The organism is Spirosoma sordidisoli, from assembly GCF_004138325.1.
GTDB classification, from domain to species: Bacteria; Bacteroidota; Bacteroidia; order Cytophagales; family Spirosomataceae; genus Spirosoma; species Spirosoma sordidisoli.
Map to the genome: position 1 here is coordinate 56,030 of NZ_SBLB01000013.1, position 55,759 is coordinate 111,788.

Here is a 55,759-nt window from a genome sequence, read left to right on the forward strand (position 1 = left end):
AGACGAAAAGAAGGCGTTAGCTAGTATGATTGACTAAACTTAACCGATGAAAATGCACAAAGCTTCTTATTAAGTTCTGGTTGCAATCCACAAAAAAAACTCCACGTTGAAGTGATGTTCTTCAGTAAGGAAATAACTCATGATTAGCCCAATTTCACTTATACAACAGATTCAGAGTAGATATCTGATTAAAATAAAGCAATAATATGCTGTTTAACTCTGTTATTCTTGGTTATATAAGGATAATTACTTTAGCTAAAAGCAAGCCTAGTTAATGAAAAGTGTCACTCCTGGTTGTAAGGGCTTACAGCTATTACTGCAGCTTACAATCTGCTTACTGTCTTTGTTAAGTGCGGAACAATCTTTAGCACAAACTAAAACACAGATGGTACGAATTGCTAAGATCGTCGTTGACCCAACGCAGTTGGAAGCTTATAAGGCGACTGCTAGAGAAGAAATTGAAGCGTCAATGCGACTGGAACCGGGGGTATTGACGCTGTATGCCGTTGCTGAAAAAGATAACCCGACGCATATCACAATTTTAGAAATTTATGCGGATACTAACGCTTATAAAGCGCACATACAAACACCGCATTTCTTGAAATATAAAACCAGAACAAAGGATATGGTAAAGTCGCTAGAACTGGTAGAAGTCGCTCCCTTGGTACCTGGTATGAAGATCAAAGAATGATTCGTTAAACGGTAGTGGCTTAACTGCGTTTAAACTGTATTTTTGTGCATGGTTTTAGAAGCAGTTGCTTGCAAACATTGTGGTCAAGCCCAACAGGTCAAACGCTATGGTACCACCCGGGCCGGTACCCAAAGGTATCGTTGCTTTGACTGTGGACGAACATTCGTCAAAATTTACACGCACAAGGCGCGGGACCCGTTGGTCAAAGCCCAAATTACTCAACTTGGACTCAACGGAAGCGGGGTACGCGACACCGCCCGTGTGCTGGGTATAAATCGAAATACGGTCAGCAGCCACTTTAAAAAAAAGTAACCAAGTTCTGCCAGTTAATCCTAAGTATATAGATAAAGACTTGATAATGAGTTTGAAAGTTGATGAGTCCTGGTCGTTCGTGAGCAGTAAACAACGTCAACGTTGGCTATGGTGGGTGGAAGAAGCTAAAACAGGCGAGGTGGTTGCTTTTGTGTTTGGGCGACGGACTCACCAAACTTTTCGGGCTTTGATGACTCTGCTCGAAGAGGCCCGCATCAGCGTGAACCGCTGGATTACCGATGCCTGGTGCCGGGCCGCCGGAGCGGGCCTACTTTGACTGCCTGGATCAATCGATTCGGTTGGAATGTAAAGCTTTATTACAAAGTTTGGAACGCAAACATCTCACCTTGCGAACGCGCATCAAGCGGCTGGCCCGGCGAACGATTTGTTTTTCTAAGTCAATTGAAGTCCACGACGCGATTATTGGCCTATTCATCAACCAGTTTTTCTTTGACCATAAACTCAGTTAAGCCACCACCTTCGGCTTAATAACATTTAGCATCGCGTCTTACGGCCTTTACAGAGATATAACTAATAGACAAGCACTCATAGATAAGTACAACACAGATCCTAATATACGTCGTGACTACCCTTACTTAACCGCAAAAGAGTATGCTGGTAGAAATGAAAAGTCATATCCAGCTTTGATGTGGGGGCTCGGCTACCCAACTAGTTTGTTCATATTCATATTTTCTAGTGCAGGTAAACAATTGCGAGAAGATAAGACAGAGCTTAAACAATTGAAATATCAGCAATCTAAAAGTAGTATATCACTAACTCCCTTCTTTACTCCACATCAACAAACTGCTGGATTAGCTTTGAGAATGCGGTTTTGAATTGACTTTGTAAAAATCACTTTTCATAATTGCACTTAACAACTGGATGTTATCTGTCAAGCTACCCGTACTCTCGAAAGCGCCAAGCGCGCTTCATGCCGTGGATGGACCCTGCGGACCGCTCGCGGCATGGGGGGTACTACGCCATTTTCACAAGCGAACATCTGCTGCACGAATCCTTAAAATGTGTAGGCATAATGACCAACACGGCGCATGTACTATTGCGCTGTCTGTAGCCTTACGCGAACATGGTTTGTGGGTAGAATTCTACACCGAACCCGACCCGGCACCACAGCCCACCGAAGTTGAGTGCTACTTACGCGCTGCCGAATTGGGTATCTGGGTAAGTGCATCACCTGAACTGGAGACAATTCTGGCCTTTACCGGTACCTCCTGCGTTCCCATCATTTTTTACGACACAGATCATGGATCAGGCCATTTCTCACCTATAACTGGTACCGATGACGATGGTCAGGTTCTACTACCGTATTCGGACGAAAAGCGGATGCCAATAGCTAAACTCCATCAACAGTGGTCGGCTCCCGGCACTTGTCGTCAGTGCATACTTGTTCGCCCCCATTACCAGCACTTTTGACAGATGCTTTTCACCCTACGGTGAACGCCTATAAAAAGCCGCGTCTATGTTCAATAGGAGCACCTGGTCGGCCGACTGATTTAATCGGTACAGTAACCCCTTTGAGAAAGGCACTATTTACTCTTGACGGGCGTGTTTAGTTGTATCATAGCGTAGGATCCGCTTCCTGTAATCCCCAAGACCACTCGTAACTAGTACAATGGTGGCCATCACCCCCTATGTAAGGGGGATAAACGGTTCTGTAACGGACAAAACGGTTTCTAACCCGTTTCCCAACCGTTCATGTAACGGGGGCGAACGGGTTAGAAACCGTTTTTCCTCTTGATGAGCATTCTGTCCAACTATCCAGTCTGAGAATCATTCGGACGTTTAAATGAACGGTAGCCCAGTAGGTGGTAATTTCAGTCATCGAGAGCACTGTATTTCGCGAATAACTGATCAAGGGGAAAAAGAACACTGGTAACTATGGGCTGATATACAGCCGTATATTCTGGTCATTCTAACATGAACTCCTGATCAGTTTACTGCGAAATTAGTTGGTCACTATCACCGGAATCCCCAATCATAGGGTATCAAGGGCATACCCGGCCCGTTAAGGCTAGCTAGCTCATACGGTTGGCTGGTGCAGTTGACGCAACACGGCATCAATGCCCGCTTCAAACCGGCCATACTGCGGTTGCCACCTTAACTCCCGCTTAGCCTTGGCGTTGCTGACCCGAAAGGAGCTGGTCAAGGACTTGACCAACGGACCACCAATCAGCAGGCCAATCAACCAGGCCGGTATACTACCCACGGTCTTGACCCCCTGCGCCGAGGTAATCGCATCCACCAACTCGCGCAAGGGTAAGGGGTAATCATCAACAATGTTGTAGACTTCCCCATAGCGGCCATGACGCAACGCTAACCCATAAGCCCGAGCGAGGTCGTCCACCTGAATCGGGCTCCAGTAGTTTTGCCCCTGACCAAAAACCCGCAGCTGCCCTTTCTGGAGGGTGTCATAAAATGCGGTCTTGAACAAGCCACCCGGCCCGTACACAAACCCAGGACTCAGTACCAGAAGCTTTAGCTTTTCCTGTTGATACAACCACATCAGCTGGGCCACCACCTGCGCATGACCTTCCCCCAACGGCGAAGGCCTGGCCGGTGTGCCCTCATCAATCCAGTCGGTGCCGTGATCCCCGTAGTTGAAACAGCCGCTGGTATAAATTAAGACTTTGTCATGCTCGATACAGGCTTTCGCTAAAGCGAGCGTCATGGTTTCATCAGCCCGATTAATTTTAGCCTTCTTGGGGTTGGTAAACCGTCCTGTCACCCCCAACTGAGCCGTTTGAATCACCGCATCGACGGTTGGCACGATGGGCAGATAGGTTTGAGGAGCCGTCATCTCCCCGATCTGGCTCACCATGCCTTGCTGGATAAGTGAAGCGGCCTTAGCCGGGTCGCGAATCAGCCCAATGACTTGATGACCTTGATGAAGCAATTCCTGGACGACTGCCGCCCCCACGAATCCCGTGGCTCCTGTGACAAACACGTTCATACGATTGATTTTTTTAGTGAGCACGGACTGATGCGGCCAGCGGCTTTTTACGGTGGCCCCAGACTCCAAGTCAGGTTCATTGGGTACTGGTAAAGCTACGATTTGGTAGCTACTAATTCAGGACGGCTGGCCAACGAGTTGCTGGATATACGCTTGCAGCGTGGTGTGACCCCGAACGGGTGCCTCAGGGCGTTCATAGTCCTGGTTCAGCGTAATGTCGGTCATGGCGGCCATGGCCGCTGCCGCTGGCCCGGAAAAGCCCAGTCCTGTCAGTGCCGGGACCCATTGCGCCCGGCCGATCGCCTGGGCCACCACCGATCGGTTGAGGACCTGGGCAAAAGCAGCGGCTACGTCAGCCGATGAATAGCGGGTGGGCCCTTCCAGGTAATACAGACCGGTTGTATCCTGGGGCTCCATCATCAGCCGGGCCGCAAACTGCCCAATATCATCGGGACTCACCATGGGTAGCGGGAGATCAACCGGGTAAAGCGTACGGACCAGGCCTTCCTGTTGCGCCGTCGGTAGTGACATGTCCCAGTTACTCATGTAATAAGCCGCCCGGATAATGGTGGTCGACAGTTTTTTGCTGGCCAGCTGCTGTTCCATCTCGTATAATACGCCCATATCACCAACGCCTTCGCCCGGTTGGGCCCCGTACGTCGATAGGGCCACTACCTTTTTGATCCCGGACTTATCCAGCGCCGTCAGGATCGACGACAGCGACTGGCGTTCCTGGGCCACCGTATCCGTCGAGGGGGCGGCCGGTGGGTTGAGTAAGAACAGGCGGGTACCGGTTTGAAAAATAGCCCGGAGTGCTTCGGTGTCGTGAACGTCGGCGATCGCAACGGTTACTCCCTGATCTTTCCAGTGAACGGCCTTCTTTGGATCGCGGGAGATGATGGTAAGGGGTTGGTTGTGCTCGAGCAGGGTTCGGGCCACGGCCGAGCCAACATGGCCTGTACCGCCCAGTAGGATATGCATAAGGTTGTCTGTTTTGTGTACGAGGGCAAACGTAGCCTAGCCCAGTGTCAACCGTATGTCAGGGGTATGAAGATTAATTTTTCAGGGTCTTAAAATACTCCTGAAGGGTTAGGGTATGCGGTGTGAAGGTCTGGGGCAGGGCGGTAAGCTGCTCAATGTGATCGACGCGGAACATGCGGTAGGCCTGGCGCAGGCGGCACCAGGCCACCAGTAACCAGTCCGCTTCGCTACTCAGCAATAACGCAAAGGGCTCCACCTCCCGCATCGTCTGCTGCTGGGAAAGGGAATGGTACGCTATCCGGACCAGGTTGTAATTGATGAGGGCCGCTTGCAGGGTCATGAGACAGGCGCTTGTTTGTTGCCGTTGCCGATTCTCATACACTTTTACCCGATCAGTTAGCAGGTTGGCCTTGTCGCGAATGTGGGGTTGCAGTACGGCTTTAACTTTCTGGATAGCCTCCGTGAAATGGTGGATCAGTAACCCGTCTTTGTTATGCAGGATGAGCTGTTCGGCCGTTATCAGGGCGTTGGCTTCCTCCTGGGTAAACTGCACCGGTGGCAGGCGGTAACCATCGAGCAAAAAATACCCTTTGCCTTCCTGGGTGCTCATGGGTACCCCCGCCTGCTCGAGGGCCCGCAGATCGCGGTAGATGGTTCGCACACTGACCGAAAAGCGTTGGGCCAGCTCGGGAGCGGTAATCAGACGTTTGGTTTGGAGCTGGGTCAGCATACCCAGCATGCGGGTTATGCGTTTGATGTCGTTTTTTTTCATGGCTTTGAGGCTCATCACGGTTGGCAAGCCTTCTCGATTTACAGCCGGGTCAATCCACCCTGGGTTGTCGGGCTGCCAAGCCAAACCGTTTTTCTAGCTAAACCCCGTTTCTACCCAAATTGTCCTTAAACGCATGGGTAAGGCTGGTTGTTGTCCGACAGCATACCGGGGCCTGCCTGATCGTGCCTGGCCAGGGCGGTCAGCATCGAACTCCCCCAGTTCGGCTCAATGGGGCGATCAGTCAAAAACCGTCCTTAAGCTGGTACTTAGGTTAGCAACGATCTCCTCGTTGACTGGCAGACGATAATTTTTGGGTATCTCAACAAACGCTCCCATGCAAAACGAATAACTAATCATATTTCATGCTTAGCTGCGCGATAGTTACTTTTTTGGCCTATCTTAACTCTTGGGCAGTGAGTAGATATGAAATACCAAAACCATGAAAACGTATAAATCGACAATAGGACTTGAGCTCGTGATTCCTTGTCTGGTTTACTGGTTGGGTTGCCTGATGCCTTACAAAGGCTGTGGTGGTGTCCCTACTGGTCCTGCACTTGTTCAGTACCACATGCTACAAACTGGACAAAAACACCATCCATATTCAAGCCGGCTTTTTCTTTCACCAGGCGCTACCCATCCCGTCTATCAAAAAGATCAGCGAAACCAGAAACCCCATTAGCTCCCCGGCCCTCTCGCTGGATCGCCTGCAAATAGTCTATAACCGATTCGACAGTGTGCTCATTTCACCTGCCGACAAGATGGACTTCATCGCGGAATTACTGCATCGAAAGCCCGACATTGAAGTAGGACTAAAAGCCGCTTAAGTGCCGGTCCTGAGCAAAAAGCTTAGGGTAACTTCACCGATAGTCGTTTCCACTTACTTGAGACGAATGAGCTTTCATGTATCTGGTTCACAATTGGGGCCTATTTTCGAATGGAATGCTTTGATCAATGTAAACCTATATAGCATACGTGGTCATTCAATGAATCCTAAACCAGTTGACATTGTAAACGTTGAACAGTTTAATGCCCGGTTTATGGACACGAATTGGGATCAATTCGGGTTTCGGACGGGTGTGATTCAGGTTTATCCTTTATCCATTGCCCCATTAACCATCCTTACGCCCAGTCCGCTTTTCCGAACAGACTACAACTTTTTGCTATTAATTGAACAGGGCGGTGGTCAGCAGCAAATCAACACAGATACCTTCGAGCTAAAGGCCAATGACGTGCTCTTTATTCGAGAGGGGCACCTCAATGCGATTAAATCCATCGAGAAAGACACAACAGGCTATTTTATTTATATCGACAGTACGTTACTGCCGCAGCTCTTTATAGATAACACTCTACTTCACCGGTTAACGTTTCATCCCAAACAATCCCTCACCAAGCCCGCTATGGAGTGGATTTGTAGTTGCTGTGAGTTGCTTTCCAGCCAGGTCAAGGATGATCCGTACGCCGATCAGATTCAACTTGGTTTACTCAGAACAATTATCCTGAAGTTAGCAGGCGCCACCAATGCACCTCAATCTAAACCTAATCGCCAAACGGAGATAACGATGCTGTTCAAAGAGCTGCTTTACGAAAACTTCCTGACATGTAGGGATGTAACGTTTTATGCTACTTCTCTTTCCGTTTCGACAAACTATCTGAACAGATGTGTCAATCAGGTGACAAACAAGACCCCTAAACAACACATCAGCGAAATGGTCATTATGCACAGTAAAGTGTTACTACAGAGCCAGGCACAAGACGTATCCCAGATTGCCTTCGCACTCAATTTCTCGGCCCCGTCGTACTTCGGCCGCTTGTTCAAGCAACTGACGGGGAAAACTCCTACTGAGTACAAAAAGACATTTATGCAAGATTTGTCCGAGTATTGGCAAGATTCCTGATAACAGCGATGAACGGATCCGTCTACTTTTGAAGACACTAGGGTAAACGGTAGTTACCCGTCAGGGAGAGCTACCGTAAGCCACTACCAGTCTTCACTAATCAGGAAACATGCTTCATCATCTATCGATTATACTCCTTATTCATCGTCTGGCTACAACGCTTATCAGGCCCGAAACGATACGTCAGCAACCCGCACTGCTTATCAACATCACCAACATTCAGACCAATCAGGGAAAGGTTGTCGTTGAAATCTACAACAGCGCATCCGACTGGTTGACTACCCCGCTTCGTAAACAAACGGTATCATCCGATCGGGTAACCAGAACGGCGACTTTTGACGTTCCTGCCGGACGATATGCAGTCTCCATTTATCAGGATGTAAACACCAACGGGAAACTGGACCAGAACTTTATTGGTATTCCCAAAGAACCCATCGGCTTTGGGAATAATTACCGGCCCTTTGGCAAGCCAAAATTTGAGTCGTGCGTGGTCGAGTTCAACGCAGGCTCTAAACCAGAAACGATTAAACTGTACAAGGCCTTCTAACATGAGCCATACCATGGAAGGTAAATGGAGCCTGGACCAAGTGGGGTCACTCTCGGATAAGGTCGCCGTAATTACCGGGGCCAATAGCGGAATTGGCTACGAAACGGCACTTGGTCTTGCTAAAAAGGACATGACCGTGATTTTAGGATGCCGTGACCTGACAAAGGCGCAGAAGGCCAAGTCGACTATCATTCACCAGTATTCTAAAGCGAAAGTCGACTGTCTGCCTATCGATACGAGCCGCCTTCGTAGCGTAAGGGCGTTCGCAACCCTAGTTGAAACCCAATACGGAAAGCTTGACCTGCTCATCAATAATGCAGGTATTATGATGTCGCCTTATCAGGTGACGGAAGATGGCTTCGAGAATCAGTTCGCGACCAACTATTTAGGCCATTTTGCGCTTACCGGTTTGTTACTACCCTTGCTGAAGAGGGTTGCCGGCTCCCGGGTTGTTACGTTGACGAGTTTATCCTATAAATGGGCTGAGATAGACTTCGACGATCTACAGGCTAAAAAAGGCTACAGTCGGCGCACAGCCTATGGGCAAAGCAAACGGGCCTGCCTGATCTTCGCCTATGAACTACAACGTAGGTTGGCGGGTGCCGACTATGACATTCGTTCGATAGCTGCTCATCCTGGTCTTGCTAAAACCAATCTGGACCAGTACTTTCCTGCACTCATCAGACCGTTGGGGAGTCTGTTTCTACAGCCCGCCCGACAGGGCGCCCTTCCTGTTTTGTATGGTGCTCTTGAAACAGCCATCAAAGGGGGAGAGTTTGTTGGGCCAGACGGCTTCCAACAAATGAGAGGCTCTCCCCGTCTGGTTGATTCAGATGAATACTCTAAAGACATACAGGTGGCCGAGCGTTTATGGACGGCAAGCCAGTCGTTGACCAATGTGATTTATCTGAGCTAATTGGCTGGCTGTGGTGGCTGTTAATTAGAATTACAATCCCGTATACTAACCGCTCGGAACCGGGGTTCTGCTTGCCATGAGTCGCCCGACATTAAGTGCTGGATATGCCTGATTCTTGAAAAACGAAAAACTGTTGATTCTCAGTGAACACCCCATTTACATATTTATCGGTGAGTTGGTCTGTAAAGAAACCCAATTCTTTTTGTCGAAGAACGCCTGAATCAATTTCGATCTGCTTCGATAGCAAGTAGTGGCTCGTTAGGCGATGAACCGCTCACGGATGATTCTGCCGGCCTGCCAGTCCTGAATGGCAACCTCCGTGACGGCAACCCGCCCGTTGTCGGCATGATCGAAGTCCAGTTCCCAAACCACAAAACTCCGGTCCCCAACTACCAGAGTGCCCCGGTGGGCGAACGTGCGGACCGTGGTAATCTTGCTCAGCAGTTCCGCGCCGATGCGGTAATTCTCGGCCAGACCAGTCACGGTTACCCCGTCGAGGTCGGTTTTTTCAAGATCGGGATGATAATACAGATCGAAGGCCTCCATCGGTTTGCCTTGATGTACCAGGTCGACAAGCCCTAAGAGGGCCTGCTCAATCGTTGCCGTTGCCATGAAATAAAAGCTTGGTTTAACGTGAAAATGGATTACTAGTTACACTAACCGGGCCCCGCCATCAACGTGAATGACCTCGCCCGTGACCGACTCGTTCTGCATCAGAAACAGCACGGCCCGGGCCACTTCGCCGGGCTTCGCAATGCGCTTGACGGGGAGCGTCTGAGCCACCCTGGCCAGTACCTGTTCACGCTGGTCGCCGAGCACCCTATCCCACATGGGCGTATCGGTATAGCCGGGGGAGACGGCGTTGAAACGGATAGGCGCTAAATCCAGCGCCAGCACGCGGGCCATCTGCTCGGCTATCGCGGTGGCTATGCCCGATACCCAGGCACCCGACACCGGGCGGTCAGTCGACAGGCCTCCCGTGAACGTAAAGGAGCCGCCGGGGCGTAGTTTGTGAGCGGCTGCCCGCACAACGTGGATGATGCCGAGCAATCGCAATTGGATGGGCATGGCGTGGTCGGCCACGGTGCCCTCGAAAATACTACCCAGTTTGGTCCCACCTGCCGCAATAAATACATGGTCCAAATCGGTGAATGGGTCGAAGAACTGATGAACCGCCTGCTCATCGGTTATGTCGAGCGGGTAAGCGGCTATCGGGCCGATGCGTTGGGCGGCCTGCTGGACCGTGGCGGTAGAGGTGCCAGTGATGGTGACCGTAGCTCCCTGCTGGTAGGCCAGTTGAGCCGTTGCCAAACCAATGCCTGAACTTCCGCCAATAATGACGATGTTCTTGTTGCTGAGTACCATAGGTTCGTTGTTGACAAGTGATGCAAAAGTCAACTCTTGGTAATTGGTACACAAGTAGTGACGAATTAGTGAGCCTGTAACAAAAAAGTGAGATGCGAAAAGCGACATCAACAAATACGCGGAATGCGAAGCAGTTAACCGCAGACTGCCCTATTCTGAGTACATTTCATCTGCTGGGCGGCCGGTGGAAGATCGCCCTGATCTGGAACATGGCTCAGCAGGTAAACCGCTTTAGCTTGTTGCTGAACCAGCTGCCGGGTCTTTCTCAGAAAATGCTGGCTCAGCAACTCAAAGAACTGGAGCAGGATGGCTTCATCGGGAAAACGATCTTCGCCGAAATGCCGCCCCGCACCGAGTATCATCTGACTGAGTTAGGGCAGTCGCTTATGCCCCTGCTGGTTCAGGTATATGATTGGGGTTTGGCTAACAACCTACCTCAACGGGTACGTAGTCGTTACGAGGCCAGACCGTGAGCGTTCCCTGGAGCTTTGGTAAGTACGGGTCATAGACTAAAGGCTTTGAGGTGATTACACCCGCACATTTTTCAGCGAGTCGAAGCTGCGTCTAGATCAAATGGATGCAGCTTTTTTTAAAACAGATTATTTCAGCACAGCTTGTTCCTCTTCAGATACCCTGTTAATTTTTCGGATACCAGTGGCCCCCCTCCTGCGTATCAGCCGTGGTGACTGTCCCCAGTTGGGCCGGGCTGCCGAAGCGACCGTCCCCGGCTGGGGTCGGAAATTTGTCAATAGAGGCCAACCACCTCTTTTTTGGGTTATGTCTAATAGTCTCAAAAAAACGCTCCTTAATGAGACGAAGGAAGGGTATTTATTTGCTACAAGAAATGGGCGTTCATAGAACCGCTTTTTCTCACATCATACTTGCACCCACAGGCTTTTCTCCGGCCTGCTCGGCTGAGCGCTGACGGGGTTAAAAACCCGTAGTTGATCAGTTGCTGACCGTTCGCTTACCTAATTCGGGTATGACTCAGCCGCTCGACCCTAGGTTGCCCTGTACTCGCCTGTTTTTCCGAATGGAACAACCTAACATTCTTTGTAGGACCGTCAGGCGCAAACTACCTGGTAAGTAGCTCATCAGGGGTTCGTTGATACGCGGGCGTTTCGTGCCAGGCTAAGGTTGGCCGATCACGGGGATACCCATTGGCCGAACGGTATGCCTTGCGTTCAGGAGTGAAATCCCACCACGTCTTCGTAGCATCACTCGTTTGGGCATAATGAACGGCTAATCGGAACTGATCTTCCACGCAGGGATCAATCCAACAGCCTTTTTTCTGTTCATACTGATCCATCAACATAGCACCGTCTTTGTCAACCAATTCAGCCAGTGAATAGTAGCCCAGGAAAATCAGATCACTGGCGAACTTTGGCCCAATGGATGGAATCGTTTGGAATTGGGCTAAGGCGTACAGGTCCCGGGTCCGATCGGGTGTGGCCCCCAGGTAGACCGCTAATTCGTCGAGGGCGTGGCGGAGAAAGTCACTGATGTTTACCTTGTGCTTTCGCAAGTTGGTCCGTTCTGCTTGGGTAAGCGGTAGACGTAGGTTGTTTTTAGGGCTCATCTTCGGCAAAGGTTAACAGATACCCAGTATTATCTTGAATTAAAAATTCAGTGGCTCCGTAGAGGGTCTTCTCTAACTCTTTGACAACGTTTGCTTTATCCTTACTGGTTGAACTAGTCGCTTAGTGGACTCGTCTGGATATGGAGCATCAAGGAACCACCTGGTTGTCGGGATACGGTCGGTAGCTCATCGCCCAGACTGGCAAACATTTGGAACATAAAGTTGACACGGCCACAGTTCATCATGGCCCACAACCACTCATCGCCCTGGGGGGCTACGGTCATCGTTAGGGTAAAGCCTACCTATTGATAAAAAGCAATCGTCTGCTGGATGTCGGTAATAAAGATATTGGGGAGAATTGATTTCATCGAACGCTGTTTTGTGGACTGATTAGTAATTCAAGATAATAAGCCTATTAAGTAGATAAACGAATTTTCGTGCACCTAGTCAAAGATAACGCCTACGCACGAAGACGATGCGAACAAATTAGCTCTTTGTCAGCCGTTTATTTGGATAGACGCGAATTCTCGAGGGGGCCGGGCCACGGAGGCTTCTGGCGCGGTCGTACTGGTTTATATAGTATGTCCTAAAACGCTCCCACAGGAGAAGAAATAGGCGTCTTGAGTTACTTTATAATCGGGGAGGGAGTTACAGTAAGCCAGTGCCAACGGAATGAATAGTAAGGTAAGGGCTGGCTAGTTACTTATCCATCGGGCTTGACCCAGTGATTGGAAAAGATGCCCTACAGCTCGCCTTAGCAGCCATGGACCTTAAAATAGCTCATCTAGTTGCTCATAGAATACGCGTTTACGGGGGTTATCTGCCTCCCCAAGCTCGGCTAAGAAAGCATCCGCTTGGGTTGGGGAAACCTCCTCTAGTAGGTTGTGGTAGACAAGGGCTCGGTCCATCCACCGATCGGCCACCCCGCCCCGCCCCCAATCAATAAAGTAGAGTCTATCCTGGGCATCAACAAAGAGATTGCTGTCCGTGAGGTCGCCATGGGCAAACACAAGCTCTTCAGTGGGTTGGGTGGCGAATAAGTGCGCCACAAACTCCTGCGGATTGTTGGCCTCGACATCCGGCCATTGATGCAGATCGTACTCCTCGGCCAACAGGCCATTAGCCAGAAGGTACTCAAGCTCCTTCAATCGAAAGGCCACTCCTCCATCGAAGGGACAAGTGGTGATCGGCAAGGCTTGCAGCTGAGCGAGGGCCTCTTGGAACAGATGGAGCACAGGCTGTTGAGCGTCGATGCGCTGGTACAGTGGTTGGCCGGGCACGCTACGGGTGATCATAAACTCGCCCTCGCTACTTTCGGCTACCCCTACCACTTCGGGTACATTCAATTGACCACTCAGCCAGCCCAGCACGTCGGCCTCGCGTCGTACGCTAAAGGTGGTCGGGGAATAAACCCGGGAGCACATCTTTAGAAAGAAGGAGTCGTTACCCCGCTTGAAGCGGTAGACGGGACAAGGCGACTCGCCCACTGTAGTAGGGATCAGGCGTGCCTTACCCAGGAACCGGGCAATGGGTTCAGGCAATTCAATGGCTATCTTTGTATTCATATCTAACTGTTCTCAACAAACCGCTCCATATACTGTCAACGAAGCCCGCTTATAAAACCTCTTTAGCTTGTGAGCAGTAAAGAGCCGAACAGGGACGCATGGTTCAACTTGGGGCTTTCTTCGTCGTAATCAGAAACGGTGCCAGAATAAACTCAGCCCAATCAGCAGTACCAGGCCAATTTGCACCGCTGTCAGGACGTAAATATAGTTGGTTTCGCCCCTCGACTCGTCCAACAGTTCCTCGCCCACGCTAAGTTGCAGGGAGGCCAACTCGTCGAGTGTTTGGGCTAGGTGGCCAAAGGCCGTGCTGCCACTGCCCGCAAAGAGGGCTTGCCGGGCCGCTGGTAAATCAACTGGATTGGTACTTAGCTCGCCTTCCAACTGGTTGTAAACGGTCAGCCGCTGCCTGAGCAACCGGAGTTGGTCGGCTTCCTTCACCGTTAGTTCGGTTCGTTCGAATTCGGTCAGTAAGGAGTCTATCCGCCGGTTGAACCGGTCGAGCGTTGCGTTCATCAGATCCGCATTCGGTTTATTGGTTGCGAGTACGTAGGTCTCCAGCAACAGGCGTTTCCGGTAGATCGTTGCGGTCAGGTTGACCAGCATGCCGGTTGGCAGCAGGCGATCTTTGTAAACGGACACAGATGCCTGCTGAATGTCATGCACACTGCGACGACTCAGGAAGATGCTGGTCAGAATCAGACCTAGCAAAGCAATGACCAGCAGGAAGGACCGTACTGGCGAACGAGTACCAAGGGAAGGTGTCATGAAGTTAGGTGGATTAGCTTGCTGTCAACCCGTTTGTACACATAAGCCGTGCGCTCCCTACATCATACCGTCAAACATAATGGTCTGGCCGTTTTTGCCGTCAACTCACGGGTTTCCGACCTGAGCTACCGCCTTTAGCTGAACCAGGTCAACTAGAGCGAAAAAGGCCATCGTACAATAAATATACCCTTTGGGAATCTCGACATGCAGTCTTTCGGCCACTACCGATAGGCCGATACTACGCAAAAAAGACAGGGTCAGCATCTTGAACCACGGGTGGCGGTTAGCTCATCGTTTACGCACGCCCCGTGGTAGCTGGATTCCGGCTTGCTATAGCTATACCCCGGACATGGGATCAAGCAGCGAAATAATGTCCCTGCTTCAGATCAGCTAGTACGGTGGCATGGGTGGGTTGCCAGTCCAATTGCTGTTGGGTGAGGGCGCTTGATGCCGAACAATCGACGCTGAAAAAAGCACTAATCCAGCCGAAATGCTCGGTGGCCTCTTCGGACGTAATGGTCGTAGTGGGTATGTTCAGGTGATGGCCAATTACCTCGGCCAGCTCCCGAACGGGTACGCCTTCATCACTGACGCCATGATACACGCCCCCGGCGGTACCTTTTTCCAACGCCAGTCGAAACAGCCGGGCGGCATCGAGCCGATGCACCGCCGACCATCGGCTGCTGCCATCCCCGACATAGGCTGATACCCCTTTGTCGCGGGCAATCCGAATCAACGTCGGCACAAAAGCGTAATCGCCTTCACCGTGCACCGAGGGGGGGAGCCGCACTACCGACGAACGTACTCCCTGCCCGGCAAGCGACTGAATCAGTTGTTCGGAAGGGATAAGTGGGGCCGACGGAGCGTTGGAATCAGGCGCGTCGATTTCGGTCGCCACGCGCCCCGGAGTTACCCTGCAAACTACTGAAGCTGGACCACCAGCCGAAACAGACCATCTGTACGGCTCCCAGCTTCGGCAAATTAATTCCCAATCTGGCCACCATCACGGAAGCGCTGACCACGCACGTTAGCCGCGCGGCTGAGAAACTACGAAAGCAGGATTCAGCGGCTGGCTCCCTAACGGTCTTTTTCCATACGAACCGCTTTCGAAAAACACCTGGCAACGGACTGACCGCCAAACAGTACGCCAACAGCCGAACGGTTGTCCTGCCCCACGCCACCAGCAGCACCGCCGAGCTGGTCGGTTACGCCCAAGCGGCCCTGCAAGCCATTTATGCGTTGGGATGCGAGTATCAGAAAGTAGGGGTGATTCTGTCTGGCCTCGTTCCAACTGGCCACCAGCAGCAGGCGCTGTTCACGGATGCACCTGATCAGCGGCTGGTCAGCTTATCGAAAGTGGTTGACAGGATTAACCACCGGTACGGCCGCGACCGAGTCAGGCTGACCAGTGCGGGTTATAATCCTGAATGGCATCACAAACGCCAGCACTTGTCCCCTGGCTATACGACTCAGTGGAAGGAGATTTTGACAGCTTTATGACGATCTTCATCGAACAGTTTAATGTGTACAAAGCTAATACCATTTACAGCTTAGAGAATCTTGAAACTGGCAGATGTATTCCAGCGTATTTTGAGAGTAAGCACGCATTAGCCGTTTCATATAATATCCACCATTTGGCAGTGTCGATCCGTTTGGAACACGGTTTAATATTTGTATTATAATTAGTCAAGTTGCATACGAATTCTTATGTTGTTTGACTTTTCTAAGATCATGTCCTCTAGACAGGCCCTCGAAACAGACCCGATTGTACGTTGGAAAGGGGAGAGGGATTCTAGTGTTATGTAGCGCGTCAATAAAACCATCGGCCAGCATTTGAATGAGAATCTACGCCAATACGCTCACCAACAACTTAAGAAGGGCGATCAACCGCCAGCTCGTCAGGAAGACTTACGGCCCGAAATCGACGATCCAAAGACGGTCATTGCTCGACTGGCTAATCAGCGGGAGGAAGAACTACGGGTTACACAAGAAGCCGTCGAGCAATGCCCTGGCAGTTTGCGCCAATGGTTATTTGGCAAAAAGTAATCAAACTCTGCCAAGCTAGTTAATCATAGCGGTGGGAATCGTAGAACACTTTTATGAGTCGCAGAATTAAAGGTTCATCAGGTTTAATTCTCACCGAGGCATTATGATGCTCATCGAGTACGACCATTCCCTTAATATCTTCCATTTGACGACTGGTAATGGTTTCGTAACCCATTGCCCAATCTGGAAAGAAGCGCTGGTCAATGGGGCGGTTCATCACTCTTGTAATATCAGTGTGTCGACGATCAGCCTGAATGCGTTCAAAAAGAGTTTCAACAGCTTGAGCTTCTCCTTCTAAGACTTGTATAATACTACCCCGCACGTAGAGCAGGATGCCGGAAATACCAGCGTTTGCATTGCTATATCGCCATTTTTCAAGTAGAATCGGTAAGCTACTTTCGTTGAAGGATTCAGTTGATCTGCTGAAATATATAGTGCATCGCTCTTCCATGTGTGTCTAATTTAAAAATGGGCATGTGTAAAAATACGGACAATTATAGCTTAAATAACCCTCAACCAACTAGCCAAGCTAGGCAACAATCTCAACCAGATCGCCCACAAGTCCCACGCCGACGGTATCCGCTCGATTGCCCCTGAAGCCCAACGGCTCTTAGGGCAGTTGAGCGAATTACTCGATAAACCCGTTGAGTCATGATTGCCAAAACGACTATCGGCCGCAGTTTCAAAGGCTGCTGCAGCAGCTGATTGGGCATACAAAACCTAAAACACCTAAAACAGTAATGAACTCAAGACAGAATGACACCTGACCGCAGACTCGATCGACTAGAGCCCGTTATTGCTGATGTCCTTCAAAAAGTTGATCGGTTGATCGAAGGACAAGGTCAGATTATCAGTGAGGTCTCCAAAATAGCTCGTATTGAGATCAACACAGACGCAACTGCCGAAACAGTAGCTAAGCTAACTGTGTCCACTCAGCGTCAATATCAAGAGCTAAAGACAGGCCAAGAAGCTATGTTGCAATATTTACGGGAAAAACTTCCCTGACCCATTAACCGGAATGGAAACGGGCAATGCTGAGGAGCAATTCGCCAGGGATAGGTTAATTCACGTACTACCCGTATTGTGGTGCCCCGGATTGATAGCTCGAAGCCATCCGGGGCTTTTTGTTGATCCAGCACTCAACAGCGATTGACTAAGGGGGATAACTGATTGACGTATATACAGCCGTAGCTGGTCGAAACCCCCTATTTTGTGCGCCAACCTTAAACAGTAAAGCGGACCCGCTAGGCGGTGAGTTAGTAGTGATAGGTTTTTTTTAGGCATTGTCACCCCTAACTGTACGGTTAGACGTTGCCTTTTTAGCTGGATCCCGTAACAGGGTGCGCTCTACTTCTGGGGGCAAATTACACTGTTTGCTCACTTGCCGGATATAGCTAATGAGTAGCTTGTCAAAATCTTCTTTGGTGAGTTTAGATTGCATAGCAGTAGGTTAGGTTGGTACATGTAACCCTTTGACCGCTAGCAACTAATGTATTGTTTTTGGGGCGGTACAGTTAGGGGCGACCTATGCCTGAAAGAACCTACGGGGTTTGGGGCAGAAAGCCCCATCCATAAATACAGCGTCGCAGACACCATTTAATATATTTCCACTTATATAACAGCTCAAATATAATCTCTTAATAACCCGATGTAGCCATGCATTTTTTGAAAATAGTACTCCTCAGCAGCTCAATAAGCGGATTGGCAGGATGCTTTGCCATGCGCTCGAACGTCATCTCTGAGACTACCCTACGGACCCAACGACAGGGATTTGTCTCTAAAGCTAAACCCGAGACACGGCCTGCTTCCTTCACTCGAATTTTAGTCGTGTTAAAGCTGCGTCGACCTAATGATCGATACGCCCAGCAATTTCACCAGGCTTTCCCGGCTAACTATCAAGTTTGTACTGTCTTACTGGACCAGTATCAACCAGCAACCTATGCGGAGGAAATAAGAAAACGGGGAAACGACTGCCAAAGCGAGGTGGTGCTGACGGTCGAACGGACCTACAAAGGAAGCTTTCTATCCTTAGACGCTCCTGATGGGGATAACTTATCCCAGTTTAGTTTTGACATGCGGTCCATGGCTACCAATGAGTCTTTCTGGCGGGGTGCGGCCTCTACGCCTTCCCGCCGGGGCGAATACTTCTCAGCCCGTACTATCGTATCCCGACTGTTACGTGATGGGGTTATCAGTGATAAACCGAATACCCCCCGGAAGCTTCATTAAGTTTTATACCCTGAGCGCCGTTCTGTTTCACTTTTTTTTGAGAAAGTTACTCACTCGACAAAGCGTTCAATTTCTATTTTTATTCTCCTAACATATTGTTCACTTATGCAACTTGACCGAGAAAATTTTTATTTTCAAAGCAACAAATTAGTTAAAAAGATGTGCAGGGAACCGCCCCTACTGGCTATACAATGACAAATGAGTCAAACTTTTCACGGATCAGTTGGTAAGCTAGGAAAATTTCGAATTCTCAATTAACGCTCTCACCTGAGACGAAGGAACTTGCATGTATTATCTCAGATAACCGGACCTTTTCTTAGTCGTTTTGAAGCTTTTAGGGCAAGGGTCAGACTATTTCAGAATTTCAGGATATGCGTCCATTCGGTGAAGCGCTTCTACATCCCCCGTCGACTATTGCCAGTATAGGAAGGTATCCATAGCCTCGTAGGCTATGACCACAATAAATACGATGACGAGGGTGTACAACATGGCGAGGCCAAACCGGACGATGTTTAACTCAAAGCCGGGTAGATCAATGGCCCAGAATACGCCGTACAGCAGCGTCGCATTAATGCTCGACGACGTACCTGTTAAGCCAAACCGAATAAGTGCGGGCTTGATATATCGTTTTGGGTCGGTGAGTCGGCGGTTTGTAAAGAGTGCTATATAGTTGTTGATAAGCCAGTTGACGAACGATTCAACGAAAACGATGCCCGTTGCTGCCCCAAACGTTGTCCAGTTGTCCCAGTAGGCATGGCCGATCATGATCCAGTCGAGCAGACCGATGTACATGGGCAATACGATCAACTGCATTAGCGAGTCGTAGCGGGAGTAGTTCAGTGTTTTCATACGTGAGGCCGGGCAACAGGTGCGTAATCAAAACTAAAACTCCACGGAATTATTTTGAAATTCACCTAAAGGTATGTACTCAATGCTACTGGGTAGTAAGCCCGCCTGGCTTTACTATCGTTGCACGAAGCGTTGCTAAAAAGCGACTTTTCGATGCTTCACCAAGCCAAAATCCCGGTTCATCGGGCTGTGTCAAGGCTACTGCTGGGTTGCGCGCCAATTTTGAGCCAACAAACAGTAAACAACACTCCCATGATCAAGTCCCTTGCTTCCCTTGCCGTCGTGGCCGTGCTCGTCGCTTCGCTGGTAGCCCTGGGCCTCGCCGACGTACTGACTGACACGGGCGTTACAATGGCGAATATCGAAGCCGCTGCGCTCGCCAACCTTAAAGCCGACGGCTTGTTCTATGTCGAACCCACCGCTCTCATGCGCCGGATAACCCGGCGCATCCCCGCCGACGCGCAAGCCGCCACCGTGCGGGCCCTCGGCAGGGTGGTACGTACCTACGCGGAATCCGACGCATTCAGACAGACATACCGGCAGTCGCTGAGTGAGCAGTACAACGTCGATCAAGCCTACAGCGACGAAAAAATCGCCCAGCGCGAAGCGGAGGTAGGGATGGTCGATGGGGCGGTCGAGGCTCAGACTGCCACCCTGCGCCAAACGATGAGTGCCCTGGACTCAACCATGTTCTACACTGTATTCAAGGCGCAGGTGCCGCAACTGGAAGCGCAGGCCGCAGCCGCCACCGGCACCGAACGTACCCAGCTCACCCAGGAGGTAGCCGACCTGAAGCGGATGCTCGCAGCCAACGCCGGCAAGCCCGCCGAGTTCAAGAAGCAGTACGTGGCCTACCAGGAACAGCGGCTCCGCAAAAGCGGCAAGCAATACGAGGCAAACGCCAGCCAGGAACTCGCTGATGCCAAAATCCACAACGCGGAGTACCGCAAACAGAAAGCTGCCCTCGACGCAGCCAGCGATGTGCGCCCACCGCTTCGGAAGCAACTGCGTGCCTTCGTTGCCCTCTGCGATGAGGTCGATTTCGGGGCAAAGCTCTATGCCAGCAGGTCGAAACAGTACTTCGTGAACCCGGCCTATGAGCGCAAACCCGGCACGTGGAAGCTGCTCTTCCGTATGGGCAAAACCTCGACGATGGCCGCCCGCCAGTCCGCGCAGGAGTGGCTGACCGCGCTGCCGTAATCTTAGCAGTGCCCCAACGTACCTGAAAATAAATACTCTTTACATAAAAAAACGAGGACTATCTCTCTACTATCAACCTGCACCTCTATTGTTTTTCAATTGCCCTTCCTGTAATTGACAATGTAACACGAAGGCATTAAGTTATTAACGAACATGAAATCAACTTATAACGACCGTTGGTTGATAATAACCGGTAGCCTGCTACTCGGTTATTTTTTTGCGACAATAGGCCAGGATGAGGGCCTATTTGCCTTGTGGAGCCGCCCCGACTATGCCCGGGATTTGATCGGGGCAGCCCTGATGACGGGGCCCGTTTGGGGGGTGGTGCGGTCGGCAACCGTCTGGTTAGATCACCGATACGATTGGTTTGCGCAACCCGCCCGCCGATTTGCTGGGCAGTTCATGCTGGGATTTATGGGGCCGGTGATCCTGTCTGCGGGGTTGGCAGCGCTCTATTTTCGGTTTGTGGTGGGGCAACCCATTGCCGAGTCAAGCTATCCCGTTTATGAATTTCCGATCAGCGTGTTGGTAATTGGCCTATTCAACCTGCTGTATTTCAGTCTCTATCTCTACCAGAAGGCCACAACGCCCCCACCCTCTCCTGCGAAACCCGAACCGGAATTGGAATTGGTTAAATCTCCTGAACCACCAACCGTAACCACCACACGAAAAACGCTGATCGTGAGCAGCGGGCTACGAAACGTGCCGGTGTTTATAGACGACGTGGCCTATATCTATATCGACGAAGCCACCCTATTTCTGCACACCTTTTCGGGAAGCAAATATGTCGTCAATAACTCGCTTGATGAACTGAGCCGCGACCTACCGAGCGACGTTTTTTTTCGGGTCAATCGCCAATTCATTATTCATCGCAGGGCTTGTAGTTCCTACCTCAACGACACCTACGGCAAGGTGAAAGTGGAAGTAAAACCCGCGCTGCCCCGCGACATTATGGTGAGCCAACAACGGACGCCGGAGTTCAAAAAATGGCTCGAAGAAGGCTTCTGATTCACCCTAAAAACCACCTGATTCGGATGTATTCTCCCCTGATTCGCCCAATACAACCCATTTACTAACAGGCGGTTGACTAATCTCACTCTACGTTTGCATTGTAAAACAACAACCAATACAATGAAACTATTTCTGTACTCCATCGCCCTGCTCACCGTCGGCCTGACCCTGGCACAAGGGCAATCAATTCGCCTGGGTTACTACGGCGAAACCGTGACCCACTACGGCCTCAAGGTCGCCTACGAGCGTCCTGTCTGGGGGCATGTCAACGTCCGCAATCAGGCGACCAAACAATTCCTGATTGCCCCCAGCCTGGCCGCTTACCGGCACCCGAAAAACCACATCGGCTTCATTCTATCGCCGGAGTTAACCTACCGGCGCGTGGGCCGTCGAGGTGGGCTGTTCGATCTGTGCGTTGCCCCCGCCTACTTCCGCTACTTCCTCGACGGCACCACATATCAGGCCAAGGCGGATGGCGACTTCGAGCGCGTTCGGCTGGCGGGTGGCAGCGCATTTATGCCCACGGTTTCGGTAGGGGTTGGGCGCGACTTGTCGGTGAAACACCACCTGCCCTTGAGTTGGTACACCCGCCTGAACCTTATGCAGCAGCGGCCTTACAACACGGGCGAACTCAAACGATTTGCCCTGGAAGCAGGGGTTATTCTTAATCAGTAACAACAATCTTTCTCTTTTGAGAATTATGAAAACGATTTATATACTCCTCTCTTTCTGTCTGCTGCTGAGCCTGTTGGCCTGTGGCGACCGCGACGTAGTGAAACCTACCGAGCAAACAACCCTCTTCCTCCGCAACAAAGGGGCCGACATGCCTATCTGGATCAGCGGCAACTCACAATCCAACAAGATCGTTCTGTTTGTTCACGGCGGTCCGGGCGACTGCGCTATGTGTTACCGCTACTACCTCAAGGGTATCGAAAAAGACGCGATGGTGGCCTACTGGGATCAGCGCGTGGCGGGTTCCTCGTCGGGCAAGGTATCCGAGAGCACATTGCGGTATACGCAATTTGGCGAAGACATGGAACTGGTGGTGAAGCTGCTCAAAAAGCAGTACCCACAGGCCAAAATCTACCTACTTGGCCACAGCTTTGGGGTGGAGTTGGTGTGGCAGTTTCTAACCACGGGCAACAACCAGCAACAGGTGTCAGGGGCAATGGTCGTAAACGGTATGTACTCCTACTACAACTGGCTATACAATGTTCGCGAATGGGCGTTGCGGGAGGCCCGTTTGAAGAAAAACACCGAAGCCGAGACGTACCTGCTGGCCAACCCTGTCACGCCTGAAAACACGGCCACCATCGACTGGGAGGGTATTTACCGCTGGATGTACGAGCTCGACGGCAACCCCGTTTCGCTCTTCGACAACAACAAATACGTCATCAACTATGCCTTCAATTCGCCCAACACGGCCCTGGCCCAATTCACCCACGGGAAGGCCTATATGTACTATGGCGAAGTGGATAGCCGCACGTTCGAGAAAGGGCCGCTGCTGAAGAACATCCACATCCCGGTTGCCTTGTTCTGGGGTGTCAAAGACGGGGTGGTACCGATGGAAGTAGGCCGGGCCACCAAGCCCCTCCTCACCAACGCCCGCGTAACGGAAGTCGATTTTGCCGACTCATGGCATGAGCCGTTCGTGACCGAAACCGATAAATTCACTCAGGCTGTAAAGAGTTTTGTACGATAACTTCTTATTAGTATGCTTTCAGAAGCCCCCCCTCAAACAAAAAGCCAGTCCCGCATCGAGCGTATCGACGCACTGCGCGGGCTGGCCCTGCTGGGCATTATCCTGGCCAACATCGGTTCATTCACGGATTATGACGCACTGCCCCCTGCGCAGCGGCAGGCACTGGGTAGCACGTTTCTCAGCGAGATGCTGAATATGCTCAATAACGTACTGATTGAAACCAAGTTTCTGACTATTTTCTCTATCCTGTTTGGCGTAGGATTTTCAGTTATGCTTACCAACGCTCAAACACGGGGGAGTGCTGGTCGGGCCGACAACTTCCGGGCTTATTTCCTGTGGCGCATGACTGTACTACTGCTGATCGGCTGCGTTCATACCTGGCTGCTATGGTGGGGCGATATTCTCCGTAACTACGCTCTCGTTGGTATGCTACTGGTACTAACAGTTAACTGGTCGGACAAGTGGGTGCTGCGGGTTGGCCTCTTTTGCGCCGTGTTTCTAACGGGCACGGTCTTTATTCTGAATGCTGCCCTCTCGCTCCAGCAATACCCCTATGACATTGCGCAAGTCTACCAGGTATTCCGCACAGGTACGTATTGGGACGTTGTGGGCGCCAACTGGACCATTGACCCGCTACACAATTTTGTACAAGACTCGCCCATCACGTTTGCGACTGTAACAGGACGGGTGCTACTGGGCGTTTGGCTGGGCCGGATTGGCTACTTCCGGCATCCCGACCGCTTCCGCCAACTCACCAACCGCTGGCTGGGCTGGGGTTTCAGCGTTGGCGTACTGGCAAGTGTAGCGTTCTGGGCATTACGGCACGGCGTACTTAACCTCGACTCGCCTTGGCTGGTCTGGGTACCATTCGCATTGGCGGGCGGAATGCTACTCCATGCGCTGGCCTACGTAGCCCTGTTTATGCGGCTTTATGAACGAGTACGCAGCCAGCAGTGGTTGCGACTATTTATACCCATAGGCTGTATGTCATTATCAAACTACCTGCTGCAATCGGTATTTGGTGTAGCACTATTCTATGGATGGCCCCACGGGCCGCAACTGATGGGCCAGGTCAACGCAGTGAGCGGAACTGTTATCGCACTGGGCATCTATGCGCTGCAAGTGCTTATGAGCCAATGGTGGCTACATCGCCACGGTCAGGGACCTGTTGAAGGCCTATGGCGATGGTTGGCTCCGGCCCGTGTGTGACCATTCCGTTGTCATCCGTAAGCTCAAAAGCCGCTTCATGAGCGGCTTTTTCCGTTTCATCGGCTTGCCCGTTTTCAACGCACCCACCACCCACCACCTTTGGCTCCGTAAACAATAACTACGAACGAGCCATGAATAAGTTGTATACCCTCTTGCTGAGTCTTACACTCACCGCCTTGTCGGTTGCGTGTAAAGAAGATTCCGATGTCCTTGGCCCCCAAGGCCCCAGCGGACCCGAAACGCCACAAACCCGCCCCGGCAAAGTGTGTGCCGTAGGTACGTTACTGGGCGAAGCGACCACCACCACCATCGGCCCGTCGGGGGGTAAACTAACCACTGCCGACGATCGCCTGATCATTACCGTACCGGCAGGGGCCGTTGAAACGAGTCAGACGTTCAGTATCCAGCCGATCACCAACACCGGTCCGCAGGGGCTGGGCACAGGCTTCCGGCTCGCGCCACACGGCATTACCTTCAAAAAGCCCGTCACGATCAGCGTTCGCTACTCGCCCGAAAGCCTCGACGGCACCGTTGCCGAAGCCTTGGCCCTGGCGTACCAAAACGAGAAAGGTATATGGCGGTTGGCCGCGAAAGGTAAAGTAGATACTACCGCCCACACGGTCAGCGTGGAGACGACGCACTTCAGCGACTGGGCTGTGTTGGAACGGGCCTTTTTGGCTCCCGCAGTCGGGTTTGTAAAACCGGGCGGCAACATCGGTTTAGAGGTGCGTCTGTTGACGAACGAGCTGATCGTGCCTATTCTTCAGGATACCGACGTACCTGAACCGTTTGAGTCGCCTTCGGCCGTTGTGGATTATACGAGCTGGAAGCTCGTTGGGGTGGGGCATTTGGTGCCGGCAGCGTGGAAAGCACTGTACTACGCCCCCAACACGTCGCCCGTCCGCAACCCGGTGGCCGTGACGATTAAACTGAACGGCCCGACTGTGATCGACGGCAAACCCTACGGTGAACTCTGGCTGGTGTCGAACATCTACGTGGGCGACGACGGCATCACCTACCGAATCAACGGCGGCCCCTGGGTTAATACGAAAGTGGCGTTGGGCGGTCAAATCCTGTCGGACCCCACGAAGCCGGGCATGGCTGTTTTTATGGCAAACGGTGGGGGTATCGACAATGGCAAGCCGGTTGGCGTTAATCTGACACAATTCAACCCGCCCTTCGATCAATCCGGCAGCGTTGATTTTGGCTCGATTGGGGGTGTCAGACAGGCCTGGAGTCTCAGCGAAACAGGACCGCAGTTTCTGCTATCCGATCAGGGTGGTGCGTTGATGTATGTGCATTATTACCGGATCGGCAGAGTTGCCTACCCCAGCCCCGGTGCCATCACGATCAGCCAGTTCGGTAAGGTTGGCGAACCAATTACGGGTAAGTTTGAACTCGGCAAAGCAGGTATTATCTACCCAGGCAACGAGGCCCTCAGTACCACGGCCCGCATCGAAGGTTTCTTCCGAATAACCCGCACGAAATAGCTCACTGCCCAATCAACGGCAGGGTCACGATAAACTACCCGTCGGTTTCCTGAATGGTGGGCGTGGGCTGTTTTACCATCTGATACTTTGCCAGGATATTGGCCAGGCCGACCCCGTTGCTCATGACGCGGGTCGGCTTCTTTGGGAGCGTGTTCTGCACCCGCAGTTGCCCCTGCCAATCGGTCTCGATGGCTTTACGCAGGTCGAGGCCGTCGCCGTGGCGGGTTTTCAAGAGGTGGAAATACGAGTGAATTAACGTCAGCTCGGTGTTCAGATTGGAAGTTTCGGGAATATTGACCACCTGATTTCGCTGAAAACTGACCAGGCATTCCACGGCAAAATAACCAGGATATACGGCTGTATATCAGTCTTTTGTTGCAAATGATTCTTTTCTGTCCCTTGGTCAGGTATTCGCGAACTACAGTGCTCTCGATGACTGAAATTACCACGAGAAGGCGACCCGCGTGGCCATCGTAGCGGGTGCGTGTGCCTTGCTTACGACGGGCGTGATGGTCCAGGCCATCCGGGAGCGCCGGTCCAGTCAGTCCACGAAGGCGTGGGGGGGGCTGGCTAGGCAGGAAGCGCTCCCGGAAGGCCAGCTCGTAGCGGCTATCCCTGTCAGTGCGTGGCCATCCTGTGCTTCCAGCCGCTCAGCCAACCCCGCCGGTTGGCTGAGCGGCTGGAGAACTTTTCCTTGCTGAGGCTCGCAACAAGACTAAGAACGACTAGATGTGTACTGCGCCTATCTGGGGGTATTGTCGCCCACATCGACAAGGGCGTCGGTAAGCATAGGTGGGTCGGGTCAGGACCGGCCAAACAGGCTTTGCGTTTATCCTGATTGATCCGACCGGAGCCTGGTTAGGTTGGCGTAGTATTCATTATAGCCTCTTAGGCGGATGAATACGCAGACTCACTCGCTATCGTGGTCATCCGTCTGCCGGACAATGATAAAATCGACCAGGCTACCATCCGCCGATTGGGGAATGCAGGTGATCTGGGCCTGTTCGTTGAAATGGGCCAACGTGCCCTGGATTAACCCGTACGCCAAGTCTGCCATCCGCCGGGTGGATTGGTAGCGCATGTGCAGCGTGTTCGCATCGGGCTGGGCGATGGTAAAGTGAGGTAATTCCGCTTCCGGATATAATTTTTGTACCTCCACATGAATGTAGGCAGGTACCGATGCTAGGAAAGCAAATGCGTCTGGAGCCGTTAGAATAAAATGTTCGTGGGCCGTTAAAAAAGAGCCAAACAGGTATTGGCCAAAGTGCCGGAGCGTTTCGGGCTGGGATTGACCAGACGCTTGGCTGAAGCCTGCCACCAGGCGGTTTAGCTCTTCGGGAGGGTACGTGCCTGTCGAGGTATAGACCCCACCGGAGGGTAGGTCCGTGGTAAGAAGTAGGCTATCCACTAGTGGATAGCCGAACTGATCTTCGATGTGGTTAAGAAATTGGGTAAAGACGATCCCTTTCACAAAATAAAACGTAGTAAGATGTATATGATCACAAACTGGTAAATAACCAACCCCCTGGCCTTATTTTAGTTTAACGTAGTCAGGAAATCGGTACCGTTAGATCAACTAAACGTGTACGTAATCAGTGGATGGATAAACGGTGCTCATCGTGGTGCTACCCAGGCGAAATGGCTGTCGTGGCCAAGTTAGGCTACCGCGCTCTTCTGTCAGCTTGTGATCCCTACAACCTAGTTCACCTCTACGATCCCATATCCCCGGCCGGGCCGCCAAAGTGGTCGGAAATTTGTCGATAAAGGGCATCCACCTGTTTTTTGAGTTAGGTCTAACAGTCTCGCAAAAACGCTCCCAAAATGAGACGAGAAAGCCTCTTTTATCTGCTTTACTACTGAGAGGGCTAGATCGTATCAATTAAAATTAACCATATGATGTGGATTTAAGACCAACCGTGCATCTTTTAGACTACACTAATTTTCTTCCTAAATGAAGAAACTGCTACTACTAATGCTCGGTAGTTTTTGTTTCAGTGCAAATGCACAAAGCCATAAAATTACCCTCGATGGTACCCAAATTGCCCTACGAACCTCAGGATTAGAAACCCGGAAAGAAGGGCAACCTATACTCGTCTTTGAAAGTGGCTTCGGTACTCCAATGGATCACTGGAATCTAATCCTGGATGAAGTTGGCAAGCTAGCACCTACTGTTGTTTATGATCGGCCGGGGGTGGGCGATTCGCAACCGGATCAAGACATGCCCACGGTTAAGAATGTAGCCGGTAAACTCCGCAAACTCTTACAAGCCCTAAACGCCAAGCCTCCGTATATCCTGGTAGGGCATTCACTGGGCGGTGCTTATGTACGAGGCTTTGCGGTCTATTATCCCCAGGAACTGGCAGGCCTGGTTATTATTGACCCGGCCGACTTCACGGAGATGATTGACCATCATGGACAATATATGCGGGATGTTGGCATGAGCCAAGTACAGGTGGATAGTGCATTGGCCCAGCGCCGAGCCCAGCCCTTTAAAGCCAACCCGAAGATGCCCCCTTCACTCCAGGAGGAGTTACAGGTTTTGTTTGACCTAAGACGATCCGAGTGGGCTGAGTTTCGGGATAAACCCCTGCCCAATATACCGATTAGCTTGATCACCAGTGGTCGCTTTGAGCCGTTTCCGGATGCTAAACCGATTGATGAGGCTTTATTTCAGGCCAAGACCAAACATCGGATCGATCGTTGGATACAGTTAGTGACCACCGTGCCTAAAGGGCGTTTTTTTTACAGTGCATCTGCGGGTCACTTTGTTCATCGGGATGACCCTGGTTTAATCATTTCGGCTATAGGGTTGGTCATAAAGGATGCACAACTCAACAAAGCTGAAGTCGGTAAATAGCGTAGGCTCAACTAGACAGATGCCCTTGATATACCACCAGTCCAGGAGGCAGGAAGCTGCGTTTGACTGCTTCATTAAATGGGAGTATCATGAGATTCGAGTATTTTCCATAGTTCGATTGACCAGTACATTTTTAGTCGGTTGTTTGCTTGCGTATATGACTAATGGCATTTGATAGACATTAACATTTCGCTGTCTTTACTTTGAATCATACGGACCATTGCGTGGACCAATTTCTTCCGACGCATTTGGCTGGTAGACCCGCAGGTAGACCTCGACGCCCTGCTCGGTATCCGACCGAAGCGTTTCAACCAACTTGTGGAATAGATACAACAGGGCCTCAATGCGGGACGTCACTTACCACCTCACGATCCGCCCGTGGTTACGGCATCATACCGGCAGATTTATCAACAAGGTAAAGCTAATAGGGTGCTCATGTATGTTATACACCCGCATAGAATGAAGTCATTTTCTTCCAATGAACCATCTGCGGATATCAAGACGCTGGGTATCTAGGTAGTAGAATGCCCTAACCAAAGCCGAACGGGACGGCTACGAGTTGGAATCCCGGTGGGAGCGGGCCAGAATGTTCCGTAACTCCACCAGTCACGTGTTACTGTAAGCTTACGTAGTCACCATTTAGTGAGCAGAAAATTACTTAAACTCGTTTTTAAGTGATATTACTTAAGGGTAACATAATGGTAATATTATACATTAAATGTATATAGTTATATTGTAGTTACACCAAAATAGAATTAAAGGTTTATGGATGATTTCACGCATAAATATGGTGATTTCACGCATTAACCCTATCAATTATGTTGACTTAAGACCTTCTCTGCCCTAATTTTAGAGACAAAAAAAGCCCCACGACAGTTTGGCGACAGCAGTGGGGCTTTAAGTAGTTCGATGTTTCCTTATCAAACCTGACAAACGTATGAAAAATCTTTTAGCGTATCAAACGTGGGTCGTTATTTTAGTATTAATCGCTGCGGCCTCCTGTTCCCGCCAAGAGTTCTTTGAGCCTCTAATCAGTAGTGATAATCCCATTTCGGTTTCGGAAACAAAGCCTTGGGTCGAGCGTTTTGTTAAACGAGACAGCAATGCTACTCAACGATTCTCGAACCATGTATTTATATGGAAACAAGCGGTAGTGAAACAACTACCCAATAGGACATCCTACGTTCAGGTCCCCTTGGCTGAAGCAGCTGGTGGCAAACGCGTCATAGTTGATCCAACGACAAAGGCGCAGATACCGGCTCCGCTCCTTCAAGCAATTATTCACAAGGATGTCAAAGGTGAGTTTCAGATCCGGGTTATGGAATTAACGCCTGATGCTGAGTACACCAATTTGCACCCAGGATTTACGGGGGACGCTGATTATACGGGGATGCAGCTTCTTTGGGATTGGGCCGGTAAGGTCGTTGGCGGAAACCGCTACGAGAAAGGCAAAGTGGTTGGTCGAGTGATGCCCAACCAAGCGGGGAGTCCGAATGCCCGCAAAATGCAATACTGTGAAGACTGGCTTCGTCAATATATATACATCGGCTGCACCAACCGCTACAATGAAACGACCGTTGTTGGAACGGTGCTATATTATCGGTTAGGGACGTATCCGCCTACCCCTCAGCGCCCGAATGAAGTAGCGCCAGGCTCCTATATAAGCTGTGATGTCTGGCAAAACGGTGGCGGGCCTGAATACTTTCAAATTTGTACCCCTGACCCAACGTATGACCCCTTCAACCCTAGTAATCCAAGCAATCCCTCCAATCCGTTCAGTCCATTAACGGGTTCAGGAGCTACGGCTCTGCTGGAGCTTTACAATAACAAAAAAGCCTTATTTGGTCCGTGTCCTGGTCTGACCGATAGCTGGCGCTATCAGATCGATCACCGAGCCACTACCGCAGTAAAAGATAAGCTGAATCGATTGGCAACATTTTCTCCTTTTAATCAGGGACTTTTCCCTTCATATCCGAACGTACCACAGGATTGGTATGTCCAATCGATCTCTTCGGCCGTTGGTACGCTGGTAAATTTAGATAATTTCTCCGTTTTTATGGACGATCTGCCCATTGTAGATGGTCGACGACTCTCCCTAAATGAGTTTGCTGAGTATGTTCGATTACATATAAATGACTTTGTTGATACCTCACTGAGCTCATTTTCACCCCACCCACTCACCGGCGAGAACGAAGCGGGTCTATGGGGGAGTAATTACGCCACGGGGGCTGTCATATTGATCAATATTCCAGGCGACGCCGGCTCAGTTATCGTAACCGAACATCACCAAGGTCAGGAGTCTGCGGGATGGACGTTTGCCACAATCCATGACGCGTTTGTTCAGGATCATCCCGTTAGTGGAGTCCGTACGTTTAGCATCTACGAAACGGCAGGAGGATACATGTTTAATACGCAAGGGGCCGATCGGTTGACTAATTATTTAGGGCATTTTGCCCAGCAGAGCCTAGGCATACCTTTCGATCAGGCGGATGCGCTGTGGATCAGCATGCAGAACAAGATGTATCAATTCCTCACAACTCATGGAGCGCAACCTCAAATTTTACAGCCGGTGAGAAACCGGCCGAAATGGGACGACGTGAAAAGAGCACTGGATGAGAATCGTTCTTTAAGCACGTTGCCCTGTAACTAATGCAACTCGGGAAAGTAATTTTAAAAGGCTTGGTAACTCTTCTAGTTTGCTTGCTAACGCATGCGATTATCTTAGGTGTATCCCCCAACTTCTTTAGCGTATACGTTGAAAAGATTGGGGGATATACGGGAGGTTATTCAATCGAAAACCAATTGATAGGCATACGCTACGCGTTGTTTCTTCTAGCAATTTATGGCTTTTGGTTGCTTTATCTACCCGGTTTTGCCATTTACAAAATTGTGATTGATAAATTTCGAACGAGTACATATCTCAATCACATCGTTATCGGGGCTATCGTGAGTATGGTGTATTCACTACCGGGTATCCTCTTGCAAAATAGTTTAGCAGGAAATGTAGCACGTACTGCCATACACTGGGTCACCCTGCCATCCGCTATTTGCATTGGCGTTGTATACGGGTTGCTATACCGAGGTTGGTGGTATAAAGATCGAGAAGAGCAATGACTAGGCTGTACTTAAACTCGGTATTGCAAGGCTAATTCACTATTTCCTAGTAGAGTTCAAGCCCGATCAACAATATACAATTCATTTTTTACTGGAACAGCGCTATGAAAAACGTTTGCTTAAGCAGTCTGCTTGTCGTTTTGTTTTTTTTAAATCTGCCATCCGTATTGGCCGGTTCGATGCGGATTTATTATCAAAATCCTGCTACGGTCTTCTTCGCCCAACAAATAGGAACTTATCAAAATGGCCAAACGGCTTACATCGATTGCAGCCTTAACCAAACGATTTATTTATCACCCTTTGATGACTCTGATTTTTCGCCGATTCAAGGCGTGTCGGACTGGAATGTGTCATCCAATTTTAGTTATTACATCTACAACGAGGATCACACACAAAGAAATAACGTGATTGTGCTCACGATGGATCCGAACTTTAATGTTGGCTCCGTGTCGGCACGCGTTTACAATACCTTGGTTACCATTTACATCACGCGCCGGTCGACGCCCAGCCTGACGATTACGCCAACACTCTGCTCAGCAGGACAAACGGGCGATTTTTCAGCTACGCTTAACTACTACGGCCCTAATTCAGCCAATGTCGTCTGGCAGGCAACGGGTGGTATTACCGTAAATGGGGGATCGAGCTACCGGGTAAACGATAATACCATAAGCCGTGTCACGGTACAACACAATTCGTATGGAACCTTGACGGTATATGGAGAGGTACCGGGTTGCAGTAATATGCAGACCAACCCAGTCACTTATCACATTGGTACGCCTACCAGCAGCGACTTAAACTTCACCGGCAGTCCTGACCCTGGTTCTTCACTATGCAGCGGTCAGACGTATAGCTTTACGTCGCATCCAACCTTGCCCCTCTCACAATACAGTTACAACTGGTCTATTCCCCAAGGTAGCAGCAGCGTGGGCTACTATTATGGCTACGGCCCGAACGTTTCCGTAGCGCCAACGTCAGGGACAAATCCTGGAGGATTTATCGTTCAGGTCGAGGTGACGAATTCGGCCTGTGGTACGACGGGCTCAACCTCCCGTACCTTTTTTAAGAGCAATTGTGGCGGATCCTATCGCGTGGCTAACAATCCAACCAGCAATACGCTAACAGTACTCTTTGACCCAATCGATGAGGTCGAATATTTGCCTGTCCGTATGCAACTAGCGCGCGAAAAAACAGGGGTCGCTAAAGAAATTAAAATTAGGGAAGAAATCTCAAAACAAGACCTTAAGGGCGGATTACACATTGATATAAACGTTCAGGATTTGCCTAGGGACACCTACTATATACAGGGTATTTACGAGAATGGTAAAGTGGAAAGTGTACGGGTTATTATCAACTAAACCTGTTACTATGAGACGGCCATTGCTGATCCTTGTGATCTGGGTTTGTGCGTGTATTAACTCTGCCCTCGTACGAGGGCAAGTAAGTGTTATCTATAGCGCAGGCGTGAAGAGCGGCATAACTATGTCTCGTTTTATCGAGAAGGGAACACGAAATGACTATTTGGTCTCGTATCTAATTGGCTTGTCGATAGAACAGCGATTTACTCAGAGAGTATCCCTGTCTTATGATTTGTTGTATTCAAGGCAGGGAAATATAGTGTTTCTGACAAACCCGGGCCCGTTCGATAAAGTGAGAACAAAGTACAATTATTTTACCCTACCGGTTTCGCTTCGGTGCCGATTCAAACGACACCCTGTTATACTCTCACCAGGATTTCAAGTGGGCTATTTGGTCTCGAATCGAACTGATTTTTTGCCCAAAGGCGGGTATACGAATAGTATTCCCTTCCTTAAGAGATCCGATTTAGGATTTTCTTTTGGGTTGGGTTATCGTTTCGGTACGCATTTCTTCGGCGAAGTCAAATACTTTGAGAGCCTCATACCCCTTTTTAAGGTAGCCCAGGCTGAACGTTACAATCAGACTATCTCTGCAAATTTGACCTGTTATCCATTTACAAAGAAGTAACGAGAACAGGCCGCTCTACTAAATAAATAGCGTCCATCACTAAAGTACAACGCTTGGCACTGCTAATTGGTGGCCAAGCGTTGTACTTTAGAACTCTCCTGAATGAGACGAAGAAACGTTCATAGATGGACTCCCGCTCTAGACAACGAAGTGTTCCTACATCGGCTCTTTAAATTGGGCAATTAAAGAGACAGAAAAATAATTAAAAATAAAAGAAGAAAGCGTCCGATGAAGTTGTGTCAATCACTTGTAAACGGATAAAGTTGTTCACCTGATGCTATTTAATTCATTGGGCGTTAACTACCGCGAAAGCTTTCTTGATTTTTGCCCTTGCGTTCTGACTGGGACGAGTGGTGAAATTTTATACAATTCGGCCCTCCATATCAATCAACACGTAATGTGGGTAAGCGTTGATGGCGTAAGCACTTTCTAACTTCTTCGCCCAAGTCTCATTCGCGCACAAGTTGATTGTTTGTAGCTCTACCTGCTTGCTCTTGGCGCGCTAATCAGCGGGTGAGGCATGGGTGGGAATTTCGGGGATATTGACTACCTCGTTTCACTGTAAAATGACCAGGCACTTCACTGTAATATACAGCTGTGTATCAGCCCTTTGCTAGCAATGATTCTTTTCTGCCCCTTGGTCAGTTATTCGCGAAATACAGTGCTCTCGATGACTGGAATTACCATTATAGGCCTTCTTATGGAGAGAACTTTTCCAACAAGCAAGCCCGCCATTAAATGCATCCAGACCACTCCACAGATAAACGGCCTCGCTAATTCGTACTTTTAGGGCTTCAAGGCGAAGCGTATGCGAACCGATAGTGGAATTAAAAATGTCGTGACCTTTCGGCTCACCGGAACGCCGGACGGGAACTTACTGGTGCGTTTTTATCACCTGGATATTGCCAGCCAGGAGGCCGTCAATTGGCATATTGCCGAGCAATTGGTGGCCGGTCAGATGAGTGCCGAGGTCTTATACGAAGGGAATTTGCAGAACAATACCGTTTATCCGACTGCGATTTACAAGCTTTTGGACCGGGTCGAGGTCTACGTTAACTGCGTGCGGATCGAGCGGGTAAAGTAGAATTATTTTACGCTCTAGTAATCATAAGCTCACTTATACAACAAATGAAAAGGTAATATTTACTTAACATTATGATAATGGTCAAGCAGTTAATTTTACGAGAAAACAAATTCGTTATGAAAACCATCACTCTACTTTTTTTGCTTTTGTGCAGTCTCGTTAGCTGTCAGAAGTCATCTAATGAAAATATAGTACCTGACATTGCAGGAGTTTACTCAATTACTACACTTCGAAACATGGAAAATGAAGTGCTTAACTTTCCAACCCTTTCTACAGATGGAAAAGCCGTAATCACTTCAGAAATAGAGATAACAAAGATTGATAACTATCAAATCAACATTCTCAGAAAAGGAATCGCCTACGGAACTTCTTACACCGATCCACTTGGTTTGTTCGATATTCGTAAAGACGGTAGCGAGTACGTTGTGTATAAAGATGGTCTTTATATTGGTAGTTTAAATGGCAGTAAGGTTTACTTAAATTTTGCCGGTAAGAGCAAGAATACAATGATTTCGTCTATTCTAGCTGATAGATAGAAAAGAGTCATATACTCCTCATAATGACAAAAGTACAATGCCTGGCTATTCATTGAATTAGCTAGGCGTTGTACTTTAACTAGGAGTGTTGTAGAACTGTTGTTATGTATAGGTAGTAGATAAAGATAAGTTCGCACGATATACCAGTCATACTATTGGAAATGTGAAAGACTGTCAATACTCGCTTAACCTCAACATATACAAATTAATTATCAAGTCACGCCGATTATGCTTAAGGGTGATACAAGTCCATTTTTGTGGGAGAAACTAACAAATTGTTGTGTATGAACCCGTCGGAGCAGATTCAGGAGATGGAGAGAAGACTCCTCAAAGCCATGCTTGCCAATGATGTGAGTGAACTTGATTCACTTATATCGGACCAAGCTGTTGTTGTTGAACCAGATGGACGATTATCAAATAAGATTGACGATGTAGCTGCTCATCGGGATGGTTTACTTCGTATTCTTACAATGGAACCCCAAGAGGTGACTACTCAACTTATCTCTGAAGGAGTGGCTGTTGTCTTTGCACTTATGAAAATGCAAGGAACCTACCAAGATCATGCCTTTGGTGGTCGTTATCGCTACACTCGTGTTTGGCATAATCAGGGTAGAGGTTGGCAAATTTTTGCGGCTCACATTAGCCCAATGCCAAGTTGATATTTTTTTGATACCTTCACCTCGCTTAGAATAGCAGTTATATAAGTGCCACTTATGTTAATCTCAATTATTCTTGCGCATTAGATTCTGTTATTATCCAACCATGATCCAGTAAGTCAGCAATGAAATGGTCGGTCGTGTCAGTGCGCACTATCAACCCATTAGTACGTTCTTTAAATTGTTTAGCGAATTCGAGCATGAATAGCGATAATGAAGCGGTAGCGAGCTCAGGACTCATACTGCGAAGTTGTTCAACTAATTGAGTCGGTGAACTTGCTTGGAGTTGAATCGACTTTTTAGTTGGTTGAAACGGCATAGCCAAGACGTTAAGACACAGTTGAAGTTGCCCCGAAGAAAATTCATAATGTCTTGACAAGTAATTGGTTGAAGTTAAAAATATACTAAGAAGTCGATACCGAGAGACTACTCCCAAGACTGTCCACTGTACGACGGATTACCTAGTTTGACGTGCTATGGTCTAGCTTGTGTAAAGATGAGCTATCTCACCAAAAAGCTCACGCCCGTAGAACGCGGGAAAACTAGGCTGATTTCCGCCCTTGCTCGATAGCTTGCTTTTCTTCGAAAAGAAAACATCTCCCACAGGTTGTACAAACGAAAGCCATGGTAGGCGTGTCGCGATAGTTTTCTCTTTCAATGACCAAGTGGTCGCATGGCGTATTACCCTGTGATATCCATTTTTCTCTTAGAGCCTTTGCCTCTTTCATATCCATACTAATAGTAACTCAACAAAAACTAGACGGCCTCAAACTACCAACCTGGGTGAGCCTACGGTCAGTGCGTGGTTAGGGAAAGAGAGACTAAGAGCGTACTACTGAATCGGGCTTAGATCTTAGACTAATCGCTTTACATAGTAAGCGCTCTAATTCGTGTTATAGAACGCTTGGATCAGATCTAGAATAGACTGTTAGTTAGGATTGAGGGCTTTTTTATTATTCAGATCAACGATGACGTTAATTTCGTCAAGTTGACTCGTTGTCAGCGCTTTATAACCCATGTTCCAAGACGAAAAGAGGCGTTGATTAACTGATTGACTAATCAAAGTGGTTACATCCGTATGTCTTTTGTCCCGCTGAATACGGTCGTAGAGCAAGCTTAGCTTATACTGATTTGTAATTTCAGTCATCGAGGGCACTGTATTTCGCCAATAACTGACCAAGGGGCAGAAAAGAATCATTGGTAACAAAGGGCTGATATACAGCCGCATATTCTGGTCAGTTTGCCGTGGAACGCCTGGTCAGTTTACAGCGAAACCAGGGGGGGCAATATCCCCGAAACTCCCATGCAAAGCGCAGGGCGCGGTCTTTTATCTCAGTCCAACTTAGGGCCATTAGGTATCAGTAAAGGACGAGATGAATGTTAACTAGAAAGCAGAGTAGGGAAACTTAATGGATTCAGGTACGTAGTTGCTTGAATCATCACCTTGGTTCATTCAGCGGTAGTATCCGATTCGTCGGCGACCCCCTTTTCCTGACGCAGCCGCTCCTCGATCTCTTCGATCGACGGTAGTGTGCTTTTGAGGTTATCGGGCAGCGACTCCATCAATTTGTACTGGGTGATGCCGATTGGCTTGTGAAAATCCCGTAGCGCATATTCTGCTATCAACTTATCGTGTCGGCGGCAAATCAGCAAACCGATACTTGGGTTGTCAAATTCACCCCGAAGCTGATCGTCCACGGCCGACAGGTAGAACCGGGACGCCGGAGCGTTTCAACTTACCGACAAATTCCGGCTCGAACTCGACAACCTTCAACTCAATAACCAGGTATGACCGCAGTTTAAGATGGTAGAAAAGAAAGTCGATGGCAAATTCCCGATCCGATACTTCTGTTGGATATTGTCAACCAACGAATGAGAACCCTTTACCGGGTTCCAGCAGGAAATTAGTGATGTGTTCGACCAGAACGTTTTCTAAATCCCACTCCTCATACTTTTCGGTTAAGGTCAAAAAATCGAACAGCTATGGATTTTTCAGCGACTGCTGGGCCAGATCAGAGAAGGGTTCGGGTAGTGTCCAGTCAAAATTCGTGATCGCCTTCCCCGACCGCTCCCGGTACTTTGACTCAATTTGCGGCACCATCACGTCCCTCGACCAGCCGTTTTCAACCGTTGCCTGCATATAAAATAGCTTCTCATCAAGGTCTCTTATTTTATCCAGTAGCGTGGTGTGATGGTACCAAGTCAATTTTGCAGGCGTCGCCTGCAAAATTGACTCTCTTCCAAATTGACTGTCTAGATAGGCAGCCGCGAACGATCGCTACGGCGCCCCGTTTCATGTACCGCAGATTCCAAGGCGACATACCCGTTATGGTAGGGAATTCGGCTTTCAAATCAACTACTAAGCGAACGACAACCTTTTGCCCCCACCCCTGCTGTTTTCCTGCTCGAGAATGATGTTGCCGATCCGCCAGTAGAGTGCCAATAGTTCTGCATTGGCAGCTAGGGTAGCACGTAGCTGGGTTGTGCGAATCTCATGACTAAGCTTTTCAAATAGCTTAATGTAGTCGCCCGGCTGATTTGTGGCTGGAAGCATTAGTGCTTAATTGGTCGTGTTCAAGCTTAAATATACCAGTTAACTGATAAACTAATATACCAGTATCATTTAGTTTTTCGCGAAATGTATAAAGTGTGTCGTTGCCCTAAAAGGGGCCACAGCGCAAAATAGGACGCACCGGGCCGAAAAGGCCCCACGCGGATGTGCGTCATTGTGATAGAATTGAAGGGAAGAAAAAGACACACTTAATTGGTACACTGTTATTTTAATATATTATTATAATGATATAATACGTAAATTAGTACCGTAGTTAACGTAAGAACAACAGCATTATGAACGCACAGAAGAAAGCCAAATTTGACATTTACGAATTCATTAACGAGCAGGTAGTTAAGCAACTAGAGAAAGGTGTTTTGCCTTGGCGTAAACCCTGGAAAGTGGCCATAGTAAAGGGTCAGCAATATAGTATTCCTCACAACTATGCTACAAAGCGACCTTACACCGGGGTGAACGCGTTCCTGCTGGCGCTTACCCCCTACCGTACTCCCATGTTTTTGACGTTCAATCAAGTAAAGGAGTTGGGAGGCACGGTAAAAACAGGGGCAGCCAGTTTACCAATTGTTTTCTGGAAACCAATCAAGCCGGGCCGCCGGGCAGTAAAGGATGAAAAGGGCAAGGAAGAGTATAAATTAGTGTTGCGGTATTACCGGGTGTTCAATATTGAAGATACCACCCTATCTATAGAGATTAAAGACCCCGAGCAACAGCCGGAGCCGGTTGTCATTGATAGTTGTCAGCGCATCATTGACCAGATGCCGAACCGCCCCCGCTTGGTAAACAATGACCCGGCCCGGTGCTACTACACACCGTTTTTTAGATATAGTCAATATGGCACCTGCTCAGAACTTCAGGAGGGCAGCCGATTATTACAGCGTCCTATTTCACGAATTAGTACACGCTACCGGTCATAGCAGCCGATTAAATCGGGCGGAGATTACAGAAATGGCATCTTTCGGGTCGCAGACATATAGCAAGGAGGAATTAACAGCTGAGTTGGGCGCTGCTTATCTCTGTGGCGTGACTGGTATTAGTGCCATTACTATTGACAACAGCACCGCTTATATTAATGGTTGGCTGAACAAGCTACGAGGAGACAAACGGTTTTTCTTTGAAGCCGCCCAGAAGGCACAGAAGGCCGTTAACTATATTCAAAACCTTAACCCACAATACGAAGCCTGAGCCCCTCCCCTACTGCCTGCCAACCGGTGGGCAGTAGGATAATTTTTCAAAATGTGGAACAGTACAATCGCATTGACGACCCAGATAAAATTCGTTGCTCCAAACCGATACCCAAGCGAATGCCAGATTACTATTTATCGGCAATCAGGCATTGTGATCGCAACTGATATTGATAAAGGTATGAGCCGGTCCGCCGTTGCGGTCAAGTTCGACTTTGGCGACAGTAAGCACGGTCCGACGGGTCGGTTTTGGAATCCTAATTGGACACATATTCCTCCGGACGGTTTTAAGAAGATGATTCAAATTGCTCAAGAAACGTAAGACATGTAATGTAAGTCCGCCACGATAGTATGATATTATTATCGTACTCTCGTGGTATATCAGTTTATTTTATAATCAGGTTGTATCATTCTTATAGCACGAAAGTAAGAAAAATGCTGTTTAAACGATTTAGACAAAGGATTTAAGTGATTTTGCCTGTTCTTTACAGCTTATAATTACTAACCTTTGTTGTGCATGCTAACGGATGTCCCCCCAGTCAAGCGTAAGCTGATCGATATTGTTAGAACCTACCAGGGTTTGCTGAAGCAGATTGATGGCTACTTGAAACAGGATCTGGAGCACCCCGAAATAGCCGCCTACTTAGGATTAAGCCTGACTAACTACTATACAAAACGGCGGGGTGAGCGCAGGTTTTCCTACCAGGACGTTCGCCTGCTTCTCGAACGATTCGGTAGCCAAGAGGAGATAGCGCACTACTGGGAATTCATCGAGGTAAGGGATAAGGTTTATAGTTGCCTGCAAGATTCACACATACCATTAGTTCAATACCGACGTTTACTGAACCTGCAACATTATCGGGATCTGGCCCGACGAAGAGATCACCCGGATACCTGGCGTATCGAAGACCTGGAGCTGGTTGGGCGATTTATGGAATCAATCGCGTACTGCATCGGCTAAAAAGGGGTGCTAATTTACAGTCCCCGACTCTTTCCGCAAATCATCAAATTCATGTAATTTCGTTAGCCTATTTAGCTACTAGGATCAATAGGCATATTGCCTTTTTTGTAGATAGCAAGATAAGAAATTATAACCAACTGAAAGTCAATTGTATAGTTGGTCCAATACTGTAAAATAGTGTACATTTAACATTTAACAGTATTGATATTCAGCTAGTTGGCTCATTTGAACTGTACACTTTTATTTGTAAGTGCCTGATTTTTAGATGGAGCGAGAAACTGTGAAGATTGACGCGGAGGTAGCTCAACGCGCCCGCGATCAGGTCAAGAAATTAAACCAGAAATTGGCTCGTAAGAAAGGGCCTGGGAAACCTCAAAAAATTACACTCAATGAATTTCTCAGTAGGGCCGTTGACCACTACATCGAGTTAGGGTATGACCCCAGCCGGGAGGACGACAGGAATCCGTTAAAGGAAACCGTCGTACGTACTACCGACCGAATTATAACCTATCTGCAAAGCCATGAGAAGTGGTATATGGAACCGGTCAGGCAGCATCTTGAAAAAGTAGATGCCCGGCTGGAGCAGTCGGAGCTGCCTGGTGCAGCAGAACCACCAGCAGATCTTAAATTTATCAAAGAGATGAGTTTGTTCGGCTACCTGACAAGTGACCTGGTACTGAACCTGCTGTTTCATCAGTACCGTGATACTCCCGACGATTTAGCCGAGATTCAGACGTGGGCAGCCAAACGGTATCAGGAACGGTACGACGAATTGATGCAGAAATATTGATACACTACAATACTGTGATCTTATAATATAAAAATATTAATATCACAGTAAAATAATATACCAATTGCATGGTAATTCGTGTACTTCCAGCCAGTAAAGGAGGTATTTACTCGAACGCTGGCTCATCCCATTTTTTAGTCAACTATCTCGAACACGAAGCGCGGGAAGAAAGGCAGCAGGAGCAGGCCCCGGCAGGGGACAGCATGCCGGGCAGGGCTATCTTTTTCGACCAGCAACGAGAGGATATTCGAGCTGAGGAAGTTCAAGAGCGCATTGATGGAAATGTTCAGGGAGTGCAGAAAGGCAAGCCGATGTTTCACTCTTTAGTCATTTCGCCAAGTCAGGATGAACTCCGGCATCTGAACGATGATCCCGATAAGTTGAAAGCATATACCCGACAGGTAATGGAAAACTATGCGGCTAACTTTACTCAGAAGCGTAAGGAATCGTTGATGAGTAACAGCCTTGTCTGGTACGCGACCATTCACCGGAGCCGCCATTACTCAGGATTGGATGATGCCGTGCAGACGGGGCAGGTACAAGCCCGACAGCGTAAGAAGGGAGAGCAAACGCACATTCACGTTATCGTATCGGCACGGGATCGAACCATGAGTCGTTCGCTTCATCCCGATGCAGGCAGTAGCCAATTCAACTATAAAACCTGGCTGCAAAAGAATTACAAAGATTTTGAACAGGCGTTCGGCTGCAAAATAACGGTAACAGAGAAACAACACCAAGAGCGGTTAGAAAAGCAGATCGCCCGACTGGATAGGTTGGGCCTGTCACTCGACCGCGAACGGATGATGACCGTTGGCCGACAACATGCGTATTCGACTGATTTCTGGAAAGGTATGAGCCAGATCGAACGGGGTGTCAAGCACGGGAGCATCTTCACTGCAAACCAGGCTTATGACCGGCTGAATGCCGCTACTGAGCCGAAAGCAAAAAATGCCCGGCATCAGCGGGACGATAGCCGGGCTTTTCAATCGTATGAACCGGGCAAAAGGACACAATCTGAACGGGCTAGGAATCATCAACCATTAATGGCAAAACTCGTGGCCCCGGTTGGGGAGAAACCCAAACGGGATAGTACTGCTCCCCCCGAGCCGAGGCCGTTGACTGGTAAAGAAGCCAAACCAGAACTAACAAAATCAACCAAAAAACAGGAAGTTAAACCAGGTCGTACCGATCTGAGTCCGTTGATCAGTGCGCTCCGGTTCGAGAGTGTACCGGAGACAGGAGCGCAGGCCCGCAGTCAGGACGACGATTACCAACGGCGAATAAAACGTCGTCGATAATGGCCCGGTTAACTTTGAACTGATTGCGTAAAGAGACTTAATTCAACAAACAATTCGATGAACCAGAACCGTAATGCCGTACTATTATTGGTTGTACTTGTTGGCCTGCTGGTAGGGGGCGAATATTTTCTATTACTACACGTCAAGCCGAGTTCAGCAGTTTGGTACACTAAACTGCTGAACCTATATACGAAAGGCGGTTGGCTCTTCCGGGTGCTGTTTGCACTGATAATCCCGATGGCTTTTGCCCTACCCGATGATACTAAAAGCTACGGCAGCGGCCGCCCGGCGGAACTACAAAAGGATAAACGCCCGGCAAAGAAGGTGCAGCTCTTGGTTCTGTTGGGCTACCTCATTGGCGTAGCACTATTGGGTACGGCGCACCGGTTTCCGTACCAATTCGCTTACATTGTACCGGTAGGAGTGGGGGTAAGCACTCTATTTGGCATCGGTGTTGGAGCCTGGCTATTGCGTCCGCAACCTAAGAGACCGATAAGTGAAGACCGAAAGGCAGGTGTATCAAAAAAAGGGTTCCAGTTTCGGACGACATCGAGCGGCTGGATCAAAGTGCCTAACCCATTTCGGGGGGTGTTTATCACTGGTGGTCCCGGTTCCGGAAAGTCGGAGTCGTTGGCCAAGCCATTTATCCGGCAGGCCCTGGCACAGAACTACTGTGGCATCCTGTACGACGTTAAATTTCCCGAACTGACAAAGTATGCTTACCACTACCGCAAGCTGAACCCTGATGCAACGACGCGCTTCTGTATCCTCAATTTTCAGGATATGAACCGGACGCACCGGCTCAACCCGATTGCGCCGGATAATATACCGACTATCACCTACGCAGAAGAATACGCCCTGGCACTTCTCAAAAATCTGCAACAGGAAATCATAGAGAAGCAGGACTTCTGGTCGCGTTCCTGCACGGCTGTCTTAACCGGCTTGATCTGGTACTTACGCAAGCACCATCCGGCTCAATGTACTTTGCCCCATGTCGTAACGCTGATCACGAAGATGCCTTATGACAAACTGATGACGCTTATCGGCAGTGACTCGGAATGTTTGAGCTATGTCATGAGTGTTATTACAGCCATCGGCAATAAGTCCGCCGATCAGCTATCGGGTGTTATCGGTACGTTACAGAACACATTGGCCAAGTTGGCCACGCCAGAGGTATTCTGGGTCATGTCGGCTACTGACGAAGGGTTTAGTATGGATCTGAACAACGCCAACAATCCGATCTTCCTTTGTTTGGGTGGTGACCGCGAGGTAATGGATTCACTACGACCGCTACTGGGATTGTACACGACTGTAGCCGTGAAACGAATGAACCGTCAGGGCAAGCATCATTCCATTCTGTTGCTGGATGAGGCTCCGACCATCTACATTCCAAACTTCGAGCAGATACCCGCGACGGGCCGGAGTTCGCAAATTGCTACGGTCTATATGTGTCAGGACTTGTCTCAGGTACGTAAATATTACGGCGAGAAGGAAAGCCAGATGATTTTAGGAACGCTCAGCAACCAGTTCTACGGAGCAGTGTCAAGTGCGGAAACGGCCAAATACGTCAGTCAGTTGATCGGCAAGCACGAGGTAATTACGCCGGAGGAATCCCGCGACAACCGCCCGGCGTTTGACCTCAGTAGCCTATTCGAGGGACGGCACCAGCCGCAGCGGGGCCGCAGCACTATCAGTTACCGCAAGCAGGAACGCCCGATTGTGAATCCCGAAGACCTGCATGAATTCGACAAAGGCGAATTTATCGGCTTTACCGTCGAGTCAAAGCAGGGCCGCTTTTGGGGCCGGATCGCGCTGGAGCCGGATGAACAACCCGTCAGAAACCTGCCCAGGTTTTCGTCCCAGTATGACTTACAAACCAACATGGACAGCATCGTACTGGATTGCGCGACGATTTTGGGGTTGGCAGACGCAGAGGTAGAACGACTACTTTCGTCCCATGAAATTATGGCTATTTATAAAAGGTAATGTACTGACGAAATCACTTGATTTCCCAAAACTCCGGCGCAATAGTCGTTCACGCCGGAGTTAATAAAACTTTCCTGGCTGACTCATGCACAAACTTTGCTCAGCCAGCTGCTTCATGAATGCGCTGGGTGCTAATCCGGTGAAGAATTTAAAGTCCCGAACCAGATGGCTCTGGTCGTAATAACCATAGCTGACAACCAGATCGGCCCAGTCCGGCAGGGTAGGTTGCTGAGTCAGTAACTGAGCCAGCAATGCTTTATACCGGACAAACCGAATCATGGCTTTGCCTGAATACCCTACCTGGTGCTGAAACCGGAGTTGTAGGGTGCGGACCGAGAGGTCATGTTGTTGGGCAACGGCTTTGATAGGATCTACGAGCGTGTGCCGAAAGTGCGGAATTGTATCCAGCAGCGGTTGCATAGCGGTATTCATAGGGGTCAGATTCCTCGCTGCGAAATCACTGAAGCACTGGGTACGCTCGTCCGTTGAGGACAGATTGGCCAACTGTGTCCACAAGTCGGTCAGGACAGCCAGTTCCAGCACGACATTTGTGGCCACCTGACCCGGTTGCCGAAGCAATTGGCCAAACAGCCGATAGAAGCCATTCAGGGTAAACATGACGACCATCAGATCAGCACTGGCCTGTAGATTGTAGCGCAGTAACGTCTGCAAAGGACCGATTATCGCCACACGTTGAATCGTATAGTACTCCTTACCCAACCAGATGGGTAGCTCGGAGCCAAAATTAAACGCCAGCAGCATCTCATAGTTGGGCAGTAGCTGTTGCGACACGGTAGGCACTTCGGGGGGCTGACGAACCACGTAGAAATGGCTGAATACACGCGATAATCGGTCATCGGCTTCAATCAATTGCGTCTCCATATGTGGCATTTGCTTTCGTTTTCGTACAAGTGGGGCCATTGTAGGTAGCCTACTTTTGTAGCGTTGATTAACAATCAACCAATTCGTAAACACATGAAAACGCCCTTAGATTCAGTTCATCAAACTACGCCCGGCATCCTCATTACCGGAGCGACAGGCAACATCGGCACTGAGTTGACCAAACTCCTGGCCCACATGAGTATCCCGTTCCGAGCAATGGTTCGCCATGCAGAACAAGAAACGAAACTGGCCTCATTGCCGGGCGCAGCGGTCGTGGCGGGTGATTTTAACGACGTAGATTCGCTGGCTGATGCCCTGCACGGCATAGAGCGTGTCTTTTTGCTGACTCCCTCTTCCGAGCAGGCTGAAGAACAGCAACTGCGCTTTGTTGGTCAGGCTAAACAGGCTGGTGTTCAGCACATTGTTAAGCTCTCCCAACTGGCCGCTGACGAGCAATCGCCCGTTCGGTTTCTGCATTACCATGCCGTCGTGGAGCGGGCCATTCGGGAGTCGGGAGTAGACTTTACCTTTTTGCGGCCCAACCTGTTTATGCAAGGCTTGCTTAGTTTTCGCTCGACTATCGCCGGGGCGGGTCAGTTTTGGGCCCCCATTGGCAACGCCCCCGTCAGTGTGGTGGACGTGCGCGACATTGCCGCCGTAGCCGTGGCCGCGCTAACCCAGGCGGGTCACGCCGGAAGAAGCTATACGTTGACGGGTCCCGACTCGCTCACTCACGCGCAGATGGCCAGTCAGTTGGCAACCGCTCTTGGCAAGCCTGTATCGTTTGTGAACGTTAGCCCGGAACAGATGCGGGCTGCACTGAACCAAATCAGTTTTCCAGCCTGGCAGGCGGAGGGGTTAATTGAAGATTATGCCCATTACAGCCGCCATGAAGCGTCAGCAGTCTCATCGGATGTGCAGGCCGTTACGAGGCAACCCCCGCGCCCCTTCGCCGAGTTTGCCAGGGATTATGCCGACACCTTTTTGCCTGTCTGACGAAACAAAAAAAGGTTCGCTCTGCCGCGGAGAAGTACGTTTTCTCTACGGCAGAGTGAGCCATCTACCGGTGCCTTCGCTTCCGGGTACACTTCCAAATAAGCAAGATATCCTCGTCAGTACTCAACCCAGCCCCAATTGGACGATTGCAGCAGGAAGTATGAGCTACTGAGCTTGTAGACGACGGTCACCTACGCAGATCCGGTGGATACGGTCAGGGCTTCCCACTGCGCCATATCATACGCATCCTGACCCAGTAGCAAATGTAGGGGCGGGTTAGGCTCTTTGGCAATTTGAATCATGGCGGCTGCGGCCTTCACCGGATCGCGGGGCAGGTTGCCCCGAATCTGTTTCTGATGAGCCGCTTCCGACTGCCGCACCAATGCATACTCCTGCATTGACCCTGCGGGAATCCGCATCGAACCCGACGAGAGAAACTCGGTGCGGAAATAACCCGGTTCCACGATAGTTACGTTGATGCCGAAGGGAGCCACTTCGGCCGCCAGCGATTCGGATAAGCCCTCAACGGCAAATTTGGTGGCACAGTAAATGCCCCAGCCGGGAAAGCTACTCGTAATGCCGGCAATCGAAGAAAGGTTGAGGATATGCCCGGTCTGCTGTTGTCGCAAGTGGGGCATCACCTGACGAATTACGTTTAACGTCCCAAACACGTTACCCTCGAAATTGGCCCGGGCTTCGTCGTCGGTTAGTTCTTCCAGACTACTCAACTGTCCATAACCCGCGTTGTTGAGTACCACATCAATTCGCCCAAATTGCTCAATAGTAGCCTAAATAGCCTGTATCACGCTGGACTCAGTCGTCAGATCGACGGCCATGGACAGAAAATTAGCCCATTCGATGTCTACTGCCCGACGCAGTTTTAGTACTTGACTATTTTTTGAACTATTACACTTTAGGCTTACTGTAAGGTTTTTCCAGTGTCCAGTATTGATCAATTTTCCGGTTGACATGTACAAACAGCCTGTTCAGATAATATAATTTGTCATCAGTGATTGCCCCCATACATTTGTCTTACGGTTTGGCTACGGAATGGAGAATAATTGTATGACGTGATTTTTTGACGAATAGCAAGGCCAGAGTAAGTAACTCCTTCCTCAGATGTAACATGAATCATTTAAAAGTCAAAATAAAACTAATTGACATGAAAAAGATACTATCAGATCACTTGGTAGAAATCCTGTTCATGGCATTATTAGCGGCAAGTTCAACCTCCTCTTTATTGTACTTCATCACACCACTAAATTCGTAACATTCAGTTGATGTGAAGTTTTTCAAATTCCTGTAAGCATGTTTAAAGCGGCAATAAATTTCTTGAGAGTGAACAACAAGCGATTGGTTGCATTGGCTTTGTTCTCCTTAATTTTTTACGGCTCATTCTTTTTTATGTCGTACGTGGTCAACCCAGCACAGACCATACGAAGTGTTACGAGTCAGAGAAATTTTTCTTTAAATCTTCTGATTTTTGTGATTGAGTCAGTGATCACTCATTACATTTTAATTTTTGAAGTAATACTTCCTGCTATGCGCAAAGAGCGCAGTCGTTCTAAGGTATGGGCAATCGGGATACTGTTCTTTCTGGTAAAATTTACCTTCAATTACTATTCCTTTTTAGTTGAGCGAAGGGATCAGGAGCGCAGCAGTACTTTGTCCTCTTCAAGTGTTTTGCCTGAGAACAGTGTTATCTGGTTATTACTCATGTCTTATCTGTACGTCCTTGTTATTAGTTTTTCCGCAGCGCTGCTGGTCGAATGGGTTCAAAAAGGAAAAGAGCGTATCCTGCTGGAGAAGCAAAAAACCGAAGCCGAACTCAGCACCCTCAAGCATCAGATCAACCCCCACTTTTTGTTCAATTCGTTAAGCTTTATCTACGGAAAGGTCATTAAACAGGATAAAGAAACGGCCGATTCGGTACTAATGCTGGCTAATATTATGCGGTATGCTTTGGGGAAAAATACGGGTGTTGATGGTACGGTGAATATTATGGATGAACTGGAGCACATGAAAAATGTCGTTGAGATTAATCAGCGTCGCTATAACCACGAGCTGAACATTTGTTATGAAGAACAGATTGACGATCAGTCAATCCGCATTGTGCCACTCGTGCTGATTACACTGGTTGAAAACGCATTTAAACACGGCGATTTACATGCCTCTGACCATCCTCTGTTCATCAAAGTAGATAGCTCAATGAACGAGTTCTCGTTTGTCATCAGAAACAGAAAAGGAAAAGGTCGCAAAGAGTTATCCAATGGCGTGGGGCTTCGAAATATCACTCAGCAGCTCAGTTTGACGTATGGCGAACGTTGTCGATTTATCGTGGAAGACGACGACATGGATTTCAGTGTTTCACTAAACATATCGTTTCCTGTATGATAGACTGTATCATAGTTGATGATGAGCAACACGCCATCGATCTGCTAAAGGAACATATTGATAAGGTGCATTTTTTGCGTCTGGTAGGAACCGCTACAAACCCAGTAAATGGATTGGCAATGATCGCTGATCTCAAGCCAGGCCTTGTGTTTTTGGACGTACAAATGCCCAACCTTTCCGGCCTTGAAATGCTCAAACTTATTGGCAAAGACTGCCATGTCATTATGACTACTGCTTACAAGGAATATGCGCTGGAAGGCTTTGAACATGCCGTGGTGGATTACCTGTTGAAACCAATTTCTTTTCTGCGGTTTTTGAAAGCGGTTAACCGTTTATGGATCATTCACAATAGTATCCGCCCAGCCAATGAGCAAGATTATTATGTGTTTGTCAAAACCGAGCAGAAGGGAAAGTTGCTAAAGATCGATTCGCGCCGGATTACTTACATTGAGAGCCTGGGTAATTATGCAACCATTCATATGGATGATCAGCGAAAGATCACGGCTTATCTAAAATTGAGAGAACTGATTGAGCATCTTTCTCCTATGGGTTTCGTTCGCATACACAAGTCTTTCATTATTTCACTGAGTCATCTAACCGCTATAGAAGGTAATCTGGTACGCATATTGAACGAAGCGCAACCCATTACAATTGGCGAAGCGTATAAAAAAGATTTCTTTGAGCTGATCAATGCTAAATTGCTTTCCCTGCCCCCGGATAATTGAATGAATAGAGACGATTCATTATGATTCTAGCTAAAGGTATTTACAGTAAATATCTTTTTTATCTCACGACTACTCGTAGCCGTTACCAGGCATTCAATGAAAGCGATGCCTAAAATATCCTAGCAAACAAGACAAATGATTTACCAGTCGAATAGCCTTTTTCGAGGCTAAGTGCAACCCTATTTGCTAAAAATCAATGTTCAACTTAACAACTTATCAAAATCATGAAATGTAATTGCCTGCTATCAGTCTTATGGCTGATGTTACTCATATTCAGTGGAACAATGACAGACAGTTTTGCCCAGAGCAAAACCGACGCGGTCATCATGCTGGATGGAGAACGAAAAGAAGGGAAAGTTATCGGAATTCAAGCAAACACCGTCAAGTTTAAGTACGCCGGAGAAGAGCTTGAATACGAGCTGCCAAAAGAGAAAATTAGTAAAATTCAGTTTGCTGCCGGCCGTGTTGAGGTGATCAATGAGGCCCCGCAAACGGCCGCATCTCAGTCTTCACAACCGGCTCGATTTGCATCAGCCCCGACGGACCGCAAAAATAAAATAGCGGTGTTGCCTTTCCTGTTAGTGACCAATGAACCCGGGATACAATCAGACCCGATGAGTAAACGATTGCAAGCCAATTGTGCCAGCTCCTTCCGGCAAAATACCTCTAACATCATCGTGCAGGACCCGCTGACGACGAATCGGTTATTGGCAAAAAACAAAATTGATCTGAATGATGCCGCTGCGGTCGACCCTGAAGAGCTGGCGGTCGTGCTTGGGGTGGAGTATGTCGTTTTGGGTACGGTGGACGTAATGAACAAAGGCACGATCAGTACCGGGAGCGCGGCTACCACGTACAAGGACAAAGCAAGCCTAAACCGGGACAAAAACAGCCGAGACACAAAAGCGTCGGGTAGTGCCGTAACGAGTAACAATACCATTACAAACGCCAATTACGAGACCAAGGTTGCCCTGACTATCTATACGGACCGGGGAAGCACCTACTACGACAAGTCCAGAGGTGCGTTTGGTAACCAGATCGATTCGTATTCGAATACGTTGGATTACCTCATCAAGCGTACCCCTTTCGGTACGAAGAGCCGATAATGAAGCCAATCAGACAAGCGGGTGCCAAAATGCCCAGTGTTCCAACGGATTCATAAGCCCGTTCGTGCTGCTACGGCTTGCTTTAATCACCCGGCCTTGTTGACGCTTCCCAAAAAGCCCTGCTGGCTTCTTAGCTGGGTGTCACCCGTGAGACGTTCAGCCATTGTAGTACTGGCGTGACTTACATCATGTCATAATCGTGCGGTTCGTCACGCGCTGCTACGATCCGTGATGTTCAACTTTGCAAAGAAGACAACACCCGCTTACCCGGCCTTGCATTAAACTGCTCATATCAAGCTGGGTTTCTCCTGGTGTACGACTAAAACACGCTGCTACCAGCATTGACTAATGCCAGGTACTGATGGCGGTAATTGGCCAATCCGCCAATCTGATTTTCTCTCAATCCGGCCAATCTTTTTTTCACTTAAAACAACATTCATGTTATGAAAACCATCGGAAGTTTCAGTGTCGTATTGGGCATGTTGCTTATATCGACATCCACTTTTTCGCAAGTTTCCGCAAACTTTGGGCCTAAATTTGGCATCAATTACAGCCAACTTTCATTCTCCGGAGCGGACAGGAAAATCAACAATCGGTATGCCACCGGTTTCCAGGGTGGGGCCTTTCTGCGCATCAATGTTGGCCGGTTTTACCTGCAGCCTGAAGCAGTTTTCAACGAAAAGGGCAGCAAGATCTCTTTTGATGCCACTCCGGGCAACAGGATCGATGGGAAGGTAAAACTACAGTCCCTGGATATACCCCTACTGCTGGGGGTCAAGCTTATCGACGGCGAACGAATTAACTTACGGATTATGGCTGGTCCCATGTATTCGCGACAATTAAAGAATGAGTCGGCTGTCTTAGAAAAGCTTTCACCCAGCGCACGTTTCAAACAGCACCAGTATGGCTATCAGGCCGGGCTGGGGATAGACCTGGCCAACCTCATTCTTGAGGCCAGGTATGAAGGCGGCCTGGAGAAACTAATCCCTGAGTTAGATGGTCGTCCCGGTTCATTCGCTTTCAGCGTAGGCTTCAAAATACTGTAGCCGTAACCACCATTCCTATGTCAGAGGGAAATAAGGCTGTATTACTAACAGTAAATGCGTGCGTCGCCCAGGGCGACAGTGAAGGATTTCTGTCCTTTTGCACCGACGATTTTTCTTAAAGTTTTGTAGTCGAGAAGCCTCAGCAAGGTAAGGAAGCGGTTCGAGCCTATATGAAAGCGCAATACGTGGCACCACCGATGTTCAGGGCCGACAATCTGATTGCCGAGGGGGAGTATATTTCGGCAATTGGCTCGATCAGCCTGAAGGATGAAAGTGGGGAAATGATTGAGTAGGCTTACTGCGATGTGTGGCGTTTTCGCCAGGGCCAAATGGCCCAATTGAAAGCTTTCGCTATCAATACGTTTACTAAACAAGAATAAATGTTATGAAAAATTTTAGATTAGTTACAGCAGTTACTGCCTTCTCTTTACTGCTGTCTGCTGGTTGTGAGAAAGAACTGGATACGGTAGATAACCCGAATTTAGCTCAACAGAACGCTACCCAAGACGAGCCAAAAGCGGGTTCGGGCAGTTTCGCTCCTTATGAACCGCAATACCGCGCTTTGCTTTACCGGGCACTGGGGAATGTGGAGCCAACGCCCTGTAATAAAATTACGCCATTGCTTTTATGGACTGGCAAGCAAATTCTTGGTTGGAAAGAGAAGGCAGGATTTGTTCTTTCAGATACACTAGAAGGAAGCTTAAGGATGGTGGAGTTGGCTACTTATCATACAGCGTATTTTCAAAACAGTCCTGCTGAACAATATTATGGGCTTAACGGGGAATACACCCAGCCAATAAACAAAGGCTTTAGAGCACTGAAACGCTTCTGGGATATTCAGTCGAACAACATCATTGTGGTTGGCATGCATGGTTCCATGCTGCAGGACCGGAGAAAAGTGGTTAGAACGTTTCAAGTAGGATATGGCTATAGTGCGTACAAGGCTAATCAGTATGCCGACTCAGTAGCCACTTTACTGAAAACCTACCCGGAATACCTTAACGGAATTCATCCTGTTTTTACACTTAATGCATTTGCCGCCCCGGATACAGCCTATCCTGGTGTTGGTCAGGTGACGGCTAAAATTATCATGGGTGATGGCTTCTTGCAGGCCTATGAAGAGCTTGGTTACGGAGACGTTGCTCCGCAGGCTACTCTGGCCCATGAGTTTGGGCATCAGATTCAATATCAGTTGGGTATATTAAAACCGGGTATGAAACTAACCCCGGAAATTGCCCGCCGTGTCGAATTGATGGCCGATGCGTACGCTGCGTACTTCTTGTCGCACGCCCGGGGAGCGGCTATGCAGTGGAAGCGAGTGCAACAATTCCTGGATGTGTTTTTCAATAAGGGTGATTGCGAGTTTAACAATAACACGCACCACGGTACGCATACCCAAAGAAGGGCTGCCGCCGTGTGGGCGTACAACCTGGCGAACGATACCCGCAAACAAGGTGGTATTTTATCCAGTCGGGAATTTGCGAGACTGTTTGATGCTGAATTACCAAACATTGTTAAACAATAATCTTTAACCGATAATAGCGAAGAAGGCGGATGGAAATCCGTCTTCTTTAAGATAGAAAAGAAACGTATGCAGTGCGAGGCCCAACAGAATGACGAACACAAAAGAGCCATACGAGCCATTCAGGACTCAATGAACGTGTTGAGTGGAAAATGGAAAATCTCCATAATTTCCTCGATTTGCTACTACGGAAAGCGGAGATTCTCTGACATTTCGAACGACGTTGTCGGTATTACCAATAAGATGCTCAGTAAAGAATTGAAGGAATTAGAAGTCCGCCACTTGGTCAGGCGAACGGTGTTGGATACCTATCCCATAACAGTGCAGTATGAACTGACGGAGCAGGGCAAAACATTGCAGACGATTATCCATAAGCTGACCGAGTGGGGATTAGCCCATCACAAAATACAATTTGCCCAGTAGTTTATCCGTCTTTCCCAGCACCGACTTGGTTCAAACCTGATGCCGGGCGAGACATTGCTTAATACGTTTATTATTAGTGGCAATCCGCCTTTAACTTTACTCAGTAGTCCCTTTTGACTTGTAACAGTATAGTAGTGAATATAGAAGCACAGATGTATATCAGTCCGTTGTTACCAATGATTCTTTTCTGCCCCTTGGTCAGTTATTGGCGAAATGCAGGGCTCTTGATGACTGAAATTACTACGTAACCTACGACAATACTCTCACATAGCAAGTATTTAGCAAATTATACTTAGCTTTAGAATAAATTAACTTTAAACTAATATAAGTAACCAAAAGATTTTAATATGCAATAAAGGTAACTTTACGCCTTTTATACTACCTACTTATCGATGGCAGTATCACCGTCTACTTTTGTCTGGGAGGACCAACACTTTGTTATTCCGTTTGGCGTCATGCATTCCCGGGCTATTCGCAGCCAGCCGGGCGAGTTAGTTAATTTTGAGGTGTGCTCTTTCAACCATTATGCTACCCTCGATCTGCCTGCTTTGCAGGACTGGTACCGGGGCGCCACCTTTTGGGAGTTATTCCGCCAGGACGCCCGGCAGGGTTTGTTTCTAGCCTACCAACGCGTTCTCTCATCAGCCGTGACCCAGGAAGAAATATATTACTCGCCTGCTACCGGCAAAGAGTACTATTCGCTGCTCAAGCCCTGGCAGGATGGCGTATTAGCCATTGGATTAGCTCTGGACCGTCTGGACCAGCTTGATCAGCCGAAAACGCTGGTACTGCAGTCCCAGCCAGGTCCCCCACCCGCCTCCAATTGCATGCCGTCAGCTCAACCCGACCCTAGGATTACTTCTCTAAGCCGGCAAATGACCGCCTGCCAAAAGGTTGTTTATAGCTACTGCCAGACTTTGTTCAGCGTCTGACGACTCAACTTTACCCGTCAGTTCGAAATGGGGTGGTTAGTGGTTTATGCTCCCTTCCCACCTTATACATAGTTTAATTGACCATGAAAACGTCGGCTGAACAACTTATTTCCAATCTACAGGAGATTATCGCTCTGAAGCAGATCAATTTAATCCGGATCTACCACGTCGACTCCTCAGCCGCTGCCGGCTCTGTGGCGCTACACCAGCAGAGTGCCATCTGGTCATTTGGCAGTGAGTTCATCAAACTGGAGCAAACTGTATATCCCGTCCAGCAGGTACTGGCTTTTTACAACACGGATAACGTTCTCTCGCTCTATGTTCATAGCTTCGTGCCTCGTTCATACGGCCGCTTAATCACCTAACGGGCAACTAACGAGGATCTAAACGAGCCCCCATCAGGCGGGCCGATATAGTTTACATAGAAAATCTAACGTATAGCTACCTATCGTTCAAAACATTAGGTCATCTTTGAGTGCACACTCCTCTCTTTCCTAATGGATGAGCTCTCAACCAATCAGGCCGATGACCTCCTAAACTATCCTTTACGGATTCACTCACTGACGGAGCAACCCGCTTCGGCAGACTCGTTGGCTACCCATTCTTCTGGGGCGATTGTGACG

At 48.9% G+C, this 55,759-nt stretch carries 60 protein-coding genes and 1 pseudogene; 42 read left to right on the forward strand and 19 right to left on the reverse strand.

Annotated features, from left to right (window positions below; all coding sequences use genetic code 11):
- The first annotated feature begins 274 nt into the window (after positions 1-274).
- Genes EQG79_RS28820 through EQG79_RS31670 form a run of 4 tightly spaced genes read left to right on the forward strand, consistent with a single transcriptional unit; the run spans position 275 to position 1,473 of the window.
- Positions 275-691 carry a putative quinol monooxygenase gene (locus EQG79_RS28820; protein WP_129606413.1) on the forward strand — a complete coding sequence of 139 codons (417 nt, stop codon included), beginning with the start codon at positions 275-277 and terminating at the stop codon, positions 689-691.
- Between the two features lie 48 nt (positions 692-739).
- A complete protein-coding gene (locus EQG79_RS31665) occupies positions 740-1,003 on the forward strand; it encodes an IS1 family transposase (protein ID WP_129606415.1) in 264 nt (87 codons plus the stop codon).
- Positions 1,004-1,049: 46 nt separating this feature from the next.
- Positions 1,050-1,280 (forward strand): IS1 family transposase, encoded by a 231-nt coding sequence (locus EQG79_RS31505; RefSeq protein WP_129606417.1) that lies wholly within the window; start codon positions 1,050-1,052, stop codon positions 1,278-1,280.
- Complete coding sequence (locus tag EQG79_RS31670; protein ID WP_129606419.1) at positions 1,243-1,473, forward strand: IS1 family transposase; 231 nt, start codon at positions 1,243-1,245, stop codon at positions 1,471-1,473. The genes EQG79_RS31505 and EQG79_RS31670 overlap by 38 nt, the downstream gene beginning before the upstream one ends.
- Before the next feature lie 1,568 nt (positions 1,474-3,041).
- On the opposite strand, the gene EQG79_RS28840 is transcribed toward EQG79_RS31670, so the two are convergent.
- The 3 genes from EQG79_RS28840 to EQG79_RS28850 form a co-directional block, all read right to left on the reverse strand.
- Complete coding sequence (locus EQG79_RS28840; RefSeq protein WP_129606421.1) at positions 3,042-3,971, reverse strand: NAD-dependent epimerase/dehydratase family protein; 930 nt, start codon at positions 3,969-3,971, stop codon at positions 3,042-3,044.
- Positions 3,972-4,088: 117 nt separating this feature from the next.
- Positions 4,089-4,952, reverse strand: coding sequence for an NmrA family NAD(P)-binding protein (locus tag EQG79_RS28845; protein WP_129606423.1), 864 nt, complete (start codon positions 4,950-4,952; stop codon positions 4,089-4,091).
- Between the two features lie 73 nt (positions 4,953-5,025).
- Positions 5,026-5,724 carry a helix-turn-helix transcriptional regulator gene (locus tag EQG79_RS28850; RefSeq protein WP_129606425.1) on the reverse strand — a complete coding sequence of 233 codons (699 nt, stop codon included), beginning with the start codon at positions 5,722-5,724 and terminating at the stop codon, positions 5,026-5,028.
- 554 nt (positions 5,725-6,278) lie between these two features.
- Here EQG79_RS28850 and EQG79_RS28855 point away from each other — a divergent pair.
- The 4 genes from EQG79_RS28855 to EQG79_RS28870 all read left to right on the forward strand — a co-directional run bounded on the left by EQG79_RS28855 (position 6,279) and on the right by EQG79_RS28870 (position 9,082).
- Complete coding sequence (locus tag EQG79_RS28855; RefSeq protein ID WP_165358976.1) at positions 6,279-6,548, forward strand: PH domain-containing protein; 270 nt, start codon at positions 6,279-6,281, stop codon at positions 6,546-6,548.
- A 159-nt stretch (positions 6,549-6,707) separates the two neighbouring features.
- On the forward strand, positions 6,708-7,619 hold the full coding sequence (locus tag EQG79_RS28860; RefSeq protein WP_129606429.1) for an AraC family transcriptional regulator: 912 nt from the start codon (positions 6,708-6,710) through the stop codon (positions 7,617-7,619).
- 109 nt (positions 7,620-7,728) lie between these two features.
- On the forward strand, positions 7,729-8,166 hold the full coding sequence (locus EQG79_RS28865) for a DUF2141 domain-containing protein (protein ID WP_129606431.1): 438 nt from the start codon (positions 7,729-7,731) through the stop codon (positions 8,164-8,166).
- 1 nt (position 8,167) lies between these two features.
- Positions 8,168-9,082, forward strand: coding sequence for an oxidoreductase (locus EQG79_RS28870; RefSeq protein WP_240699498.1), 915 nt, complete (start codon positions 8,168-8,170; stop codon positions 9,080-9,082).
- A gap of 258 nt (positions 9,083-9,340) precedes the next feature.
- On the opposite strand, the gene EQG79_RS28875 is transcribed toward EQG79_RS28870, so the two are convergent.
- Together EQG79_RS28875 and EQG79_RS28880 are read right to left on the reverse strand one after the other, a co-directional pair.
- On the reverse strand, positions 9,341-9,694 hold the full coding sequence (locus EQG79_RS28875; protein ID WP_129606438.1) for a nuclear transport factor 2 family protein: 354 nt from the start codon (positions 9,692-9,694) through the stop codon (positions 9,341-9,343).
- Positions 9,695-9,733: 39 nt separating this feature from the next.
- On the reverse strand, positions 9,734-10,447 hold the full coding sequence (locus EQG79_RS28880; protein ID WP_165358977.1) for an SDR family oxidoreductase: 714 nt from the start codon (positions 10,445-10,447) through the stop codon (positions 9,734-9,736).
- Positions 10,448-10,539: 92 nt separating this feature from the next.
- On the opposite strand from EQG79_RS28880, the gene EQG79_RS28885 reads away from it, so the two are divergent.
- Entirely contained in the window at positions 10,540-10,920 is a 381-nt protein-coding gene (locus tag EQG79_RS28885; protein WP_129606444.1) for a winged helix-turn-helix transcriptional regulator, read from the forward strand.
- A 602-nt stretch (positions 10,921-11,522) separates the two neighbouring features.
- On the opposite strand, the gene EQG79_RS28890 is transcribed toward EQG79_RS28885, so the two are convergent.
- The 4 genes from EQG79_RS28890 to EQG79_RS28910 all read right to left on the reverse strand — a co-directional run bounded on the left by EQG79_RS28890 (position 11,523) and on the right by EQG79_RS28910 (position 15,254).
- Positions 11,523-11,972, reverse strand: a complete 450-nt coding sequence (locus tag EQG79_RS28890) for a helix-hairpin-helix domain-containing protein (RefSeq protein ID WP_206445620.1) — start codon at positions 11,970-11,972, stop codon at positions 11,523-11,525.
- 824 nt (positions 11,973-12,796) lie between these two features.
- The gene (locus tag EQG79_RS28900) at positions 12,797-13,591 is read right to left on the reverse strand and encodes an APH(3') family aminoglycoside O-phosphotransferase (RefSeq protein WP_129606449.1); all 795 of its coding nucleotides are present in this window, start codon (positions 13,589-13,591) and stop codon (positions 12,797-12,799) included.
- Positions 13,592-13,720: 129 nt separating this feature from the next.
- Positions 13,721-14,356 (reverse strand): MCP four helix bundle domain-containing protein, encoded by a 636-nt coding sequence (locus tag EQG79_RS28905; RefSeq protein ID WP_129606451.1) that lies wholly within the window; start codon positions 14,354-14,356, stop codon positions 13,721-13,723.
- A 355-nt stretch (positions 14,357-14,711) separates the two neighbouring features.
- The gene (locus tag EQG79_RS28910; RefSeq protein WP_129606453.1) at positions 14,712-15,254 is read right to left on the reverse strand and encodes a Rossmann-fold NAD(P)-binding domain-containing protein; all 543 of its coding nucleotides are present in this window, start codon (positions 15,252-15,254) and stop codon (positions 14,712-14,714) included.
- Here EQG79_RS28910 and EQG79_RS28915 point away from each other — a divergent pair.
- Positions 15,206-15,856, forward strand: coding sequence for a DinB/UmuC family translesion DNA polymerase (locus EQG79_RS28915; protein ID WP_129606455.1), 651 nt, complete (start codon positions 15,206-15,208; stop codon positions 15,854-15,856). The two genes, EQG79_RS28910 and EQG79_RS28915, sit on opposite strands and share 49 nt — an antisense overlap.
- Before the next feature lie 333 nt (positions 15,857-16,189).
- Positions 16,190-16,402 carry a hypothetical protein gene (locus EQG79_RS28920; protein ID WP_129606457.1) on the forward strand — a complete coding sequence of 71 codons (213 nt, stop codon included), beginning with the start codon at positions 16,190-16,192 and terminating at the stop codon, positions 16,400-16,402.
- Between the two features lie 19 nt (positions 16,403-16,421).
- On the opposite strand, the gene EQG79_RS28925 is transcribed toward EQG79_RS28920, so the two are convergent.
- Positions 16,422-16,853 (reverse strand): BLUF domain-containing protein, encoded by a 432-nt coding sequence (locus EQG79_RS28925; RefSeq protein ID WP_129606459.1) that lies wholly within the window; start codon positions 16,851-16,853, stop codon positions 16,422-16,424.
- Between the two features lie 54 nt (positions 16,854-16,907).
- Here EQG79_RS28925 and mobC point away from each other — a divergent pair, with 54 nt between their 5' ends.
- A complete protein-coding gene (gene mobC, locus EQG79_RS28930; protein ID WP_262708646.1) occupies positions 16,908-17,057 on the forward strand; it encodes a plasmid mobilization relaxosome protein MobC in 150 nt (49 codons plus the stop codon).
- A 101-nt stretch (positions 17,058-17,158) separates the two neighbouring features.
- Positions 17,159-17,407, forward strand: a complete 249-nt coding sequence (locus EQG79_RS28935; protein ID WP_129606461.1) for a hypothetical protein — start codon at positions 17,159-17,161, stop codon at positions 17,405-17,407.
- Between the two features lie 1,635 nt (positions 17,408-19,042).
- Here the strand turns inward: EQG79_RS28935 and EQG79_RS28940 are convergent.
- A complete protein-coding gene (locus EQG79_RS28940) occupies positions 19,043-19,480 on the reverse strand; it encodes a hypothetical protein (protein ID WP_129606463.1) in 438 nt (145 codons plus the stop codon).
- Positions 19,481-19,732: 252 nt separating this feature from the next.
- Here EQG79_RS28940 and EQG79_RS28945 point away from each other — a divergent pair, with 252 nt between their 5' ends.
- From EQG79_RS28945 to EQG79_RS28970, 6 genes are all read left to right on the forward strand, one after another.
- Positions 19,733-20,680 (forward strand): hypothetical protein, encoded by a 948-nt coding sequence (locus tag EQG79_RS28945; protein ID WP_129606465.1) that lies wholly within the window; start codon positions 19,733-19,735, stop codon positions 20,678-20,680.
- Positions 20,681-20,833: 153 nt separating this feature from the next.
- On the forward strand, positions 20,834-21,688 hold the full coding sequence (locus tag EQG79_RS28950) for a LytR/AlgR family response regulator transcription factor (RefSeq protein ID WP_129606467.1): 855 nt from the start codon (positions 20,834-20,836) through the stop codon (positions 21,686-21,688).
- A 123-nt stretch (positions 21,689-21,811) separates the two neighbouring features.
- A complete protein-coding gene (locus EQG79_RS28955; protein WP_129606469.1) occupies positions 21,812-22,366 on the forward strand; it encodes a hypothetical protein in 555 nt (184 codons plus the stop codon).
- Between the two features lie 25 nt (positions 22,367-22,391).
- A complete protein-coding gene (locus EQG79_RS28960) occupies positions 22,392-23,393 on the forward strand; it encodes an alpha/beta fold hydrolase (protein WP_129606470.1) in 1,002 nt (333 codons plus the stop codon).
- Positions 23,394-23,405: 12 nt separating this feature from the next.
- Positions 23,406-24,602: a DUF418 domain-containing protein gene (locus tag EQG79_RS28965; protein ID WP_129606472.1), complete on the forward strand. Its 1,197-nt coding sequence runs from the start codon at positions 23,406-23,408 to the stop codon at positions 24,600-24,602.
- A gap of 131 nt (positions 24,603-24,733) precedes the next feature.
- A complete protein-coding gene (locus EQG79_RS28970) occupies positions 24,734-26,092 on the forward strand; it encodes a hypothetical protein (RefSeq protein ID WP_129606474.1) in 1,359 nt (452 codons plus the stop codon).
- A gap of 34 nt (positions 26,093-26,126) precedes the next feature.
- Here the strand turns inward: EQG79_RS28970 and EQG79_RS28975 are convergent, their stop codons facing one another.
- Together EQG79_RS28975 and EQG79_RS28980 are read right to left on the reverse strand one after the other, a co-directional pair.
- Positions 26,127-26,426 carry a hypothetical protein gene (locus EQG79_RS28975; protein ID WP_165358978.1) on the reverse strand — a complete coding sequence of 100 codons (300 nt, stop codon included), beginning with the start codon at positions 26,424-26,426 and terminating at the stop codon, positions 26,127-26,129.
- 576 nt (positions 26,427-27,002) lie between these two features.
- Positions 27,003-27,563 carry a heme NO-binding domain-containing protein gene (locus EQG79_RS28980; RefSeq protein ID WP_129606478.1) on the reverse strand — a complete coding sequence of 187 codons (561 nt, stop codon included), beginning with the start codon at positions 27,561-27,563 and terminating at the stop codon, positions 27,003-27,005.
- Positions 27,564-28,043: 480 nt separating this feature from the next.
- Between EQG79_RS28980 and EQG79_RS28985 the strand changes: the two genes are divergently transcribed.
- The 7 genes from EQG79_RS28985 (at position 28,044) to EQG79_RS29015 (ending at position 36,325) form a co-directional block, all read left to right on the forward strand.
- Positions 28,044-28,949 (forward strand): alpha/beta fold hydrolase, encoded by a 906-nt coding sequence (locus EQG79_RS28985; protein WP_129606480.1) that lies wholly within the window; start codon positions 28,044-28,046, stop codon positions 28,947-28,949.
- A 937-nt stretch (positions 28,950-29,886) separates the two neighbouring features.
- Entirely contained in the window at positions 29,887-31,599 is a 1,713-nt protein-coding gene (locus EQG79_RS28990) for a hypothetical protein (protein ID WP_129606482.1), read from the forward strand.
- A 568-nt stretch (positions 31,600-32,167) separates the two neighbouring features.
- Positions 32,168-33,418 carry a hypothetical protein gene (locus EQG79_RS28995; protein ID WP_129606484.1) on the forward strand — a complete coding sequence of 417 codons (1,251 nt, stop codon included), beginning with the start codon at positions 32,168-32,170 and terminating at the stop codon, positions 33,416-33,418.
- A 10-nt stretch (positions 33,419-33,428) separates the two neighbouring features.
- Positions 33,429-34,046, forward strand: coding sequence for a porin family protein (locus tag EQG79_RS31675; protein ID WP_394343330.1), 618 nt, complete (start codon positions 33,429-33,431; stop codon positions 34,044-34,046).
- Positions 34,047-34,854: 808 nt separating this feature from the next.
- Positions 34,855-35,130: a hypothetical protein gene (locus tag EQG79_RS29005; protein ID WP_129606488.1), complete on the forward strand. Its 276-nt coding sequence runs from the start codon at positions 34,855-34,857 to the stop codon at positions 35,128-35,130.
- Positions 35,131-35,246: 116 nt separating this feature from the next.
- Positions 35,247-35,666 carry a hypothetical protein gene (locus EQG79_RS29010; protein WP_129606490.1) on the forward strand — a complete coding sequence of 140 codons (420 nt, stop codon included), beginning with the start codon at positions 35,247-35,249 and terminating at the stop codon, positions 35,664-35,666.
- Between the two features lie 284 nt (positions 35,667-35,950).
- Positions 35,951-36,325, forward strand: a complete 375-nt coding sequence (locus EQG79_RS29015; RefSeq protein ID WP_129606492.1) for a nuclear transport factor 2 family protein — start codon at positions 35,951-35,953, stop codon at positions 36,323-36,325.
- Positions 36,326-37,250: 925 nt separating this feature from the next.
- On the opposite strand, the gene EQG79_RS29020 is transcribed toward EQG79_RS29015, so the two are convergent.
- The 4 genes and pseudogenes from EQG79_RS29020 to EQG79_RS31400 all read right to left on the reverse strand — a co-directional run bounded on the left by EQG79_RS29020 (position 37,251) and on the right by EQG79_RS31400 (position 38,549).
- Positions 37,251-37,469 carry a BLUF domain-containing protein gene (locus EQG79_RS29020; RefSeq protein ID WP_240699499.1) on the reverse strand — a complete coding sequence of 73 codons (219 nt, stop codon included), beginning with the start codon at positions 37,467-37,469 and terminating at the stop codon, positions 37,251-37,253.
- Between the two features lie 302 nt (positions 37,470-37,771).
- The gene (locus tag EQG79_RS31510; protein WP_262708644.1) at positions 37,772-38,020 is read right to left on the reverse strand and encodes a DUF1016 domain-containing protein; all 249 of its coding nucleotides are present in this window, start codon (positions 38,018-38,020) and stop codon (positions 37,772-37,774) included.
- Positions 37,998-38,291: pseudogene (locus EQG79_RS31680) on the reverse strand (PDDEXK nuclease domain-containing protein). Before EQG79_RS31680 ends, EQG79_RS31510 begins: the two are co-directional and overlap by 23 nt.
- Before the next feature lie 12 nt (positions 38,292-38,303).
- Entirely contained in the window at positions 38,304-38,549 is a 246-nt protein-coding gene (locus EQG79_RS31400; RefSeq protein ID WP_317126277.1) for a DUF1016 N-terminal domain-containing protein, read from the reverse strand.
- A gap of 620 nt (positions 38,550-39,169) precedes the next feature.
- Between EQG79_RS31400 and EQG79_RS29030 the strand changes: the two genes are divergently transcribed.
- The 6 genes from EQG79_RS29030 to EQG79_RS29055 all read left to right on the forward strand — a co-directional run bounded on the left by EQG79_RS29030 (position 39,170) and on the right by EQG79_RS29055 (position 45,110).
- Entirely contained in the window at positions 39,170-39,808 is a 639-nt protein-coding gene (locus EQG79_RS29030; RefSeq protein ID WP_240699500.1) for an ArdC-like ssDNA-binding domain-containing protein, read from the forward strand.
- Complete coding sequence (locus EQG79_RS31405; protein ID WP_240699501.1) at positions 39,726-40,076, forward strand: zincin-like metallopeptidase domain-containing protein; 351 nt, start codon at positions 39,726-39,728, stop codon at positions 40,074-40,076. Before EQG79_RS29030 ends, EQG79_RS31405 begins: the two co-directional genes overlap by 83 nt.
- A gap of 516 nt (positions 40,077-40,592) precedes the next feature.
- Complete coding sequence (locus tag EQG79_RS29040; RefSeq protein WP_129606498.1) at positions 40,593-41,036, forward strand: hypothetical protein; 444 nt, start codon at positions 40,593-40,595, stop codon at positions 41,034-41,036.
- Between the two features lie 280 nt (positions 41,037-41,316).
- Complete coding sequence (locus EQG79_RS29045) at positions 41,317-41,826, forward strand: hypothetical protein (RefSeq protein ID WP_240699502.1); 510 nt, start codon at positions 41,317-41,319, stop codon at positions 41,824-41,826.
- A 68-nt stretch (positions 41,827-41,894) separates the two neighbouring features.
- Positions 41,895-43,124: a DUF5712 family protein gene (locus EQG79_RS29050; RefSeq protein WP_129606502.1), complete on the forward strand. Its 1,230-nt coding sequence runs from the start codon at positions 41,895-41,897 to the stop codon at positions 43,122-43,124.
- Positions 43,125-43,181: 57 nt separating this feature from the next.
- Positions 43,182-45,110 carry a type IV secretory system conjugative DNA transfer family protein gene (locus EQG79_RS29055; RefSeq protein ID WP_129606504.1) on the forward strand — a complete coding sequence of 643 codons (1,929 nt, stop codon included), beginning with the start codon at positions 43,182-43,184 and terminating at the stop codon, positions 45,108-45,110.
- A 60-nt stretch (positions 45,111-45,170) separates the two neighbouring features.
- On the opposite strand, the gene EQG79_RS29060 is transcribed toward EQG79_RS29055, so the two are convergent.
- Positions 45,171-45,992 carry a helix-turn-helix domain-containing protein gene (locus tag EQG79_RS29060; RefSeq protein ID WP_165358980.1) on the reverse strand — a complete coding sequence of 274 codons (822 nt, stop codon included), beginning with the start codon at positions 45,990-45,992 and terminating at the stop codon, positions 45,171-45,173.
- Positions 45,993-46,085: 93 nt separating this feature from the next.
- Here EQG79_RS29060 and EQG79_RS29065 point away from each other — a divergent pair, with 93 nt between their 5' ends.
- A complete protein-coding gene (locus EQG79_RS29065; protein WP_129606508.1) occupies positions 46,086-46,988 on the forward strand; it encodes an SDR family oxidoreductase in 903 nt (300 codons plus the stop codon).
- A 191-nt stretch (positions 46,989-47,179) separates the two neighbouring features.
- Here EQG79_RS29065 and EQG79_RS29070 read toward each other — a convergent pair whose 3' ends face one another.
- Entirely contained in the window at positions 47,180-47,770 is a 591-nt protein-coding gene (locus EQG79_RS29070) for an SDR family NAD(P)-dependent oxidoreductase (RefSeq protein WP_262708647.1), read from the reverse strand.
- A 760-nt stretch (positions 47,771-48,530) separates the two neighbouring features.
- Here EQG79_RS29070 and EQG79_RS29075 point away from each other — a divergent pair.
- From EQG79_RS29075 to EQG79_RS29115, 9 genes are all read left to right on the forward strand, one after another.
- Positions 48,531-49,382, forward strand: coding sequence for a sensor histidine kinase (locus tag EQG79_RS29075; RefSeq protein WP_165358981.1), 852 nt, complete (start codon positions 48,531-48,533; stop codon positions 49,380-49,382).
- Positions 49,379-50,107, forward strand: a complete 729-nt coding sequence (locus EQG79_RS29080; protein ID WP_129606512.1) for a LytR/AlgR family response regulator transcription factor — start codon at positions 49,379-49,381, stop codon at positions 50,105-50,107. Before EQG79_RS29075 ends, EQG79_RS29080 begins: the two co-directional genes overlap by 4 nt.
- A 284-nt stretch (positions 50,108-50,391) precedes the next feature.
- Complete coding sequence (locus EQG79_RS29085; protein WP_129606514.1) at positions 50,392-51,213, forward strand: hypothetical protein; 822 nt, start codon at positions 50,392-50,394, stop codon at positions 51,211-51,213.
- Positions 51,214-51,656: 443 nt separating this feature from the next.
- Complete coding sequence (locus tag EQG79_RS29090; RefSeq protein ID WP_129606516.1) at positions 51,657-52,259, forward strand: porin family protein; 603 nt, start codon at positions 51,657-51,659, stop codon at positions 52,257-52,259.
- 170 nt (positions 52,260-52,429) lie between these two features.
- Entirely contained in the window at positions 52,430-52,552 is a 123-nt protein-coding gene (locus tag EQG79_RS31515; RefSeq protein WP_262708645.1) for a hypothetical protein, read from the forward strand.
- Positions 52,553-52,644: 92 nt separating this feature from the next.
- Positions 52,645-53,784, forward strand: coding sequence for a hypothetical protein (locus EQG79_RS29100; protein ID WP_129606518.1), 1,140 nt, complete (start codon positions 52,645-52,647; stop codon positions 53,782-53,784).
- A 129-nt stretch (positions 53,785-53,913) separates the two neighbouring features.
- Positions 53,914-54,204 (forward strand): winged helix-turn-helix transcriptional regulator, encoded by a 291-nt coding sequence (locus tag EQG79_RS29105; protein ID WP_240699506.1) that lies wholly within the window; start codon positions 53,914-53,916, stop codon positions 54,202-54,204.
- Between the two features lie 392 nt (positions 54,205-54,596).
- Positions 54,597-55,136, forward strand: a complete 540-nt coding sequence (locus tag EQG79_RS29110; RefSeq protein WP_129606522.1) for a hypothetical protein — start codon at positions 54,597-54,599, stop codon at positions 55,134-55,136.
- An 83-nt stretch (positions 55,137-55,219) separates the two neighbouring features.
- A complete protein-coding gene (locus EQG79_RS29115; RefSeq protein ID WP_129606524.1) occupies positions 55,220-55,501 on the forward strand; it encodes a hypothetical protein in 282 nt (93 codons plus the stop codon).
- The last annotated feature ends 258 nt before the right edge of the window (positions 55,502-55,759 follow it).

Bases quoted from the DNA above. Each gene is read 5' to 3' on its own strand.
- EQG79_RS28875 (WP_129606438.1), bottom strand. From the start codon at position 9,694: ATGGCAACGGCAACGATTGAGCAGGCCCTCTTAGGGCTTGTCGACCTG.
- EQG79_RS28885 (WP_129606444.1), top strand. From the start codon at position 10,540: ATGCGAAAAGCGACATCAACAAATACGCGGAATGCGAAGCAGTTAACC.
- EQG79_RS28960 (WP_129606470.1), top strand. From the start codon at position 22,392: ATGAAAACGATTTATATACTCCTCTCTTTCTGTCTGCTGCTGAGCCTG.
- EQG79_RS28965 (WP_129606472.1), top strand. From the start codon at position 23,406: ATGCTTTCAGAAGCCCCCCCTCAAACAAAAAGCCAGTCCCGCATCGAG.
- EQG79_RS31505 (WP_129606417.1), top strand. From the start codon at position 1,050: ATGAGTTTGAAAGTTGATGAGTCCTGGTCGTTCGTGAGCAGTAAACAA.
- EQG79_RS28985 (WP_129606480.1), top strand. From the start codon at position 28,044: ATGAAGAAACTGCTACTACTAATGCTCGGTAGTTTTTGTTTCAGTGCA.
- EQG79_RS31665 (WP_129606415.1), top strand. From the start codon at position 740: ATGGTTTTAGAAGCAGTTGCTTGCAAACATTGTGGTCAAGCCCAACAG.
- EQG79_RS29085 (WP_129606514.1), top strand. From the start codon at position 50,392: ATGACAGACAGTTTTGCCCAGAGCAAAACCGACGCGGTCATCATGCTG.
- EQG79_RS29105 (WP_240699506.1), top strand. From the start codon at position 53,914: ATGAACGTGTTGAGTGGAAAATGGAAAATCTCCATAATTTCCTCGATT.
- EQG79_RS29040 (WP_129606498.1), top strand. From the start codon at position 40,593: ATGCTAACGGATGTCCCCCCAGTCAAGCGTAAGCTGATCGATATTGTT.
- EQG79_RS31515 (WP_262708645.1), top strand. From the start codon at position 52,430: ATGAAAGCGCAATACGTGGCACCACCGATGTTCAGGGCCGACAATCTG.
- EQG79_RS29115 (WP_129606524.1), top strand. From the start codon at position 55,220: ATGAAAACGTCGGCTGAACAACTTATTTCCAATCTACAGGAGATTATC.
- EQG79_RS29075 (WP_165358981.1), top strand. From the start codon at position 48,531: ATGCGCAAAGAGCGCAGTCGTTCTAAGGTATGGGCAATCGGGATACTG.
- EQG79_RS28870 (WP_240699498.1), top strand. From the start codon at position 8,168: ATGAGCCATACCATGGAAGGTAAATGGAGCCTGGACCAAGTGGGGTCA.
- EQG79_RS28955 (WP_129606469.1), top strand. From the start codon at position 21,812: ATGAAACTATTTCTGTACTCCATCGCCCTGCTCACCGTCGGCCTGACC.
- EQG79_RS28995 (WP_129606484.1), top strand. From the start codon at position 32,168: ATGAAAAACGTTTGCTTAAGCAGTCTGCTTGTCGTTTTGTTTTTTTTA.
- EQG79_RS28880 (WP_165358977.1), bottom strand. From the start codon at position 10,447: ATGGTACTCAGCAACAAGAACATCGTCATTATTGGCGGAAGTTCAGGC.
- EQG79_RS28850 (WP_129606425.1), bottom strand. From the start codon at position 5,724: ATGAAAAAAAACGACATCAAACGCATAACCCGCATGCTGGGTATGCTG.
- EQG79_RS29100 (WP_129606518.1), top strand. From the start codon at position 52,645: ATGAAAAATTTTAGATTAGTTACAGCAGTTACTGCCTTCTCTTTACTG.
- EQG79_RS29055 (WP_129606504.1), top strand. From the start codon at position 43,182: ATGAACCAGAACCGTAATGCCGTACTATTATTGGTTGTACTTGTTGGC.
- EQG79_RS29020 (WP_240699499.1), bottom strand. From the start codon at position 37,469: ATGACTGAAATTACAAATCAGTATAAGCTAAGCTTGCTCTACGACCGT.
- EQG79_RS28925 (WP_129606459.1), bottom strand. From the start codon at position 16,853: ATGGAAGAGCGATGCACTATATATTTCAGCAGATCAACTGAATCCTTC.
- EQG79_RS28950 (WP_129606467.1), top strand. From the start codon at position 20,834: ATGAAATCAACTTATAACGACCGTTGGTTGATAATAACCGGTAGCCTG.
- EQG79_RS29065 (WP_129606508.1), top strand. From the start codon at position 46,086: ATGAAAACGCCCTTAGATTCAGTTCATCAAACTACGCCCGGCATCCTC.
- EQG79_RS31670 (WP_129606419.1), top strand. From the start codon at position 1,243: ATGCCTGGTGCCGGGCCGCCGGAGCGGGCCTACTTTGACTGCCTGGAT.
- EQG79_RS28845 (WP_129606423.1), bottom strand. From the start codon at position 4,952: ATGCATATCCTACTGGGCGGTACAGGCCATGTTGGCTCGGCCGTGGCC.
- EQG79_RS29030 (WP_240699500.1), top strand. From the start codon at position 39,170: ATGAACGCACAGAAGAAAGCCAAATTTGACATTTACGAATTCATTAAC.
- EQG79_RS29005 (WP_129606488.1), top strand. From the start codon at position 34,855: ATGCGAACCGATAGTGGAATTAAAAATGTCGTGACCTTTCGGCTCACC.
- EQG79_RS31675 (WP_394343330.1), top strand. From the start codon at position 33,429: ATGAGACGGCCATTGCTGATCCTTGTGATCTGGGTTTGTGCGTGTATT.
- EQG79_RS29015 (WP_129606492.1), top strand. From the start codon at position 35,951: ATGAACCCGTCGGAGCAGATTCAGGAGATGGAGAGAAGACTCCTCAAA.
- EQG79_RS28820 (WP_129606413.1), top strand. From the start codon at position 275: ATGAAAAGTGTCACTCCTGGTTGTAAGGGCTTACAGCTATTACTGCAG.
- EQG79_RS28970 (WP_129606474.1), top strand. From the start codon at position 24,734: ATGAATAAGTTGTATACCCTCTTGCTGAGTCTTACACTCACCGCCTTG.
- EQG79_RS28860 (WP_129606429.1), top strand. From the start codon at position 6,708: ATGAATCCTAAACCAGTTGACATTGTAAACGTTGAACAGTTTAATGCC.
- EQG79_RS29050 (WP_129606502.1), top strand. From the start codon at position 41,895: ATGGTAATTCGTGTACTTCCAGCCAGTAAAGGAGGTATTTACTCGAAC.
- EQG79_RS28840 (WP_129606421.1), bottom strand. From the start codon at position 3,971: ATGAACGTGTTTGTCACAGGAGCCACGGGATTCGTGGGGGCGGCAGTC.
- EQG79_RS28935 (WP_129606461.1), top strand. From the start codon at position 17,159: ATGACACCTGACCGCAGACTCGATCGACTAGAGCCCGTTATTGCTGAT.
- EQG79_RS29080 (WP_129606512.1), top strand. From the start codon at position 49,379: ATGATAGACTGTATCATAGTTGATGATGAGCAACACGCCATCGATCTG.
- EQG79_RS29010 (WP_129606490.1), top strand. From the start codon at position 35,247: ATGAAAACCATCACTCTACTTTTTTTGCTTTTGTGCAGTCTCGTTAGC.
- EQG79_RS28945 (WP_129606465.1), top strand. From the start codon at position 19,733: ATGATCAAGTCCCTTGCTTCCCTTGCCGTCGTGGCCGTGCTCGTCGCT.
- EQG79_RS28990 (WP_129606482.1), top strand. From the start codon at position 29,887: ATGAAAAATCTTTTAGCGTATCAAACGTGGGTCGTTATTTTAGTATTA.
- EQG79_RS29090 (WP_129606516.1), top strand. From the start codon at position 51,657: ATGAAAACCATCGGAAGTTTCAGTGTCGTATTGGGCATGTTGCTTATA.
- EQG79_RS28900 (WP_129606449.1), bottom strand. From the start codon at position 13,591: ATGAATACAAAGATAGCCATTGAATTGCCTGAACCCATTGCCCGGTTC.
- EQG79_RS29110 (WP_129606522.1), top strand. From the start codon at position 54,597: ATGGCAGTATCACCGTCTACTTTTGTCTGGGAGGACCAACACTTTGTT.
- EQG79_RS29060 (WP_165358980.1), bottom strand. From the start codon at position 45,992: ATGGAGACGCAATTGATTGAAGCCGATGACCGATTATCGCGTGTATTC.
- EQG79_RS28865 (WP_129606431.1), top strand. From the start codon at position 7,729: ATGCTTCATCATCTATCGATTATACTCCTTATTCATCGTCTGGCTACA.
- EQG79_RS28905 (WP_129606451.1), bottom strand. From the start codon at position 14,356: ATGACACCTTCCCTTGGTACTCGTTCGCCAGTACGGTCCTTCCTGCTG.
- EQG79_RS31405 (WP_240699501.1), top strand. From the start codon at position 39,726: ATGGCACCTGCTCAGAACTTCAGGAGGGCAGCCGATTATTACAGCGTC.
- EQG79_RS28940 (WP_129606463.1), bottom strand. From the start codon at position 19,480: ATGAAAACACTGAACTACTCCCGCTACGACTCGCTAATGCAGTTGATC.